54 protein-coding genes and 1 pseudogene (2 of these 55 cut by a window edge) are annotated in these 56,206 nt (G+C 61.5%); 37 read left to right on the top strand and 18 right to left on the bottom strand.

The features are described 5' to 3' along the window. A protein-coding gene (locus ACZRN6_RS08575; protein ID WP_464007703.1) for an FAD-dependent oxidoreductase crosses the window boundary here: on the top strand, positions 1 to 1,209 show its 3' portion. The gene continues 309 nt to the left of window position 1, outside the view; the window shows 1,209 of its 1,518 coding nt (coding positions 310-1,518); the start codon falls outside the window, past its left edge; its stop codon occupies positions 1,207 to 1,209. On the opposite strand, the gene ggt is transcribed toward ACZRN6_RS08575, so the two are convergent. After that, entirely contained in the window at positions 1,206 to 2,930 is a 1,725-nt protein-coding gene (gene ggt / locus ACZRN6_RS08580) for a gamma-glutamyltransferase (protein ID WP_464007704.1), read from the bottom strand. The genes ACZRN6_RS08575 and ggt overlap by 4 nt on opposite strands. Positions 2,931 to 3,083: 153 nt before the next feature. Between ggt and ACZRN6_RS08585 the strand changes: the two genes are divergently transcribed. Beyond that, positions 3,084 to 3,719, top strand: coding sequence for a TetR/AcrR family transcriptional regulator (locus tag ACZRN6_RS08585; protein ID WP_322145389.1), 636 nt, complete (start codon positions 3,084 to 3,086; stop codon positions 3,717 to 3,719). A gap of 129 nt (positions 3,720 to 3,848) precedes the next feature. On the opposite strand, the gene ACZRN6_RS08590 is transcribed toward ACZRN6_RS08585, so the two are convergent. The 4 genes from ACZRN6_RS08590 to ACZRN6_RS08605 form a co-directional block, all read right to left on the bottom strand. Beyond that, entirely contained in the window at positions 3,849 to 7,385 is a 3,537-nt protein-coding gene (locus ACZRN6_RS08590; protein ID WP_464007705.1) for a molybdopterin cofactor-binding domain-containing protein, read from the bottom strand. Between the two features lie 16 nt (positions 7,386 to 7,401). Next, positions 7,402 to 7,878: a (2Fe-2S)-binding protein gene (locus ACZRN6_RS08595; protein WP_322145391.1), complete on the bottom strand. Its 477-nt coding sequence runs from the start codon at positions 7,876 to 7,878 to the stop codon at positions 7,402 to 7,404. Positions 7,879 to 8,157: 279 nt separating this feature from the next. Further along, the gene (locus tag ACZRN6_RS08600) at positions 8,158 to 8,595 is read right to left on the bottom strand and encodes a MarR family winged helix-turn-helix transcriptional regulator (RefSeq protein WP_464007706.1); all 438 of its coding nucleotides are present in this window, start codon (positions 8,593 to 8,595) and stop codon (positions 8,158 to 8,160) included. A gap of 190 nt (positions 8,596 to 8,785) precedes the next feature. After that, complete coding sequence (locus ACZRN6_RS08605) at positions 8,786 to 9,838, bottom strand: 2,5-dihydroxypyridine 5,6-dioxygenase (protein WP_464007707.1); 1,053 nt, start codon at positions 9,836 to 9,838, stop codon at positions 8,786 to 8,788. Positions 9,839 to 10,146: 308 nt separating this feature from the next. On the opposite strand from ACZRN6_RS08605, the gene ACZRN6_RS08610 reads away from it, so the two are divergent. The 16 genes from ACZRN6_RS08610 (at position 10,147) to ACZRN6_RS08685 (ending at position 30,215) form a co-directional block, all read left to right on the top strand. Continuing rightward, positions 10,147 to 11,280 carry an FAD-dependent monooxygenase gene (locus ACZRN6_RS08610; RefSeq protein WP_464007708.1) on the top strand — a complete coding sequence of 378 codons (1,134 nt, stop codon included), beginning with the start codon at positions 10,147 to 10,149 and terminating at the stop codon, positions 11,278 to 11,280. Further along, positions 11,277 to 12,086 carry an alpha/beta fold hydrolase gene (locus ACZRN6_RS08615; protein ID WP_464007709.1) on the top strand — a complete coding sequence of 270 codons (810 nt, stop codon included), beginning with the start codon at positions 11,277 to 11,279 and terminating at the stop codon, positions 12,084 to 12,086. Before ACZRN6_RS08610 ends, ACZRN6_RS08615 begins: the two co-directional genes overlap by 4 nt. 11 nt (positions 12,087 to 12,097) lie before the next feature. Beyond that, complete coding sequence (locus ACZRN6_RS08620) at positions 12,098 to 12,850, top strand: maleate cis-trans isomerase family protein (RefSeq protein ID WP_167664216.1); 753 nt, start codon at positions 12,098 to 12,100, stop codon at positions 12,848 to 12,850. Between the two features lie 139 nt (positions 12,851 to 12,989). Continuing rightward, on the top strand, positions 12,990 to 13,622 hold the full coding sequence (locus ACZRN6_RS08625) for an N-carbamoylsarcosine amidohydrolase (RefSeq protein ID WP_322145395.1): 633 nt from the start codon (positions 12,990 to 12,992) through the stop codon (positions 13,620 to 13,622). A 139-nt stretch (positions 13,623 to 13,761) separates the two neighbouring features. Then, positions 13,762 to 15,072, top strand: a complete 1,311-nt coding sequence (locus ACZRN6_RS08630; RefSeq protein ID WP_322145396.1) for an MFS transporter — start codon at positions 13,762 to 13,764, stop codon at positions 15,070 to 15,072. A gap of 27 nt (positions 15,073 to 15,099) precedes the next feature. After that, on the top strand, positions 15,100 to 16,182 hold the full coding sequence (locus tag ACZRN6_RS08635; protein WP_322145397.1) for a nucleoside hydrolase: 1,083 nt from the start codon (positions 15,100 to 15,102) through the stop codon (positions 16,180 to 16,182). A 70-nt stretch (positions 16,183 to 16,252) separates the two neighbouring features. Then, the gene (locus tag ACZRN6_RS08640; RefSeq protein WP_464007710.1) at positions 16,253 to 17,536 is read left to right on the top strand and encodes a glycosyltransferase; all 1,284 of its coding nucleotides are present in this window, start codon (positions 16,253 to 16,255) and stop codon (positions 17,534 to 17,536) included. A gap of 71 nt (positions 17,537 to 17,607) precedes the next feature. Next, the gene (locus ACZRN6_RS08645; protein WP_322145399.1) at positions 17,608 to 18,513 is read left to right on the top strand and encodes an AraC family transcriptional regulator; all 906 of its coding nucleotides are present in this window, start codon (positions 17,608 to 17,610) and stop codon (positions 18,511 to 18,513) included. Between the two features lie 278 nt (positions 18,514 to 18,791). Further along, the gene (locus tag ACZRN6_RS08650; protein ID WP_322145400.1) at positions 18,792 to 20,102 is read left to right on the top strand and encodes an ABC transporter substrate-binding protein; all 1,311 of its coding nucleotides are present in this window, start codon (positions 18,792 to 18,794) and stop codon (positions 20,100 to 20,102) included. Between the two features lie 196 nt (positions 20,103 to 20,298). After that, positions 20,299 to 21,225: a carbohydrate ABC transporter permease gene (locus tag ACZRN6_RS08655; protein ID WP_003215314.1), complete on the top strand. Its 927-nt coding sequence runs from the start codon at positions 20,299 to 20,301 to the stop codon at positions 21,223 to 21,225. Between the two features lie 10 nt (positions 21,226 to 21,235). Next, positions 21,236 to 22,066 (top strand): carbohydrate ABC transporter permease, encoded by an 831-nt coding sequence (locus tag ACZRN6_RS08660; RefSeq protein ID WP_088424302.1) that lies wholly within the window; start codon positions 21,236 to 21,238, stop codon positions 22,064 to 22,066. 144 nt (positions 22,067 to 22,210) lie between these two features. Continuing rightward, a complete protein-coding gene (locus ACZRN6_RS08665; protein ID WP_322145402.1) occupies positions 22,211 to 23,314 on the top strand; it encodes an ABC transporter ATP-binding protein in 1,104 nt (367 codons plus the stop codon). 18 nt (positions 23,315 to 23,332) lie between these two features. Continuing rightward, a complete protein-coding gene (locus ACZRN6_RS08670; RefSeq protein ID WP_464007711.1) occupies positions 23,333 to 24,814 on the top strand; it encodes a mannitol dehydrogenase family protein in 1,482 nt (493 codons plus the stop codon). Positions 24,815 to 24,960: 146 nt separating this feature from the next. Continuing rightward, the gene (xylB, locus tag ACZRN6_RS08675; protein ID WP_464007712.1) at positions 24,961 to 26,442 is read left to right on the top strand and encodes a xylulokinase; all 1,482 of its coding nucleotides are present in this window, start codon (positions 24,961 to 24,963) and stop codon (positions 26,440 to 26,442) included. Between the two features lie 12 nt (positions 26,443 to 26,454). After that, positions 26,455 to 27,393: a carbohydrate kinase family protein gene (locus ACZRN6_RS08680; RefSeq protein WP_464007713.1), complete on the top strand. Its 939-nt coding sequence runs from the start codon at positions 26,455 to 26,457 to the stop codon at positions 27,391 to 27,393. A 155-nt stretch (positions 27,394 to 27,548) separates the two neighbouring features. Continuing rightward, positions 27,549 to 30,215 carry an autotransporter family protein gene (locus ACZRN6_RS08685; RefSeq protein ID WP_464007714.1) on the top strand — a complete coding sequence of 889 codons (2,667 nt, stop codon included), beginning with the start codon at positions 27,549 to 27,551 and terminating at the stop codon, positions 30,213 to 30,215. Positions 30,216 to 30,217: 2 nt separating this feature from the next. On the opposite strand, the gene aqpZ is transcribed toward ACZRN6_RS08685, so the two are convergent. Further along, positions 30,218 to 30,910, bottom strand: coding sequence for an aquaporin Z (gene aqpZ / locus ACZRN6_RS08690; protein WP_322145407.1), 693 nt, complete (start codon positions 30,908 to 30,910; stop codon positions 30,218 to 30,220). Between the two features lie 278 nt (positions 30,911 to 31,188). On the opposite strand from aqpZ, the gene ACZRN6_RS08695 reads away from it, so the two are divergent. Together ACZRN6_RS08695 and ACZRN6_RS08700 are read left to right on the top strand one after the other, a co-directional pair. Next, positions 31,189 to 31,449, top strand: coding sequence for a DUF2790 domain-containing protein (locus ACZRN6_RS08695; RefSeq protein WP_464007715.1), 261 nt, complete (start codon positions 31,189 to 31,191; stop codon positions 31,447 to 31,449). Between the two features lie 157 nt (positions 31,450 to 31,606). Continuing rightward, entirely contained in the window at positions 31,607 to 32,005 is a 399-nt protein-coding gene (locus ACZRN6_RS08700; protein ID WP_464007716.1) for a hypothetical protein, read from the top strand. Here ACZRN6_RS08700 and ACZRN6_RS08705 read toward each other — a convergent pair. Together ACZRN6_RS08705 and ilvA are read right to left on the bottom strand one after the other, a co-directional pair. Beyond that, on the bottom strand, positions 32,002 to 32,277 hold the full coding sequence (locus ACZRN6_RS08705) for a DUF1652 domain-containing protein (protein WP_464007717.1): 276 nt from the start codon (positions 32,275 to 32,277) through the stop codon (positions 32,002 to 32,004). The two genes, ACZRN6_RS08700 and ACZRN6_RS08705, sit on opposite strands and share 4 nt — an antisense overlap. Positions 32,278 to 32,780: 503 nt before the next feature. Continuing rightward, positions 32,781 to 33,800 (bottom strand): threonine ammonia-lyase, biosynthetic, encoded by a 1,020-nt coding sequence (ilvA, locus tag ACZRN6_RS08710; protein ID WP_464007718.1) that lies wholly within the window; start codon positions 33,798 to 33,800, stop codon positions 32,781 to 32,783. Positions 33,801 to 34,059: 259 nt separating this feature from the next. On the opposite strand from ilvA, the gene ACZRN6_RS08715 reads away from it, so the two are divergent. Both ACZRN6_RS08715 and map read left to right on the top strand, forming a co-directional pair. Next, entirely contained in the window at positions 34,060 to 34,263 is a 204-nt protein-coding gene (locus ACZRN6_RS08715) for a ParD-like family protein (protein WP_017475587.1), read from the top strand. Continuing rightward, positions 34,260 to 35,021 (top strand): type I methionyl aminopeptidase, encoded by a 762-nt coding sequence (map, locus tag ACZRN6_RS08720; RefSeq protein ID WP_464007719.1) that lies wholly within the window; start codon positions 34,260 to 34,262, stop codon positions 35,019 to 35,021. The genes ACZRN6_RS08715 and map overlap by 4 nt, the downstream gene beginning before the upstream one ends. A gap of 134 nt (positions 35,022 to 35,155) precedes the next feature. On the opposite strand, the gene ACZRN6_RS08725 is transcribed toward map, so the two are convergent. Continuing rightward, complete coding sequence (locus ACZRN6_RS08725) at positions 35,156 to 36,097, bottom strand: magnesium transporter CorA family protein (RefSeq protein WP_464007720.1); 942 nt, start codon at positions 36,095 to 36,097, stop codon at positions 35,156 to 35,158. 6 nt (positions 36,098 to 36,103) lie between these two features. After that, a complete protein-coding gene (locus ACZRN6_RS08730) occupies positions 36,104 to 37,690 on the bottom strand; it encodes a RimK family protein (RefSeq protein ID WP_464007721.1) in 1,587 nt (528 codons plus the stop codon). 94 nt (positions 37,691 to 37,784) lie between these two features. Between ACZRN6_RS08730 and ACZRN6_RS08735 the strand changes: the two genes are divergently transcribed. Continuing rightward, positions 37,785 to 38,885 (top strand): peptidase C39 family protein, encoded by a 1,101-nt coding sequence (locus ACZRN6_RS08735; protein ID WP_464007722.1) that lies wholly within the window; start codon positions 37,785 to 37,787, stop codon positions 38,883 to 38,885. Here the strand turns inward: ACZRN6_RS08735 and sfnG are convergent. Then, positions 38,869 to 39,960 carry a dimethylsulfone monooxygenase SfnG gene (gene sfnG, locus ACZRN6_RS08740; RefSeq protein ID WP_322145416.1) on the bottom strand — a complete coding sequence of 364 codons (1,092 nt, stop codon included), beginning with the start codon at positions 39,958 to 39,960 and terminating at the stop codon, positions 38,869 to 38,871. The genes ACZRN6_RS08735 and sfnG overlap by 17 nt on opposite strands. A gap of 262 nt (positions 39,961 to 40,222) precedes the next feature. On the opposite strand from sfnG, the gene ACZRN6_RS08745 reads away from it, so the two are divergent. Next, a complete protein-coding gene (locus ACZRN6_RS08745; RefSeq protein WP_464007723.1) occupies positions 40,223 to 41,458 on the top strand; it encodes an acyl-CoA dehydrogenase family protein in 1,236 nt (411 codons plus the stop codon). On the opposite strand, the gene ACZRN6_RS08750 is transcribed toward ACZRN6_RS08745, so the two are convergent. After that, on the bottom strand, positions 41,455 to 42,240 hold the full coding sequence (locus ACZRN6_RS08750) for a sulfite exporter TauE/SafE family protein (protein WP_322145418.1): 786 nt from the start codon (positions 42,238 to 42,240) through the stop codon (positions 41,455 to 41,457). The genes ACZRN6_RS08745 and ACZRN6_RS08750 overlap by 4 nt on opposite strands. A gap of 82 nt (positions 42,241 to 42,322) precedes the next feature. After that, positions 42,323 to 43,102, bottom strand: a complete 780-nt coding sequence (locus ACZRN6_RS08755) for a class I SAM-dependent methyltransferase (RefSeq protein ID WP_464007724.1) — start codon at positions 43,100 to 43,102, stop codon at positions 42,323 to 42,325. A gap of 137 nt (positions 43,103 to 43,239) precedes the next feature. Here ACZRN6_RS08755 and ACZRN6_RS08760 point away from each other — a divergent pair, with 137 nt between their 5' ends. The 7 genes from ACZRN6_RS08760 (at position 43,240) to ACZRN6_RS08790 (ending at position 48,988) form a co-directional block, all read left to right on the top strand. After that, on the top strand, positions 43,240 to 43,761 hold the full coding sequence (locus tag ACZRN6_RS08760) for a DUF3455 domain-containing protein (RefSeq protein ID WP_464007725.1): 522 nt from the start codon (positions 43,240 to 43,242) through the stop codon (positions 43,759 to 43,761). A 71-nt stretch (positions 43,762 to 43,832) separates the two neighbouring features. Beyond that, a complete protein-coding gene (locus ACZRN6_RS08765) occupies positions 43,833 to 44,360 on the top strand; it encodes a sigma-70 family RNA polymerase sigma factor (protein ID WP_464007726.1) in 528 nt (175 codons plus the stop codon). Next, positions 44,357 to 45,040 carry an anti-sigma factor gene (locus tag ACZRN6_RS08770; RefSeq protein ID WP_322145421.1) on the top strand — a complete coding sequence of 228 codons (684 nt, stop codon included), beginning with the start codon at positions 44,357 to 44,359 and terminating at the stop codon, positions 45,038 to 45,040. The genes ACZRN6_RS08765 and ACZRN6_RS08770 overlap by 4 nt, the downstream gene beginning before the upstream one ends. 114 nt (positions 45,041 to 45,154) lie before the next feature. Further along, on the top strand, positions 45,155 to 46,408 hold the full coding sequence (locus ACZRN6_RS08775; RefSeq protein ID WP_464007727.1) for a chloride channel protein: 1,254 nt from the start codon (positions 45,155 to 45,157) through the stop codon (positions 46,406 to 46,408). 87 nt (positions 46,409 to 46,495) lie between these two features. Continuing rightward, positions 46,496 to 47,050, top strand: a complete 555-nt coding sequence (locus ACZRN6_RS08780; protein ID WP_464007728.1) for a UPF0149 family protein — start codon at positions 46,496 to 46,498, stop codon at positions 47,048 to 47,050. Positions 47,051 to 47,309: 259 nt separating this feature from the next. Next, positions 47,310 to 48,566: a 3-phosphoshikimate 1-carboxyvinyltransferase gene (gene aroA / locus ACZRN6_RS08785; protein WP_464007729.1), complete on the top strand. Its 1,257-nt coding sequence runs from the start codon at positions 47,310 to 47,312 to the stop codon at positions 48,564 to 48,566. A gap of 32 nt (positions 48,567 to 48,598) precedes the next feature. Then, positions 48,599 to 48,988: a hypothetical protein gene (locus ACZRN6_RS08790; protein WP_464007730.1), complete on the top strand. Its 390-nt coding sequence runs from the start codon at positions 48,599 to 48,601 to the stop codon at positions 48,986 to 48,988. Between the two features lies 1 nt (position 48,989). Here the strand turns inward: ACZRN6_RS08790 and ACZRN6_RS08795 are convergent, their stop codons facing one another. Together ACZRN6_RS08795 and ACZRN6_RS08800 are read right to left on the bottom strand one after the other, a co-directional pair. Further along, positions 48,990 to 49,364: a tautomerase family protein gene (locus ACZRN6_RS08795; RefSeq protein ID WP_322145426.1), complete on the bottom strand. Its 375-nt coding sequence runs from the start codon at positions 49,362 to 49,364 to the stop codon at positions 48,990 to 48,992. Between the two features lie 4 nt (positions 49,365 to 49,368). After that, positions 49,369 to 49,647 carry a carboxymuconolactone decarboxylase family protein gene (locus ACZRN6_RS08800; protein ID WP_464007731.1) on the bottom strand — a complete coding sequence of 93 codons (279 nt, stop codon included), beginning with the start codon at positions 49,645 to 49,647 and terminating at the stop codon, positions 49,369 to 49,371. 107 nt (positions 49,648 to 49,754) lie between these two features. On the opposite strand from ACZRN6_RS08800, the gene ACZRN6_RS08805 reads away from it, so the two are divergent. After that, complete coding sequence (locus ACZRN6_RS08805; protein ID WP_464007732.1) at positions 49,755 to 50,624, top strand: LysR substrate-binding domain-containing protein; 870 nt, start codon at positions 49,755 to 49,757, stop codon at positions 50,622 to 50,624. Here ACZRN6_RS08805 and ACZRN6_RS08810 read toward each other — a convergent pair. Further along, complete coding sequence (locus ACZRN6_RS08810) at positions 50,621 to 51,226, bottom strand: NAD(P)H-dependent oxidoreductase (RefSeq protein WP_464007733.1); 606 nt, start codon at positions 51,224 to 51,226, stop codon at positions 50,621 to 50,623. The genes ACZRN6_RS08805 and ACZRN6_RS08810 overlap by 4 nt on opposite strands. Before the next feature lie 90 nt (positions 51,227 to 51,316). Between ACZRN6_RS08810 and ACZRN6_RS08815 the strand changes: the two genes are divergently transcribed. After that, positions 51,317 to 51,919, top strand: a complete 603-nt coding sequence (locus ACZRN6_RS08815) for a TetR/AcrR family transcriptional regulator (protein ID WP_464007734.1) — start codon at positions 51,317 to 51,319, stop codon at positions 51,917 to 51,919. Positions 51,920 to 52,034: 115 nt separating this feature from the next. Then, the gene (locus tag ACZRN6_RS08820; RefSeq protein WP_322145431.1) at positions 52,035 to 52,412 is read left to right on the top strand and encodes a COG4315 family predicted lipoprotein; all 378 of its coding nucleotides are present in this window, start codon (positions 52,035 to 52,037) and stop codon (positions 52,410 to 52,412) included. Between the two features lie 52 nt (positions 52,413 to 52,464). On the opposite strand, the gene ACZRN6_RS08825 is transcribed toward ACZRN6_RS08820, so the two are convergent. Further along, positions 52,465 to 53,139 carry a GNAT family N-acetyltransferase gene (locus tag ACZRN6_RS08825; RefSeq protein WP_464007735.1) on the bottom strand — a complete coding sequence of 225 codons (675 nt, stop codon included), beginning with the start codon at positions 53,137 to 53,139 and terminating at the stop codon, positions 52,465 to 52,467. Between the two features lie 157 nt (positions 53,140 to 53,296). Beyond that, a pseudogene (locus ACZRN6_RS08830) lies at positions 53,297 to 53,554 on the bottom strand (hypothetical protein); the annotation flags it as partial. Positions 53,555 to 53,622: 68 nt separating this feature from the next. Here ACZRN6_RS08830 and ACZRN6_RS08835 point away from each other — a divergent pair. The 3 genes from ACZRN6_RS08835 to ACZRN6_RS08845 all read left to right on the top strand — a co-directional run. Next, positions 53,623 to 54,333, top strand: coding sequence for a FadR/GntR family transcriptional regulator (locus tag ACZRN6_RS08835; RefSeq protein WP_464007736.1), 711 nt, complete (start codon positions 53,623 to 53,625; stop codon positions 54,331 to 54,333). Between the two features lie 106 nt (positions 54,334 to 54,439). Next, positions 54,440 to 55,633 carry an L-2-hydroxyglutarate oxidase gene (lhgO, locus tag ACZRN6_RS08840; RefSeq protein ID WP_322145434.1) on the top strand — a complete coding sequence of 398 codons (1,194 nt, stop codon included), beginning with the start codon at positions 54,440 to 54,442 and terminating at the stop codon, positions 55,631 to 55,633. 58 nt (positions 55,634 to 55,691) lie between these two features. Then, positions 55,692 to 56,206 carry the beginning of an MFS transporter gene (locus tag ACZRN6_RS08845; protein ID WP_322145435.1) on the top strand. It continues 811 nt past the right edge of the window, so the window shows 515 of its 1,326 coding nt (coding positions 1-515); the start codon lies at positions 55,692 to 55,694; its stop codon lies off the right edge, out of view.

Below are 56,206 nucleotides of genomic sequence, written 5' to 3' on the forward strand. Positions count from 1 at the left end.
CTGCCCTTTTCACCCGCCCGACCTGCCGCTGATTCCCGCCGTTTTATCGTGGTGGGCGCTGGCGCAGCGGGCTCGGCGGCCGTCGCCACCTTGCGGCGCGAAGGTTTCACCGGGCGCCTGTTATGGATCGACCAGGAACCAGGCCCCGCCTACGACCGCACGGCCTTGAGCAAATTTGTCATTGCAGGCGAGATGGCACCGCAAGAAACCCCGCCCTTGCTGGACGAGAACATCTACCGCAACCTCCGGATTCACGGCGAAGTGCAACACCTCGACCCTCAAACAAAATGCCTCCAGCTCGTAGACGGCCGCCGCTTCGACTATGACGCGGCGCTACTGGCCACCGGCGGCGTAGCCAAGCCGCTGGATATTCCGGGCACCGTGCTCAATAACGTCTTTGTGCTGCGCTCCCGGGACGACGCGGCGCGTATCGTCGAGGCCGCTCAACCGGGCACCTGCGCGGTAATCATCGGCGACAGCTTTATTGGCCTGGAAGCTGCCTCAGCCTTGCGCAAGCGTGGTTTGACCGTGCAGGTGGTGGGTCGCCACGAGATCCCGATGGCCGCACAGTTGGGCAAGCGCATCGGTGCGTCACTGCGCCAATTGCATGAAGCCAACGGCGTCATATTCCACAGCGCCAGCGAGCCCGACCGCCTGGAAGGGCACGCGAATGTGACCACGGTGGTGCTGAAAAACGGCCACCGACTGGCGGCAGATCTGGTGTTGATGGGCGTCGGCGTCACACCGGCCACCGGGTTTGTTCATGGGCTGCAAAAAGCCGAAGACCAGTCACTCAAAGCCGACGCGAGTTTGCGTGTCGCTCCCGGCCTATGGGCGGCGGGCGATATGGTGAGCTTCCCATGGAACGACCACCCCGTACGTATCGAGCACTGGCGTGTGGCGCAGCAACTCGGGGTGCTGGCAGCGCGCAATATGCTGGGTGCCGAACAGACGTTTGCCGATGTGCCGTTCTTCTGGACCTATCACTTCGGCAAGACCTTTGAACTGCTGGGCCATCCACGCCAATGGAACCGGCTCCACGTGGAAGGCGACCTGCAGCACCACGACTTCATCGCCCTGCTCTGCCATGGCGATGACGTGGAAGCGGTGATTGCCTGTGAACATCAGCGGGCGATGGCGCTGCTTTCGCAACGCCTGAAACACCCGCTGAAGAAGGCAGAAGTGCTTGAGTTGATCCGCGGGCTTTAGTAGCCCAGGGACAGCCCGGTATTGCGCCGTGGGTCGTTGGCCCCATAGAAACGGTTGTTGCCGACTGGCTTGCCATCCAGCGACGGCGCACCAACCAGGATCGCGGCCAGGTGGTTGGCATCCTGGGGGCCTGCAAACTTGTGGCCCCAGCCTTCAAGGATTTTCTGGGTGTCGGGGCTCAGGGCAAAGCGCTCGATATTGGTCGACTCAGGCAGCCATTGCTGGTGGAAACGCGGCGCGTCCACGGCTTCCTGGATGTTCATCTTGTAGTCGATCACGTTGAGGATAGTCAGCAACGTGGCCGTGATGATACGACTGCCACCCGGCGTGCCCACCACCATCACCGCCTTGCCATCCTTGGTGACGATAGTCGGGCTCATAGACGACAGCGGCGTCTTGCCCGGTGCGATGGCGTTGGCTTCGCCCTGCACCAGCCCGTACATGTTCGGCACACCGATCTTGGAGGTGAAGTCGTCCATTTCGTCGTTGAGGATCACCCCGGTCTTGCTCGCCATTACGCCGGCGCCAAACCAGTCGTTGAGGGTGTAGGTCACCGAGACCGCGTTGCCCCACTTGTCGACGATGGAGTAGTGGGTGGTGTTATTGCCCTCGTGCGGCGAAACGCCGGGCTTGATGTCTTGGGAGATGCCGGCTTTCTGCGGGTCGATGGCGGCGCGCAGTTTGGCGGCGTAGTCCTTGTCCAGCAAATGGTCGATCGGGTTTTGCACGAAGTCCGGATCGCCCAGGTAGCTGTTGCGGTCGACGTACGCGTGGCGCATGGCCTCGATCTGGTAGTGCAGGCCCTGGGCGGAGTGATAGCCAAGATCGGCCATCGGGTAGCCTTCGAGGATGTTCATGATCTCGCAGATAACCACGCCGCCGGAGCTCGGTGGTGGCGCGGAGACCACGTGGTAGCCACGGTAGTCACACTCGATGGGCGCCAGTTCGCGGGTCTTGTATTTGTCCAGGTCGGCCTGGGTGATGAGGCCTTTGCCTGACTGGCTGGAATCGACAATCGCCTTGGCCACCCAGCCCTTGTAAAAGCCGTCGGTGCCCTTGGCGGAGATTTCCCGCAGGGTTTTCGCGAGGTCTTTCTGCACCAGTTTCTGGCCGAGCAGCATCGGCTCGCCGCCGTGCAGGAAAATCCCGCGCAGGTCTTTGTCTTTCTTGAATTCGTCGGTGGCAGTGTGCAGCAGGTCGATATCGCCCTGCTCCAGGGCAAAGCCGTCTTCGGCCAGCTTGATGGCCGGGGCGATCACCTGGGCGCGCTTGAGGGTGCCGTACTTGCTCAGTGCCAGTTCCATGCCGGACACGGTACCGGGCACGCCGACTGCCAGGTGGCCCTTGGAACTGAGGTCCGGCACCACGTTGCCGTCCTTGTCCAGGTACATGTCGGCCGTCGCTGCCAACGGGGCTTTTTCGCGGAAGTCGAGGAAGGTCTTGCGCCCGTCGGCCAGTTGCACGGTCATGAAGCCGCCGCCGCCCAGGTTACCGGCCGCCGGGTACACCACGGCCAGGGCGTAACCCACCGCCACCGCCGCATCCACGGCGTTACCACCGGCCTTGAGCACATCCACGCCCACATGGGTGGCAAGGTGCTGCGCCGTGACCACCATGCCATTTTCGCCAGCCACCGGGGCCTGGGAGGCCGCCTGTACACCGCTGACGGTCAACACCAGCGCAGTGGCAATCAATGTTCGGGTAAACGGTTGGTATTTCATCCCTGGCTACTCTGTTTATTGGAAGAACTAGAAAGTAATACGTTTCGGATCCAAGCCCCAGCGTGATGCCGCGTTTGTGACAGAGCCTGTCGGTAACGGAATAATGCCCATGCTATATTCCGGGCCTTTACGCGGTGCAGCAGAGGCTTTTCGATGGTGATCAAGAAGACCGGTATCCGCGCCCAGCAGGCCGACCAGACGCGCGCACGGATTCTCCAGGCGGCGGTCAAGGTCTTCACCCGCGACGGCTATTCCGGCGGGCGCGTCGAAAGCATCTCGCGCGAGGCCGAGTCCAACGACCGCATGCTGTATTACTACTTCGGCAGCAAGGAACACCTGTTCGTGTGTGTGCTGGAGCACACCTATGAACAGTTCAATAAAGCCGAAGGCAAACTCAAGCTCGACCTGGCAGCGCCGGTGCAAGCCTTGCAGGCGTTGGTAGCGTTTATCTGGAATTACTACGTCAAGCATCCCGAGTTTGTGGCGATCCTGAGCATCGAGAACCTGCACAAGGGCAAGCATGCGAAACAGTCCGGCGAACTGCGCCGGTTGTCCGGGGAAGCGGTTGGGGTGTTGCGGCCAATCATTGAAGCGGGCCAGGCGCAGGGGTTGTTTCGTGAGGATGTGGACATCAAGCATGTGTATTTGATGATTGCTTCGTTGTGCTACTTCTACAATTCCAACCAGCACACCCTCAGTTCGTTTCTGGGAGAGGATCTGGCGGACAAGACACAGCAGCGGGATTGGCTGGGGTTTATCAGTGATCTGGTGTTGCGTGGGGTACGGTAGAAACCGAATCAACATGTGGGAGCTGGCTTGCCTGCGATTGCGGTGGGTCAGGTAATAATTCAGTGGCTGGGGCACCGCTATCGCAGGCAAGCCAGCTCCCACAGTTGATCTCCATATGGCTTGAATCTGTCAGTGGGTACCGGGGTTGGCTCTTAGGTGAGCGACCCTTCGCTCCAAGCTGTCCCATTGCGGTGCATTGGGTGCGAAGCGCCCGCGTAGGTAGGCGGCCAATTCCGCCACTTGGGTGTTCGACAGGCTGTCCTTGAACGCGGGCATATAACCCAAATCCTTGGTGGCCGGAGTGCTGATGCCTTGCAGGATCACCTTGATCAGGTTGTCCGGTTGATCGCTGTGCACATTGGAATTGGTCGCCAGTGACGGGCTGACGCCGAACAGTGTCGGCCCCTGGCCGTCGGCATGGCAGGCCTTGCACGAGCCTTCGAATACCCGGCGTCCATTGGCATTGGGCAGCGTTGCGGCGGCCACGACTTGCGCTTCGGCGGCGCCGCTGTCATTCAGCGAGGCCAGGTACACCGCCATCGCGCGGATATCGGTCTTGGGCAATTTCGCCAATTCGGTTACGACCGGCCCCATCGGACCGGTCGCTACGCCGTGGGCATCGGAGTAACCGGTGCTCAGATAGGTGAACAACTGATCTTCAGTCCACGGTGTCGGCGCCTTGGACAAACCATTCAAGGCAGGCGCTTCCCAGCCATCCACCATGCCGCCCGCCAGGAACGCCTTGCCGCCCTTCTCCGCCCCCATCAGGTTGCGTGGGGAATGGCACGCTGCGCAGTGCCCCAGGCCATTAACCAGATAAGCGCCGCGATTCCATTGCTCGCTACGCTGGGGCTGTACGGTGATTTCTCCCCGACGCAAAAACAGCGCATTCCACCCGGCCATCAACGGCCGGATATTGAACGGAAAGCTCATCGCATTCGGCACGGGTGCCTGGCTCACTGGCGCCTGTGACATCAGGTAGGCATACAGCGCCTGCATGTCGGCATCGTTGATATTGCGAAACGCGGTATAGGGAAACGCCGGGTACAGGTTGCGACCGTCGCGGCCAATGCCGTCGCGCATCGCCCGCTCGAACGCCGGGTAGGACCAGTTGCCAATCCCGGTCTTCTGATCCGGGGTTATGTTGCTGCTGTACAGCGTGCCGAACGGCGTGTGCATCGCCAGCCCGCCAGCATTGGTGGCGCCGCCCGGCGCGGTGTGGCACACCGCGCAGTCCCCCACGGCGGCCAGCAAACGCCCGCGCTCCAGGGTGGCCTTGGACCAGGTGCCGGCGCTGGGTGGCGCAATCGGGGCGATTTCACTGTGAAACGGCCATGCGGTGGCGGCCATGCCCAGCACCGCGCCAAAGGCTGCGAACAATGAGCCGAACAACCATTTGCGGCGTTTCTGCGGGGACTTTTCCGGCTCGCCCAAGGTGCCCGCATTCAGCGCGGCCAATACGCGCTCGGGGGTGATCGGCAACTCGCGAAAACGAATGCCGGTGGCATCATAGATCGCATTCGCGATTGCCGCTGCGCTGGGTACCGAGGCGGATTCACCGGCGCCCATCGGCGGCTGGTCCTGGCGCGGCATCATCAGCACGTCGATCTGCGGCACCTCCGGGAAGGTCAGGATCGGATAACCGCCCCACTCCTTGCTGGCTACGGTGGACTCTTCAAAGGTCACGCGCTCCTTGAGCACGCGGCTGGTGGACTGGATCACATTGCCATGGATCTGGTGCTGCACACCCGCCGGGTTGATCATCATCCCCGAGTCGTGCCCGATTACTACGCGGGTCACCGAGACGTCACCGGTCTGTTTGTCGATGGCCACGTCCGCCACCCACGCCGCCCACGCCGCGCCGAAGCCGGGGAACTTGCTGTGGATATAGCGCGCGTAGGCAAAGCCCCGGCCCCGCAGCAGGTGGTCTTCGTTAGCGGTTTGCATCGGCGCGGTACGCGGTACCCAGTTGGCGCGTTCGGCGGTGGATTTCACCAGCTCGATGGCACGCTCATCCTTCAGGTAACGCAGGCGGTATTCCACCGGATCGACGCCGGCGGCGAAGGCCAGTTCGTCAATATAGGATTCATGGGCGAAGGTGTTGGGCAACGCCGACACACCGCGCATCCACGAGGCGCGCACGATCGGCGCCATGTCGTTGATGGTGACGCGCATGTTCTCAATGTCGTAGGGCGGGATCGACGTGCGGTCGCCCATCTCGAACATCGCCGCCACCGGCTCGACCCGGCCGGTCAGCAGCAGCGCCAGGGTGGGTGCACCGTTGGACGGGTAGCTGGTTTCAAAGTCATAGGCGGCGATGCTGCCATCAGCGTTCAGGCCGCCGTCGACATCCATCAGCTGCGCGGTGCCCTTGGGCTCCCACAAGTGCTCCTGTTCGCGGCTCAGTTGCACCCGCACCGGCTTGCCCACGGCGCGCGACAGCAGCAAGGCGTCAGCGCACACATCGTCGGCGCAGTTGCGGCCGTAGCAGCCGGCAGCTTCCATGCGGATCACGTCGATGGATTCTTCTGCACATTCCAGTAGCCAGGCCAGGTCTGCCCGCAGCAGGTGCGGGTTCTGGCTGCCGGACCAGACCCGGCTCACCCCAGGCTGATAATCCGCCACGCCGCAGGACGGGCCAATGGAGCCGTGCATCTGGTACGGCCACAGGTACGTGCGGGGCATGCGCTGGCTGGCGGCGGCCAGCGCTTCATCGACGTTACCTTGGTCGAGCACGGTTCGGCGTACCCGTGGGTTGTCGCGAATCGCTTGCTCGACATCGCTCATGTCCGGCAGGTTGTTGTTCCAGGGCTTCCAGTGGACGATCAACTCCTGGGCGGCCTTGATCGCCTGTTCCTCGCGCAATGCGACCACGCCAACAAAATCACGGATCACCACCACGGCGACAATTCCCGGGATATGGGCAATGGAGGCCTCGTCGACCTTCAGCAGGCTGTTGCCAACGAAGTCGCCGCAGTCCAGGCCCGCATACGGCGGACGGATCACCCGGCCATGGAGCATGTCCGGCACGCGCATGTCGTGCACGTACGTCAGCTCGCCGGTAGCCTTGCCCGGGATATCCACTCGGGCGGCACCTTTGCCCACCAGGCGGTAATCGGCGGTGGCTTTGAGCGGTGCGTCGCCGCTGATGTGCAGCTCGTCATGTTCGCCAACCACCAGTTCGCCATAAGTGGTGGTGCGTCCGTCTTCGGCGCTAATGATGCCTGCGTCGACCTTGAGCTCCTGTACCGCGACAGACCAGCGTTGCGCGGCCCGCGCCAGCAGGAAACGCCGCGCTTCGGCAGCGGCATTGCGCAGCGGGATTGCGGAAATCTGCAAGGTCGCACTGGCAATGGTCGCGCCCTGGTTGGGCACGCGCTCGGTGTCGCCGAGCACCATGCGTACCTGCTCCATCGTCAGGTCCAGTTCCTCGGCGACGATCTGCGCCAGTGAGGTGCGAATACCGGTGCCCAGGTCCACGTGCCCGTTGAAGGCGTACACCAACCCGTCATCGTTCACCGCAATAAACAGCCCCAGTTCCTTGGGCTTGACCGTCGGTGTGCCGCCCTTGGCCACCGGCCCCGAAGGTGGCAGCACGTCGTCGACAATCAACAGGACGCCGGCCTTGGCCAGCCATTGGTCGCGGGAAGGGATTGTGTCGTTCATGGTCATCGATCCACGTTCAAGGCGTTTGGCGGGCGGCACGCAGCACCGCGCGGAGGATTTCGATATGGGTGCCGCAGCGGCACAGGTTGCCCGACAGTTCGCTGCGCACCTGGGCTTCGCTGGGGTTTGGATTGCGGTCTAGCAAGGCCTTGGCGGTCATGATCATGCCGTTCAGGCAGTAGCCGCACTGGGCGGCCTGCTCGTCGATAAAGGCCTGTTGCACCGGGTGCGGGGTTTGGCGGGTGCCGAGGCCTTCGAGGGTGACGATGTCGCGGCCCACGGCGCCCGACAGGGGGAAGACGCAGGAGCGTGCGGCCACGCCATCGATGATCACCGTGCAGGCGCCGCACTCCCCCAGGCCGCAACCGTATTTGGGGCCGTTGAGTTGCAGGTCATTGCGCAGGATGAGCAATAGCGGGGTGTCGGCCATTGCGCTGACTTGCGTGGTGTGGCCGTTGACCTCAAGCGTTACCGTGATGTGCTGGCTGATCATTCGCTTCGCCCATGGCTTTGGTGAAGTGCCCACTACATTAAATAGTCAAAAAAAAGCGTCGCGCACCTGGGGTCTCGCGACACACTTGACTGGTGAAGTGGTTACTACATCAATGCACAGCAAAAACGGTGCCAGCCCGTCAGGCAAATGCCATTTACGTAGCAGCTGTCGAGCCTTGGCGAGGCTGCGTGGGCGCGATGCGGGGTGTGCATGGCTCGCTATAGAGGTGCGGCCGACGCAGCCTCGCTGGGGCTCGACAGCTGCTACGGGGGGGGGGCTTCAGGTGGTTTGGGGGTCGTCGATCATTTTGCGTAGCAGGAATAGCACGGCGACGCGTTCGGCAGGGTTGAGGTTGCTCAGGGTCAGTTCGGTGATGGTCGCGGCGCAGGGTACGGTTTGCTGCACTAGGGCGGCGCCGGAGTCGGACAGGTTGACCACGACTTTGCGCTTGTCCTGGGGGTCGGGCTCCAGGGTGATCAGTTCGCGGGCCTTGAGGCGTTCGACGATGCCGCGGATGGTCGCCTGGTCGACGGCGGTGGCCTTGACCAGTTCGGTCAGCGAACTTGCACCGTGATCGCGCAGGGCGCACAGGGTGACGAACTGGACGGCGGTGAGCTGGGAGTCGCCGACGTTCTGCTGGAAGATTGCCAGGTGGCGCTGGTAGGCCTTGCGCAGAAGGTGGCCGACTTGTTCGGAGAAAACATAGGAATCAGGCACGGCGGGCTCGCGGAGACGGTGGGCGATGGGGTGGCATGATGGCGGGGTTGTGGGTTGGACTCAAGCATCAGCCACTGAAGGAATCAAATCGAATGTGGGAGCTGGCTTGCCTGCGATTGCGGTGGATCAGCCAGCTCTCTGTTGGCTGACACTCCGCTATCGCAGGCAAGCCAGCTCCTACAGGGGATTTTTAGCGGGCCAGGGAGGCTTGGGGGGCTACGACGTCGCCGGCGATGACGACGGCTTGGTCGTCGAGGTAGACATCGCAATTGCGTAGCGGGATGTCCATATGGCACGGCGTTTTGCGGGTGCCGCCGACCTCGGTGTTCGGGCCGGTGGAGAACAGGAAGTTGCCGTAGAACGCCCGGGCGTCCATGCACATGCCGTCGTTTTTGTCGTGCAGGCCCATGGCTGTCCATTGCGCCCGTGGCTGCAGGCCCCAGCCGATGTGGGAGATGCCGTATACCTCGGGGTCGTTGAAGTACTTCATGTACTCGCGCAGGTATTCGGCTTCGAAACCGCCGTGGATGTTGGTGATGAAGCCCTTCTCGATCTCCAGGGTGATTTTTTCCCGGGTGTAGGTCTTGAAGGGCAGCAGGATGTCGCCGATATCCAGCACCAGCACGCCTTCGGCGGTTTCTTCGTTTGGCCAGGAGAACAGGAAGCCGCTCGGCCAGTGATCCCAGCGCCCCGGTTCGTCGGCAAAGCCGTATTCGGTGACTGACGGGTATTGCCCCAATGCTGCACGAAAATCACTGCCGGCGCGGGATTTGACGTGGATCGAACGGGCCTTTTTCAACAGCTCTTCGGCCGCCAGTACGCGCACCTTGTCTTCTTCGGTCGGCAGCATGCGCGCCAGTACTTCCGGGGGCTCCACCGCCAGCAGGATGCGCGTGCCGGTCTTGAGGATCTGCTCCTGCTCCGGCGAGTGCAGCAGCATCATGGTGTCGACAATCAGGTCGGCCGCCTCCAGTGCCCGCTGGGCCGCGATATTGCCGGTCAACGCGGTGTCACCGCAGTAGGCCGTCATGTCATTGCCCATCGCCCGGGGATGGTTGAACGACGGCAATTCCACCGCGTACACCTTGGCCCCCAGGCGCTGGGCAGCGTCCATCGCGGCACGCACGGTGCGTGGGTCGGAGTAGTGGCTCTTGAGCACGGCGACGCTCTGGGTCGGATCGACCTTCGAGAGCTTCAACACGTGTTCAAACATCTGGGTCAGTTCGCAATCACTTACCGGCATTTCCTGTCTCCTCAGCTGCTGCACCAAGATCTGGCAGTGCGCTTCACTCTAGTGCGTTTTTATAGCGTATACGCCAATTAATCACGATAAGAACTGATTTCATGACGGACTGCAAGCGCCACGCCAAAACGTTACTAATCCACACACGCCCAGTGAAATATAGCGAAATACAGTGACAGGGGATCGATACGGCCAAAATGATAATTTTTCAGGTGCAGGCTTTTCATTTGAAAAAATGAGCGTATACACTTTAAAAACCTTGCGGACAGACGCCGCCGGCCATCATTCGAAAAAGAGGACCACGCCCCATGGGAAGCACACAAAAAATAGCAATCGTCGGCGCCGGCCTTGGCGGTGCCGCCGCTGCCACCCTGTTGCAACAGGCGGGGTTCGACGTGGACATCTTTGAACAGGCACCGGAATTTTCCCGCCTGGGCGCCGGGATCCACATGGGGCCCAACATCATGAAAATCTTCCGGCGCATGGGCATTGAAAAGCAACTGGACCTGATGGGCTCGCACCCCGAGCACTGGTTCAGCCGCGACGGTGAAACCGGCGACTACCTGTCACGCATCCCCCTGACCGGCTACGGCGCGTCCTACATCACCGTGCACCGTGGCGACCTGCATGCGTTGCAGATGTCGACCCTCAAGCCCGGCACCCTGCACTTCAACAAGCGCCTGGAAACCCTCGAAGAAACCGACACCCAGGTGCGCCTGACCTTCGCCGACGGTGAAGTGACCTACGCCGACATCGTGATCGGTGCCGACGGCATCAACTCGCGTATCCGTGAAGAACTGCTGGGCGCCGAAAAACCCCTGTACAGCGGCTGGGTCGCCCACCGTGCATTGATCCGTGGCGATCAACTGGCCATGTACGACCTGAAGTTCGAGGACTGCATCAAGTGGTGGACCGAGGACCGGCACATGATGGTCTACTACACCACCGGCAAGCGCGACGAGTACTACTACGTCACCGGCGTGCCGCACCCGGAATGGGACTTCCAGGGCGCCTTCGTCGACAGCAGCCGCGAAGAGATGTTCGACGCCTTCAAGGGCTACCACCCCACCGTCCAGGCACTGATCGAATCCACCGAAAGCGTGACCAAATGGCCGCTGCGCAACCGCAACCCGCTGCCGTTGTGGAGCCGTGGCCGCCTGGTATTGCTGGGCGATGCCTGCCACCCGATGAAACCGCACATGGCCCAGGGCGCCGGCATGGCCATCGAAGACGCCGCGATGCTCACCCGCTGCCTGCAGGAAACCGGCATCAGCGACTACCGCACCGCGTTCGAGCTGTATGAAGCCAACCGCAAGGAGCGCGCTTCCCGGGTCCAGGCCGTGTCCAACGCCAACACCTGGCTGCGCACCCAGGAAGATCCGGACTGGGTCTACGGCTATGACCTCTACGCCCAACAGTTGAAATCGGGGGTGGCGGCGTGAGCAGCTTTCTCTACGGCGGCAACGTGCAGGCCAACGGCATTCGCCAGCATTACCTGCGTTATGGCGGCAAGGGCCCGGCGCTGATCCTGATTCCCGGCATCACCAGCCCGGCGATTACCTGGGGGTTCGTCGCCGAGCGCCTGGGCCTGCATTTCGATACTTATGTGCTGGACGTGCGCGGTCGCGGCCTGTCGTCCACCGGCCCGGAACTGGATTACAGCGCCGACACCTGCGCCGATGATATCGGTGCCTTTGCCGACGCTCTCAAGCTCGACAGTTATCACCTGGTCGGCCATTCCATGGGCGCGCGGTTTGCCGTGCGCAGTGCCGTGCGGCATCCGCAGGGCGTCGACCGCGTGGTGTTAATCGACCCACCAGTGTCTGGCCCAGGGCGCCGCGAATACCCGAGCAAACTGCCGTGGTACGTCGATTCGATTCGCCAGTCGCTGGTGGGTATGGACGCCGAGGCAATGCGCGCCTTCTGCCCTACCTGGACCGACGAACAACTGCAACTACGCGCCGAATGGCTGCATACCTGCTACGAGCCGGCGATCGTGCGCGCGTTCAACGACTTCCATACCGTCGACTTCCATCAGGACCTGCCGCACCTGAGGGCACCTGCCCTGTTAATTGTTGCCGGACGCGGCGGCGTTATTCAGCCCGAAGATGTCGCGCAAGTCCGGCAGTTACAGCCAAGCCTGCAGGTCGCCCACGTGCCGAATGCCGGACACATGATCCCCTGGGACGACCTTGAAGGCTTTTTCGCAGCCTTCGGCGACTTCCTCGGCCAGCCCCTGACTGCATAACGGAGACCACCATGCTCAAGCCTTACCGCATCGGCCAGATCGTGCCGAGCTCCAACACCACCATGGAAACCGAGATCCCGGCGATGCTCAACGCACGCCAGGCGATCCGCCCCGAACGCTTCACCTTTCACTCCAGCCGCATGCGCATGAAGCAAGTGCGCAAGGAAGAACTGGCCGCGATGGACGGCGAGTCCGACCGCTGCGCCATCGAACTGTCCGACGCCAAGGTCGACGTGCTGGGTTACGCCTGCCTGGTGGCGATCATGGCCATGGGGTTGGGTTATCACCGCAACTCCGAACAACGCCTGCGCAAGGCCACCGCCGACAACGACGCCAACGCCCCGGTGATCACCAGTGCCGGCGCGTTGATCGAAGGCCTGAAAGTCATGGGTGCCAAACGCATCGCCATTGTCGCTCCGTACATGAAACCGCTGACCGAGCTGGTGGTGAACTACATCCGCGAAGAAGGCTTTGAAGTCGTGGACTGGCGCGCCCTGGAGATCCCCGACAACCTCGAAGTGGCCCGCCACGACCCGGCCAACCTGCCGGCCATCGTCGCCGGGATGAACCTGGAAGGTGTCGACGTGATCGTGCTGTCGGCCTGCGTGCAAATGCAGTCGCTGCCGGTGGTCGCCAAGGTTGAAGCGCAAACCGGCCTGCCGGTGCTCACCGCCGCCATCGCCACCACCTACGCCATGCTCAAGGCCCTGGACCTGGAACCCATCGTCCCCGGCGCCGGCGCCCTACTCTCCGGCGCCTACTAAAAACGCTTTTGTGGCGAGGGAGCTTGCTCCCGCTGGGGTGCGAAGCGCCCCCAAAAAAAACAGGCCTGCTACGCAGTCCAGCGGGAGCAAGCTCCCTCGCCACAGGGTACGTGCACTGTCCATTACCGAGGACTGAAAGATGACCGAACAATCTGCCGACGCCAACTACCAGGGCGTCTGGGGCAACCGAATCGGCTTCGGCAAGAAATCTGCCCTGCTGATGATCGACTTCATGCAGGGCTATACCACCGAAGGCGCGCCGCTGTTTGCCCCCGAAGTGCAAATCGCCGTCGCCGAAAGCGTCGGGTTGCTGGCCTGCGCCAGACGCCACGGGATCACCGTGGTACACACCAATATCCGCTACCATCCCGGCCATTTCGCCGATGGCGGAATGTGGGTAAAAAAGGCCCCGGTGATGAAAGACATGGTCGAAGGCAACCCCATGGCAGCCTTCTGCAGTGAAGTCCTGCCCTTGGCGAACGAAGTAGTGATCACCAAGCAATACGCCAGCGCGTTTTTTGGCAGCAGTCTGGCCCCGATGCTGCACGCCCAAGGCATCGACACCGTGGTGCTCGCCGGCTGTTCCACCAGCGGCTGCATCCGGGCTACCGCAGTCGATGCAGTGCAACATGGCTTTCGTACCATCGTCGTGCGCGAATGCGTCGGCGACCGCCACCCGGCGCCCCATGAAGCCAACTTGTTTGATATCGACAGCAAGTACGGCGACGTGGTCAGCAAGCAGGAAGCGATGAGCAAGTTCAAGGAGCAATAAGGCTTCATTAAGAACCGCGCCACAGAGCGCGGTCTTGCACCCTTCTGTCACTGCCTTTGGAAGTCGCTTGCACAGCACTCCGAAGTGCTGGAAAAAGCGGCCGTATAAAAACCATAAGTCACCGCCAGGAGACACCCCAATGCCCATTGCGAATGCAGCGCCCGCGACCACCGTCGCCGACCCCGTCCACACGCTTTACCACAAGATCACCTGGAAGCTGATTCCGTTCCTGTGTTTCTGCTACTTGGCCGCTTACCTGGACCGTATCAATATCGGCTTCGCCAAACTGCAGATGCTCGACCAGTTGCACTTCAGCGAAACCGCGTTCGGCCTCGGCGCCGGGCTGTTTTTTGTCGGCTATATCATCTTTGAAGTGCCGAGCAACCTGATCCTGGAAAGGGTCGGCGCGAAGATCTGGATCGCCCGCATCATGATCACCTGGGGCCTGCTTTCGGCGTGCACCATGCTGGTCACCTCCACCACCCAGTTCTACATTTTGCGGTTCCTGCTGGGCGCCGCCGAGGCCGGGTTCCTGCCGGGCGTGCTGTATTACCTGACCACCTGGTTTCCCACCCATCGCCGGGGGCGCATCATCGCGTTGTTCATGATCGGCCTGCCGCTGTCCAGCGTGATCGGCGGCCCGTTGTCCGGCTGGATCATGGGCCACTTCGACAACATGGGCGGCCTGCGCGGCTGGCAATGGTTGTTCCTGATCGAGGCGGTGCCCAGCGTACTGCTCGGTATCTGGACCTTCTGGGCGCTGCCCAACTCCTACCAGCAAGCCAAATGGCTGTCGCCGGAAGAAAAGACCCTGCTGCAAAGCGAACTGCGCAAGGACGACGCCGACGGCGCCGACAGCAAGCACAGCTTCCGTGACGGTTTCTTCAACCTCAAGGTGTGGATGCTCGGCGGGATCGACTTCTCGATCCTCCTCAGCGCCTACGCCATGGGCTTCTGGATGCCGACGTTCATCCGCAACGCGGGCATCACCGACACCTTCCACATCGGCATCCTCACCGCGTTGCCCAGCGTGGCCGCCCTGCTGGGCATGCTGCTGATCGGCGCCAGTTCCGACAAACACCGCGAACGCCGGTGGCACATCATCGTGCCGTTTTTCATCGGCGCAGCGGCGATGGCCACCAGCACCTTCTTCACCCATAACGTGGTCGCCACCGTGGCCCTGTTTGCGATTGCCTCGGCGGCGATCATCGGTGCGGTGCCGGTGTTTTTCAGCCTGCCGGCGACCTTTCTCAAAGGTACTGCCGCGGCCACCGGTTTTGCCCTGGCCTGCTCACTGGCGAACATCGCAGGCCTGGTGAGCAACTCGTTGATGGGGGTTGCGATTGACGTCACAGGCAGCAGTGCCGGGGCCTTGTGGTTTTTCGCCGGCTGCCTGATTCTCAGCAGCTTCCTGGTCATCGCCTTGCCGGCAAAACTGGTGAACCGTTAATAACAACAATTGCTGGGGTAAATCTGCATGCAAGGTCTCATCAAGCGCTGTGCCCTGCTTGTCGCCATCGGCCTGTGTGCCGGTACGGCGCAGGCCGCAGAAAAGGTCATCTTCGACACCGACTTCAACGTACTCAACGATGACGGCCAGGCCTTTATCATGCTCGCCCAGTTGCATGCGCAAAAACGCATCGACCTGCTGGGCATGACCCTGGTCAGCGGTAACGCCTGGGTCGACCAGGAACAGGTAGACGCCCTCAAGGCGGTGGAACGCATGGGCGTGGAAAAGCAAGTCGGCGTGTATTCCGGCGCCGCCTACCCGCTGCTGCATGACTACGCCACCTATGAGGCGGAAAAAACCCTGTTCGGTTCCGGCTGGCCAGGCGCATTCAAGAACCCGCGCCCAACGAACGTATCACAGCTGGTTGCACCGCCGGACGGCCTGGCGACCCACACCACGCTGCGCAAGGAAACCGCCGCCCAGTTCATTGTCGACAGCGTACGGGCCAACCCCCATGAGGTAACGATTCTTGCAGTAGGCCCGCTGACCAACATTGCCCTGGCGATTCGGTCGGCGCCAGACATCGTGCCGCTGATCAAGCGCATCGTGTACATGGGTGGTGCGTTGGAGATTCCGGGCAATACCACGCCGGCGGCGGAGTTCAACTGGTGGTTCGACCCGGAGGCCGCAAAAATCGTATTGCGCTCGCCGATCGAACACGTGATTTTCCCCAACGACGTGTGTGAGAAAGTCACCTTCGACAAGTCGGTGTACCAGCGGGTGATCGCCCATAAAGGCGCGATTGCCGACCTGTACAAGCACGAGTTCGGGCCACTGTTCGACAAGGACCCGGGCTATCACAGCTTCACCTGGGACAGCCTGCCGGCGCTGTTTCTGGTAAGCCCCGAGATCGTCACCGAATCACGCGAATTGTGGGTAGACGTAGACGCTACCTTCGGCGCCGATTACGGCCGGGCCTTGGGCTACAAGAAAGGCGCGCCGGTGGGCACGCAGAAGGCTAAGGTCGTGTTTGCCGTGGACCAGAAGAAGTTCTGGGACGGCTACGTGAACCTGGTCACCCTGCCAACGCCGGTCAACATCTTGCGCTGACTACGCAGGAACCTTGGGGGCTGTGGTTTAATTGCGCGCTTTGCCCAGCCCCTCAAGGAATCCGTTGTCGATGAATCAGCCCGCCACCAAAGTCCTGGTCATTGGTTACGTCTGGCCAGAGCCCCGCTCTTCGGCCGCCGGCGGGCACATGATGCAGATTCTGGAGAGCTTCCTGGCCCAGGGCTGGGACATTACCTTCAGCAGCCCGGCCGTCACCGGCGAACACAAGGCCGACTTGCCTGCCCTGGGCATTCGCGAATGTGCGATTGAGCTGAATAACAGCAGCTTCGATGATTTCATCACCGAACTGGCCCCGGATATCGTGCTGTTCGACCGCTTCATGATGCAAGAGCAGTTCGGCTGGCGTGTGGAAAAATGCTGCCCGAATGCCCTTCGCGTGCTGGAAAGCTCGGACTTGCAAAGCCTGCGGGATGCCCGCCACCAGCGCCTCAAGGAGTTCTTGAAGGCTCAACCCGACGCTGATGACTTCAGCCCTTTGTTCAGCCCGGGCCTGAGCGCCGAATTCGACTACATGGCCGACACCGATGTGGCTAAACGCGAGATTGCGGCGATCTACCGCTGCGACATCAGCCTGATGATCTCCGATGTGGAAATCCAGCTACTGACCGAGCACTTCAAGGTACCCGCCGCCCTGCTCCACTGGTGCCCGCTGATGGTCGCGCCGCCCGCCCAGGCCTTCACGCCGTTCGAAGACCGCGCACACTTCCTGAGCATCGGCAATTTCCGCCATGCACCCAACTGGGATGCGGTGCTCTGGATGAAGAACAGCGTCTGGCCGCTGATCCGCCAGCAACTGCCCGGCGCTCAATTGCACGTGTATGGCGCCTATACACCGCCCAAGGCCACCGCGCTGCACAACCCGGCCCAAGGCTTTCATGTGATGAACTGGGCTGAAGACGCCTTGCAGGTAATGGCCGCCGCGCGGATCTGCCTGGCGCCGCTGCGCTTTGGCGCCGGGATCAAGGGCAAGCTGGCCGACGCGATGCTCTGTGGCACGCCCAGCATCACCACACCGATTGGTGCCGAAGGCATGGGCGAGCCGTGGCCCGGCGCGGTGGAGCACAGCGCCAGTGCGCTGGCGGCTGAAGCCGTTGCGTTGTACCAGGACGAAGGGCGCTGGACCCAGGCCCAGGAACACGGCCGGCAATTACTCGCCCGCCGTTATGCCCAGGACCTGCACGGCCCGGCGCTGGTGGCGCGCTTGGAGCAATGCCGCCACGAGTTGGCCGAGCACCGCCGCAACAATTTCACCGGCAGCATGCTGCGCCACCACTTGCACAAAAGTACCCAGTACATGGCGCAGTGGATCGAGGCGAAAAACCGCACCCTGTAGACACAGAGGCTGGCGAGGTGGCGCGCAAGGGGGCATTATCCTTTTCGCGACCACAATAAAGCGACGGCAGCATGACCCGAGCAGCGAGAATCACCGACCCTTCCTACGAGTTGATGGACGATCACAACGGTCTGTCCATCATCTATCGCCAACACGGCTTCCCATGCCCGCTGGTGCGCTGGCATTTCCACAAGGAATACGAGCTGCACCTGATCGTTGCCAGTTCCGGCAAGGTGTTCATCGGTGACTACATCGGCAACTTCTACCCGGAAAGCCTGTTCCTCACCGGCCCCAACCTGCCCCACAACTGGATCAGCCAGGTGGCTGAGGATGAAGTGGTGCCCAAGCGCGACATGCTGGTGAACTTCACGGATGACCTGCTCGAAGGCGGCTGCCATATTTTTGCCGAGCTCAAGACGCTCGCGCCATTGCTGGAGCGGGCGCAGTACGGCATCGAGTTTCGCTGCAAGAAGACCATTGCCCAGGCCATGACCCTGATGCAACGCATCGAGGACGCGCAAGGCATGGCGCGCCTGGGGCATTTCTTCATCCTGATGGAGGTACTCAGTGCCTGTGAGGACTATCAACTGCTCTCCGGCGTGACCACCCCGCAACTGGCGGACGAACACAGCATCGACCGCACCAACCGGGCGGTAGACTACATTTTTGCCCACTACGCGCGCGAATTGTCCCTGGAAGAGGTGGCCGAATACCTCGGCATGAAACCCACCTACTTCTCCCGCGTGTTTAAACAAGCCACCGGGCGCACCTTCATCGAATTCGTCAATCGCCTGCGCATCAGTAAATCCTGCGAACTGCTGGCCGATGGCGACAAAGCCGTGACCGATGTGTGCTTCGAGTCAGGCTTCAACAACATTTCCAACTTCAACCGCCGCTTCCAGCAGCTCAAGGGCATGACCCCCTCGCACTACCGACGCCTGGCAGTGCAGCGCTTGACCGAGCAAAACCTCGCCTGAAGAACAAACGCGGGCCCGCTTTCCTGTGGGAGCTGGCTTGCCTGCGATAGCGCCGTGGCTGACACACCGCCATCGCAGCCAAGCCAGCTCCCACATTTGCACCGTGTTTCCAGCGAAAATCCGCCGAGTGCAAAAAAGTATCAGTAAAAGTGCTCCCAAGGATTTGTCAGCGCGCCAATTGAAGGCTGTAATCAACGCACACTCTTCCAGCTGTCGTGGGAGACACAACAACAATAACTGTCCTTCTGTAGCCTCTGGGCGCAGAAATGGAGTGCGCGATGAAGTTCACAGCTAAAGCTCTGCTTGCCTGTACCTGCATGACCCTCAGCGCCGTCAGTCTTGGCGCGCAAACCCTGACCATTGCCACCGTCAACAACAGCGACATGATTCGCATGCAAAAGCTCTCGAAAACCTTCGAGACCGAGCATCCGGAGATCAAGCTGAACTGGGTGGTACTTGAAGAAAACGTGCTGCGCCAACGCCTCACCACCGACATCGCCACCCAGGGCGGACAGTTCGACGTGCTCACCATTGGCATGTACGAAGCAGCACTCTGGGGCGCCAAGGGCTGGCTGGAACCGATGAAGGATCTGCCTGCTGCCTACGACCTGGACGACGTTTTCCCATCCGTGCGTGACGGCCTTTCCGTCAAGGGCTCGCTGTACGCCCTGCCGTTCTACGCCGAAAGCTCCATCACCTACTACCGCACCGACTTGTTCAAGGACGCCGGGCTGACCATGCCTGAGCACCCGACCTGGACGCAGATCGGCGAGTTCGCCGCCAAACTCACCAACAAAGACAAGGAACAGTACGGCCTGTGCCTGCGCGGCAAAGCCGGTTGGGGCGAGAACATGGCGCTGATCACCACCCTGGCCAACGGCTACGGTGCGCGCTGGTTCGATGAGAAGTGGCAGCCGGAATTCAACGGGCCCGAGTGGAAAGACGCACTGAACTTCTACGTCGACAACATGAAAAAATCCGGCCCTCCGGGGGCTTCCAGCAACGGTTTCAACGAAAACCTGGCGCTGTTCAACAGCGGCAAGTGCGCGATCTGGGTCGACGCCAGCGTCGCCGGCTCGTTTGTGACTGACAAAACCCAAAGCAAAGTGGCTGACCACGTCGGCTTCACCTTTGCCCCTCACGAAAAAACCGAGAAAGGTACGTCGTGGCTGTACTCCTGGTCCCTGGGGATTCCAACCAGCTCCAAAGCCAAGGACGCCGCCAAGGTGTTTACCACCTGGGCCACGTCCAAGGAATACAGCCAGTTGGTCGCCAAGACCGACGGGATTGCCAACGTACCGCCAGGTACCCGCAAGTCGACCTACAGCGACGAATACATGAAGGCTGCACCGTTTGCCAAGGTGACGCTGGAATCGCTGAAAGTTGCCGACCCGAAAGACCCGTCCGCCAAGCCGGTGCCGTATGTGGGCATCCAGCTGGTGACCATCCCTGAATTCCAGGCGATTGGTACCCAGGTCGGCAAGTTCTTCTCCAGCGCACTGACCGGTGGCTCGACGGTGGACAAAGCCCTGGCAGATTCGCAGACGTTCACCGAACGCGAAATGAAGCGGGCCGGTTACCCCAAGTAAAGCGGTCTCACCACCGTAAATGCTTTATGTGGGAGGCTCTTGGTGGGAGCTGGCTTGCCTGCGATGCAGACACCTCGGTCTGTCAGTTAAACCGGGGGGATGCCATCGCAGGCAAGCCAGCTCCCACACAAGCCAGCTCCCACATTGACCGCGCTTCGACTCTCGCTCTGCATGTACCTGAATGGTCCTGATCACCATGAATACCACCACTGCCCAAGTGCAAACCGCTACGCCGGACAAGCCGCGTAAAAGCCGCTTGATCAACCCCGGCTGGTTCCTCGTCAGCCCCTCGGTGGCCTTGTTGCTGCTGTGGATGATCGTGCCGCTGGGCATGACGCTGTACTTCTCGCTGATTCGCTACAACTTGCTCTACCCCGGCGAAAACCAATTCGTGGGCCTGGAGAACTTCACCTACTTCATCACCGACTCGGGCTTCCTGCCCGGCGCCACCAACACCCTGTTGCTGGTGGGCAGCGTGTTGCTGATCAGCGTGGTGTTTGGCGTACTGATCAGCGCGCTGCTGGAGGCCAGCGAGTTCTTCGGTCGCGGCCTGGTGCGGGTATTGCTGATTTCACCGTTCTTCATCATGCCCACCGTCGGTGCGCTGATCTGGAAGAACCTGATTTTTCATCCGGTGTCGGGGATTCTCGCCTACGTGTGGAAGCTGTTCGGCGCCCAGCCCGTGGACTGGCTGGCCCACTACCCGTTGCTGTCGATCATCATCATTGTGTCCTGGCAGTGGCTGCCCTTCGCGATCCTGCTGCTGATGACCGCCATGCAGTCCCTCGACCAGGAGCAAAAGGAAGCCGCACGCCTGGACGGTGCCGGCGCCATCGCGATCTTCTGGCACCTGACCCTGCCGCACCTGGCGCGCCCGATTGCCGTGGTGGTGATGATCGAAACGATCTTCCTGCTCTCGGTGTTCGCCGAAATCTTCACCACCACCAACGGTGGCCCCGGCTACGCGTCGACCAACCTCGCCTACCTGATCTACAACCAGGCGCTGGTGCAGTTCGATGTGGGCATGGCCTCAGCCGGCGGCTTGATTGCCGTGGTCATCGCCAATATCGCGGCGATCATCCTGGTGCGGATGATCGGCAAAAACCTGACTGACAAGCCTTGAGGGCCGCGCCATGACGCTTCAACAATCCCGCCGCCTGCAAAGCGTGTTGCTCGGTACCCTGGCCTGGGCCATCGCGATCCTGATCTTCTTCCCGATCTTCTGGATGGTGCTGACCAGCTTCAAGACCGAAATCGACGCGTTCGCCACCCCGCCGCAGTTCATCTTCACGCCGACGCTGGAGAACTACCTGCACATCAACGAGCGCAGCAACTACTTCAGCTACGCCTGGAACTCAGTGCTGATCTCGTTCAGCGCCACTGCCTTGTGCCTGCTGATCTCGGTACCGGCCGCCTACTCCATGGCTTTCTACGAGACCAAGCGCACCAAGGGCACGCTGCTGTGGATGCTCTCCACCAAGATGCTGCCGCCGGTGGGCGTGCTGATGCCGATCTACCTGCTGGCCAAGACCTTTGGCCTGCTGGATACGCGCATTGCGCTGATCATCATCTACACCCTGATCAACCTGCCGATCGTGGTCTGGATGGTTTACACCTACTTCAAGGACATCCCCAAAGACATCCTCGAAGCCGCCCGCCTGGACGGCGCCACCTTGTGGCAGGAAATGGTCCGGGTGCTGCTGCCGATCGCCAAGGGTGGCCTGGCTTCCACGGTGTTGCTGTCGCTGATCCTGTGCTGGAACGAAGCGTTCTGGTCGCTGAACCTGACCTCGTCCAACGCCGCGCCGCTGACCGCGTTGATCGCCTCTTACTCCAGCCCCGAAGGTTTGTTCTGGGCCAAATTGTCTGCCGTGTCGACCCTGGCCTGTGCACCGATCCTGATCTTTGGCTGGATCAGCCAGAAACAGCTGGTCCGCGGCTTGTCCTTCGGCGCCGTGAAATAACCGCCAAACCACACCTCTGCAGGAGCCGGCTTGCCGGCGATGGCGGCCTCAAGGTCGCCGCAAGGCTCAAGGCCTCATCGCCGGCAAGCCGGCTCCTACATAACCTGTTTGGCTCTAGCGAATAACAACAAGCGGAGGCCCATCATGGCCAACCTGAAAATCAAGAATCTGCAAAAAGGCTTCGAAGGTTTCTCCATCATCAAGGGCATCGACCTTGAAGTGAACGACAAGGAATTCGTGGTGTTCGTCGGCCCGTCAGGCTGCGGCAAGTCCACCCTGCTGCGCTTGATTGCGGGCCTGGAAGAAGTCAGCGAAGGCACCATCGAACTGGATGGCCGCGACATCACCGAAGTGACCCCGGCCAAGCGTGACCTGGCGATGGTGTTCCAGACCTACGCCCTGTACCCGCACATGAGCGTGCGCAAGAACATGTCGTTTGCCCTGGACCTGGCCGGCGTCGACAAGAAGATTGTCGAGAGCAAGGTCAACGAAGCGGCACGTATCCTGGAGTTGGGCCCGTTGCTTGAGCGCAAACCCAAGCAGCTGTCTGGCGGCCAGCGCCAGCGTGTGGCGATCGGCCGTGCGATTGTGCGTAACCCAAAGATCTTCCTGTTCGACGAACCACTGTCCAACCTCGACGCCGCCCTGCGCGTGCAGATGCGCCTGGAACTGTCGCGCCTGCATAAAGAACTGCAAGCCACCATGATCTACGTAACCCACGACCAGGTCGAAGCCATGACCCTGGCCGACAAAGTGGTGGTGCTCAACAGTGGCCGCGTGGAACAGGTGGGCTCGCCGCTGGAGCTGTACCACCAGCCGGCCAACCTGTTTGTCGCGGGCTTCTTGGGTACGCCGAAAATGGGCTTCCTCAAAGGCAAGGTCACCCGCGTGGATGCGCAGGGCTGCGAACTTGAACTGGACGCCGGCGGCCGTATCAGCCTGCCCTTGAGCAGCGCGACCTTGAGCGTTGGCAGCGCGGTGACCCTGGGCATTCGCCCGGAGCACCTGGAAATCGCTTCCCCCGGCCAGGCCACCCTGACCGTTACCGCCGACGTCGGCGAGCGCCTGGGCAGCGACACGTTCTGCCACGTCATCACCGCCAGCAAAGAGCCGTTGACCCTGCGTATCCGTGGCGACATGGCCAGCCAGTATGGCGAGACCCTGCAGCTGCACCTGGACCCGACCCAATGCCATCTGTTCGACGCTGACGGCGTGGCCGTGGCCCGCCCACTGCGCGCCGCCGCCTGATTTCGCGAGAATTTCCCGATGAAACTGAACAAGCAAAACCTCACGCAACTGGCGCCAGAAGTGCAACTGCCAGCCTATGCGATTGCCAACACCAGCCAGGGCATCGCGCACATCGGCGTCGGCGGGTTCCACCGCGCCCACCAGGCGTACTACACCGATGCCTTGATGAACACCGGCGCGGGCCTGGACTGGAGCATCTGCGGTGTCGGCCTGCGCGCTGAAGACCGCAAGGCCCGGGACGACCTGGCCGGCCAGGACTACCTGTTTACCCTGTATGAGCTGGGCGACACCGACGACACCGAAGTGCGCGTCATCGGCTCCATCAGCGACATGCTGCTGGCCGAAGACGGCGCCCAGGCACTGATCGACAAGCTGGCCAGCCCAGAGATTCGCATCGTCTCGCTGACTATCACCGAAGGCGGCTACTGCATCGACGACAGCAACGGCGAGTTCATGGCCAACCTGGCGCAGATCCAGCATGACCTGGCCAACCCGGGCTCACCGAAAACCGTGTTCGGGTTTATCTGCGCAGCGTTAACCCAGCGCCGGGCAGCCGGGGTGGCGGCATTTACCGTGATGTCCTGCGATAACCTGCCCCACAACGGCGCCGTGACCCGCAAGGCGTTGCTGGCCTTTGCCGCGCTGCATGACCCTGACCTGCATGCGTGGATCAAGGCCAATGTGAGCTTCCCGAACGCCATGGTCGACCGGATCACACCGATGACCAGCACCGCGCACCGCCTGCAGTTGCACGACGATCACGGCATCGATGACGCCTGGCCGGTGGTCTGCGAACCGTTTGTGCAGTGGGTTTTGGAAGACAAGTTCGTCAACGGCCGCCCGGCATGGGAGACGGTGGGCGTGCAGTTCACCGATGACGTGACGCCCTATGAAGAGATGAAAATCGGCCTGCTCAACGGCAGCCACCTGGCGCTGACGTACCTGGGCTTCCTGAAGGGCTATCGCTTCGTCCACGAGACCATGAACGACCCCTTGTTCGTCGCGTACATGCGCGCCTACATGGACCTGGACGTCACGCCTAACCTGGCGCCAGTGCCGGGTATCGACCTGACCGAGTACAAGCAGACCCTGGTCGACCGCTTCTCCAACCAGGCGATTGCCGACCAGTTGGAGCGTGTGTGTTCCGATGGCTCATCGAAATTTCCCAAGTTCACGGTACCGACCATTAACCGCCTGATTGCCGACGGGCGCGAGACCGAGCGCGCTGCACTGGTCGTCGCGGCATGGGCGCTGTACTTGAAAGGCGTGGACGAGAATGGTGTGATCTACCGCATTCCGGATCCCCGCGCCGAGTTTTGCCAGGAGTTGGTGACCGAGGACACATTGATCAGCAAACGACTGCTGGGCGTAGAGGAGATTTTTGGTACGGCTATTCCCAATTCACCCGCGTTTGTGGCAGCGTTTGAGCGGTGTTTCGAGAGCCTGCAGGATGTGGGTGTGAGTAAAACGCTGGAGCGGCTGCTCGCCAATATCAACTGACGGAACCGAATCAAACTGTGGGAGCTGGCTTGCCTGCGATAGCGGTGTATCAGTCACAGCATTACGGACTGAACAGGCGCCATCGCAGGCAAGCCAGCGCCCACATTGATCGCATTCCACATCCCTAATGTGTTGAGCGACCTACCATGACCCAGCAAAACCTTTACCTCGGCATCGACTGCGGCACCCAGGGCACCAAGGCCATCGTGCTCGACGCCAGCAGTGGCAAAGTCCTGGGCCTGGGCGCTGCCAGCCACACGCTGATCAGCGGCGCCAACGGCCGCCGCGAACAGCACACCCAGGAATGGCTGGACGCCTTTACCGAAGCCACCCACCGCGCCTTGCAACAGGCCGGCGTGGACGGCCAGGACATCCTCGCCATCGGCGTCTCCGGCCAGCAACACGGCCTGGTGCTGCTCGATGACCAAGGCCAGGTGCTGCGCCCCGCCAAGCTGTGGTGCGACACCGAAACCGCCCCGCAAAACGCTCGACTGCTGCAACACCTGGGCGGCGAAAGCGGTTCCCTGGAACGCCTCGGCGTGGCCATCGCCCCGGGTTACACCGTGTCCAAGCTGCTGTGGACCCGCGAACAACACCCACAGGTTTTCGCGCGCATTGCACATATCCTGCTGCCCCACGACTACCTCAACTACTGGCTTACCGGCCGCGCCTGCGCGGAATACGGCGACGCCTCGGGCACCGGTTATTTCAACGTTCGCACCCGCGAATGGGACCTGGCACTGCTGCGCCATATCGACCCCGAAGGACGCCTGGAAGCCGCACTGCCGGAGTTGATCGAGGCCAACCAGCCCGTGGGTACGATCCTGCCCGCCATCGCCGAACGCTTGGGTATCAACCCGAATGCGCGGGTGTCCAGCGGCGGCGGCGACAACATGATGGGCGCCATCGGCACCGGCAATATCGCCCCCGGCGTGATCACCATGAGCCTCGGCTCATCGGGTACCGTGTATGCCTTCGCCGAGCAGGCCAACGTGAGCCCGCAGGCGTCGGTCGCAACCTTCTGTTCGTCCAGCGGCGGCTGGCTGCCATTGATCTGCACCATGAACCTGACCAACGCCACCGGGGTCATCCGCGAGCTGTTCGGCCTGGACCTGGAGGCCTTCAACGCGCTGGTGGCCGAGGCCCCGATTGGCGCCGACGGCGTCTGCATGCTGCCGTTCCTCAACGGCGAACGGGTGCCCGCCCTGCCCCACGCCACTGGCAGCTTGCACGGCTTGACCATGACCAACCTGACCCGCGCCAACCTGTGCCGCGCCGTGGTCGAAGGCACCACCTTCGGCTTGCGCTACGGCCTGGACCTGTTGCGCCAGACCGGCCTGCAAAGCCAGAGTATCCGGCTGATTGGCGGCGGCTCGAAAAGCCCGGTGTGGCGGCAGATGGTCGCCGATATCATGAACACCGAAGTGGTCTGTACCGAACAAAGCGAAGCCGCCGCCCTGGGCGCGGCGATCCAGGCGGCGTGGTGCCAGTCCGGTGAAAGCCTGGCGCAGCTGTGCCAGCGCTGCGTCAGCGTCGACCCGGCCAGCCGCACGGTGCCCGACGCCGGCAGCGTCAGCGCTTACCAACACGCTTATGAGCGTTATCAACAGCACGTGGCATCCCTATAAGAGCGAACGAATATGTATTTGGTATGTGGTGAAGCGCTGTTTGATTTTTTCAGCGAGGACGATGCCAGCGGCAAGGCGTCCAGGGTCAATTACAAGGCGATTGCCGGCGGCTCGCCGTTCAACGTCGCGGTAGGCTTGCGTCGCCTGGGAATCGATGCGGGCTTTTTTGCCGGCATCTCCGACGACTATCTGGGCCGGCGCCTGTTGCAGGTGCTCAAGGATGAAGGCGTGCGCGAAGATTTCCTGCTGGAGTTCGCCGCACCGACCACCCTGGCAATGGTTGCCGTGGGCGCCAACGGCTCACCGCAATACAGCTTTCGCGGTGAGGGCTGCGCCGACCGCCAGTTACAGCTTGAACACTTGCCGGTGTTGGGCGACGACGTGCGTGGCATACACATCGGATCATTCTCGCTGGTGGTACAGCCGATTGCCGACACCTTGCTGGCCTTGGTCCGCCGGGAAAGCGGCAAGCGCCTGGTCAGCCTCGACCCCAACGTGCGCCTCAACCCGCAGCCGGATATCGACCTGTGGCGTACGCGGGTGGCCGAATTGGTCAGGCATGCCGACCTGATCAAGGTCAGCGACGAAGACCTGCACCTGCTGTACCCCGGCCAAGCACCCGAAAGTATCCTGCAAGAGTGGTTGCAGCACCGTTGCCAACTGGTGTTCCTGACCCGTGGGGGCGACGGCGCGACGGTGTTCAGTCGCCAGCATGGCAGTTGGTCGGCGCCCGCGGTCAAAGTCGTCATGGCCGATACCGTGGGGGCAGGCGATACCTTCCAGGCCGCGTTGATTGCCTGGCTTACCGAGCAACAACTGGACTCGGTACAGGGCCTGCAACAGCTGACCCGCGAGCAGATCCAAGACATGCTTGCCTTCGCCATTCGTGCAGCAGCGCTCACCTGCGGCAAGACCGGTCCGGACCTGCCCTATCGTCATCAGCTGGACTGACGAGGACCATATACAAACCAATATGCCACTATGTAAGCCACGCATCACGTGGCTTACAGCCCGGGTGTCACCCGTCCGAAAAACCTGCGGTGTATAAAAAACTGTACTAGACACAAGTTACGTGCAGTTTTTTATAATAAAAGCAGGACAGAACCATGGGCAATAAACGGACTTTTCGAACCCCCGCCGTTTTAGCTGTCGGCATTATCTCTCTACACTCCCTCGCCCCTCAGTATGCCCAGGCGGCTTGCGTGCTCACCCCGGGCCCGGGCAACGATGCCTATACCTGTGACAGTGGCAACAGTCCTACCGGCCTTACTGACCTTGCCGGCAATAACACCCTGACCCTGCCCACAGGCGGCACCGGCACCATCAGCGGCAACATTATCTTCGGCGCCGGCACCGACTTCGTCGACATGAACTCCGGGCGCATCGTGGGGAGTATTACCCAGGGCGACGGTGCCGACCGCTTCCAGATCAGCGCGGGCACCGTGACCGGTGCCGTTTCCCAGGGCAACGGCATCGATGATTTCGTAATGAGCGGTGGGCAGATCCAATCCTTGGCTCAGGGCGACGGCCGCGATACGTTCCTGATGACCGGCGGCACCATCGTCGGCGCTTTCGAAGATGGCGACGTAGCCAGGCAAACCGCTGGCACTATCGGCCGGGTCGACATGAAGCTGGACAACAATATCTATGACATGTCCGGCGGCGCGATCCTGGGCAACCTCGTGACGGGTTTCGGGACCGATACCATCATCGTCTCCGGCGGCAGCATCGGCGGCAATATCAGCACCAGCGGTGGCAACGACAGCATTACCATCAGTGGCGGCGTGATCAATGGCGAGATCCGCGCCAGTGTCGGCAATGACACACTCAACTGGCTCAACGGCGGCCAGATCAAATCCGCGGTACTGATGGGCGATGGCGACGACACTGCCCTGCTCACCGGCCTTAACGAAACCCTGCTCGCCACCACGCCCTCGATCGACGGTGGCCTGGGCAACGACCAACTGACGTTTGACAACACCACATCCAGCACCGCCGCGCGCTATATCGGGTGGGAGACGGTCAACCTCAACAACAACTCACGCTTGGACCTGGCCGGCGACTTTTTCCTCGGCGACAGTGCCAGCAACACCGGCACCTTCAACATCGATGGCAGCAGCACCCTGAGCGTGACTCAAGGCAGTATCCGCCCCTATACCGCAGGTTCCCTGGCCACCCTCAACAACGCCGGCACCATCGACATGACCACCCGCAGCAACAGCGCCACCGATACGTTGACCGTGTATGGCAACTACGTCGGCAACAATGGCCAGTTGTGGCTGCAATCGGTACTCGGTGATGACAGCTCTGCCAGCGACAAGCTGGTGGTGTCGGACGGGACCATCAGCGGGCATACCCAATTGGCCGTGACCAACCTCGGCGGCGCGGGCGGCTTTACCCAAAACAACGGGATCGAGGTGGTGCAGGCGCTTAACGGGGCCGTCAGCAGCACGGACGCCTTTGCCCTGAAAGGCCCGGTGTCTGCAGGGGCTTACGAATACCTGCTGTTCAAGGGCGGTGTGACGGCGGGCACCGAAAACAACTGGTACCTGCGCTCGTCAGTGGTCGCCGTGCAACCGCCGGCGGTGCCACCAACGCCACCAACACCGCCGGTGATCGTGCCGGTGCCTCCGATCCCGCCGGTGCCGCCCGTGGTGGCACCGGATGAGCCACCTGTGGAACCACCCACCTCGCAACCCGTCGCGCCGGTCGAGCCCCCTGCTCCACCGCCCAGCCAGGTCGCGGCGGCCAATTCGCCGGAATCGGCGGCGAGCAACCCGGTACTGCCCACAGCCGTCGCCGGGGCCGAGCCGATTGCGTTGTATCGCCTGGAGGTGCCGGTGTACTCGGTCGTCGTGCCGGCGGCGCAGTTGATGACGCTGCAGGCGCTGGGCACCTTCCATGACCGCCAGGGCGAACAAAGCCTGCTCAGTGAAACCGGGGCGGTACCGGCGGGCTGGGGCCGCGCCTATGGCAGTGACTTCAACAAAAGCTGGTCGGGCACGGTGTCACCGAGCTTCGACGGCTCCATCAAGGGCTATCAAGTCGGCCATGACCTCTACGCCTCAGAAACCAACGGCGGGCAGATCCAGCGGTTCGGCCTGTTCGTCGGCCAGAGCCGTCTGCAAGGGGACATCAAGGGGTTTGCCGAAGGCTTCCAAAACCGGCGCTCCGGGCGCGTCAAGCTGGACGGTGACAACTTCGGCGCCTACTGGACCCTCACCGACCCCAAAGGCTGGTACGTGGACCTGGTGGCCATGGGTACACGCTTGGACGGTGACAGCAAATCCGAGCGTGGCGTGAAGATCGACAACAAGGGCCATGCCCTGGCCCTGTCAGCAGAGGCCGGCTACCCGATTACCGTTTCCGAACACTGGGTGGTGGAGCCGCAGGTGCAGGTGATCAACCAGCAGATAGACATGGACAACCAGCACGACGGCATCTCGAAGGTCTCATTCGACTCCCAGGACTACTGGACCGGCCGCCTGGGCGCACGCCTGAAGGGGCGTTACCTGATGCAGAACACTCCCATCGAACCGTATGTACGGGCCAATGCGTGGCGCACCTTCGGTGGCAGCGACACGGTGACCTACGATGACGTGGACCGGATCAAGACCGACCACAAGTCATCCACCGCCGACCTCGGCGTGGGCGTTGTCGCCAGGCTGTCGTCCACCATCAGCGTTTCCCTGGCGGCGGACTACAGCACCCAGCTGGACAGCAACGCCCAGGAGGGTTTCGGCGCTAACGTAGGGGTACGCGTGAGCTGGTAGGCTCACCCCTCCTTGGGGCAGGTGACTGAACGGGCGACGATGGCACCCACCACCGCGCCCACTATCGGCGCTACCCAGAACATCCACAGTTGCATCACGTATTCACCCCCGGCGAACAACGCCGGCCCGGTGCTGCGAGCCGGGTTGACGGAAGTATTGGTGACGGGAATGGATACCAGGTGAATAAGGGTCAGCGCCAGGCCAATCGCAATGGGCGCAAAGCCCGCCGCCGAGCCGGGGCCTGTGACACGCATGATGATGAACACAAAAAAGAACGTCGCGACGGCTTCAACCACCAATGCCGCCAGCAGGCTGTACTGCCCCGGGCTCAGTTGGCCATAGCCATTGGCGGCAAAAGCACCCATTTCAAAGCCTGGTCGGCCGCTGGCAATCAGCGCCAGCACGGCGGCGGCCACAATCGCACCGGCGACCTGGGCAATGATGTAAGGCACCACGTCAACGCCTGCCACCCGACGGCCAACCCACAGGCCAATGGTCACCGCCGGGTTGAAGTGCGCGCCGGAAATACCGCCCACCGCGTAGGCCATGGTCAGCACCGTCAGGCCAAAGGCCAGGGCCACACCGGCAAAGCCAATGCCCAATTCCGGAAACGCTGCCGCCAGTATCGCGCTGCCACAGCCGCCGAAGGTCAACCAGAACGTTCCAAGAAACTCTGCTGCGATTTTCTTTTGCAAACTCGACTCCGCCTTTTACACACGCCATCCGATTGATGGACCCGTGGGCGACGGTAGCAAGCAGGCCCACCCGCCCCGTATCGGACTTTTCCGGATTGTGTGCGACCTTGGCGGATACGCTGAAGATGAAGCTTTTGTCAGTAAAGCCTCACTTAATCGATGGTTAATCCCCCGGGACGAGAGTTGAATCGACCGCACTCGCACGGCTTTGGCCGTTGCCCAGGGCGGCCGCGGCTTATCACTCTGATGAGCCTGCGAACGACTTGCGGAGAAACACCATGAAACTGCGTACGCTAATGCTCGGCGGTGCCCTCGCACTGACGGCTGTAACGGGAATGGCGCAGGCTGATACCGCGCCCGTCGTCACGCCCTACCACTACGGCGAGAAGATGGATGTGCAGAAGGTACTTGCCATGCACGAGACCGATACCAATGTCTGCAAGGTGATCAATGCCGATATCAAGTTCGTGGACAGTGCCGGTAAAGTCCAGGACGTGGGCTATCGCAAGCTGTCGGAAGCCTGCGATTGGCAGAATTGAGCCACGGCACTTTATTTGTAGAAGCGAGCTGGCTCGCGAAGGTCGTTAACGATGACATTGGCCGTCTGATTCAGCGCGACGTTCTCGGGTTATTCGCAAGCAAGCTCGCTCCTGCAACGGTATCCTTGGGCGCTCATTACGGCTGAAAGGATTCGCCATGCAGTTGCACTTCCGTCCCCTTGCTACCCTCACTGCCCTGCTGTGCTTCGCCCTCGCGCTGATCTGGGGTTTGCGTCCCGACCTGCTGCTCTGGGTGTGGAGCGTCGAATACTCCAGCGCCACCGGCCTGGTCGCCCGCCGTAACGCCGCGCTGTTCCTGGCCATCGGTATCATGTTTTATCGCGCCCGCCATTCTCCCCCTGACGCAACACGACACGCCATGACAACCGGCTTCGTCATCGGCTGTTTTGTACTGGCTATGTTGGGGATCTGCGAATGGATCAGCGGCCACGCGGGCCCGGGGATTTTGTTGGCGATTATCACGGAAACGGCGTTGGGCCTGGCGTTTATCCAGGCCCGTAGGTCTTCACAGGCTGAAGTTCAGCCGTGCCCTTAGTAGAACGGACGCGCCCCGGCTCGCTTGAGCGCCGGGGCGGGGGCGTGAGTGTGCTTGAGGTCTTCGCGCAACTCGGTAATCAAGTTGCAGATCGCCCGACTGCTGTCGAGCTTGTTGGCGCAAATGCCGGTAACCACCAGGTCCACCCGGTCATGATCGATCTCGTGATAGACCTTGACCGTCAGCGAGGCGTCAGGCGCCTTGGTGACTTCACAACGTTTAGGCAGGAAACTTCCTTCAATAATGCCGCGTAGTTCCAGATCCGAAAGCATGGCCGACCTCTCCTTTTAATGAGATTGCCAATTGATTGTTATAAACGTTCGTACAGCGTGCGAGCGCGATGACACGTTCGCTGTTGGCGCCTTGCCTACCCTGGGAGACGCCTACAATGACCAAGCCTACCCGGCCCGATCCGGATGCGTTGGAACCTTTCCTCATAAGCGGCTGCGTTACTTATATAAGTTACGTGGCGGACTGCCACTAACCCACGCATTTGCAGCGCTGGTGGGGCTGTCTCCGGTCCCAGCGTGGTTGTAACAAGATCTTTATAAGCACTAAACATGCCGTGCGCGATACTGCCGCTTCGCATATAAAAATCAACGACTTGTAATAAGTAACGCGCTGCAGGGTCGTGCATTCTGCAAGGCGCCCTCAATGGCCTCATGCAATTTGAAAGGTACTGGCGCCAGCGTTGTTTGAAACGAGTTACCGCACGCCAAAAGCCTCTATCCAAATGAGTGGGTCGCACTCGGTTAAACTTTTTTAGATTAAACGTTTAACCTGCCTGGGCGGCCACTCGCTCGGCAACATGGCGCAAACTATCGAAGTTGATATTCGCTCCCGAGTTGATCGCTACCCATGTTTCCCCCTGGATACCCGTCGTGGCGACATGCTTGTGCATGCCGGCCACTGCCAGGGCACCTGAAGGCTCGGTGATCGATCGCGTGTCGTCGTAGATCAGCTTTATTGCGCTACACAACGCGTCATTGCTGACAGTAATCACCTCGTCCACATGGTGCCGGCAGATCTCAAAGCCATGGGCGCCGATCTGCGCGACGGCCGTGCCATCGGCAAAACCGTCGACACTCGGCAGCACCACCCGACTGCCCGCGCGCAACGCTGCCAACAGGCAACTGGAGCCTTCGGGCTCGACGCCGATGATGCGTACTTCAGGGCGCAGGTATTTGACATAGGCCGCGATACCGGCGATCAAACCGCCGCCGCCCACCGGCACAAAAATCGCGTCCAACGGGCCCTGCTGCTGGCGCAGTACTTCCATTCCCACGGTGCCTTGACCTGCAATCACGTCCGGGTCGTCGAAGGGCGAAACAAAGGTACTGCCCGTGGCCTCGGCCAACTGCAGCGCGTGGGCCAGCGCAAAGGGGAAGCTGGCCCCGTGCAACACTGCCTCGCCGCCGCGGGAGCGCACGCCCAGCACTTTCAGCTCGGGAGTGCTGCACGGCATGACGATGGTTGCCTTGATCCCCAGTTCCCGTGCGGCCAGCGCGACGCCTTGGGCATGATTGCCCGCCGACGCGGTGATCACGCCGCGGGCCTTTTGCGCGTCAGTGAGCTGCACCAGCTTGTTATACGCACCGCGAATCTTGAAGGAAAAGGTCGGTTGCAGGTCTTCACGCTTGAGCAGGATTTGATTGCCCAGCAAGGCCGAAAGGGCCGGTGCCGCCTGCAACGGCGTACGCACCGCCAGGTCATACACGGGTGCTGCCAGGATCTTCTTTAAGTAGTGCTCAAGCAATCCCGAGTCTGGGGTCTGACTCGCCGGGCGGGTACTCATGGGTGTCTCCTGGGTGTTTACAGGGCCCTGGAGACGGAAAAACAAAACCCGCCTCTAGGGCGGGTTTGGGTGCAGCCGAGCGCTATCCCGCCAAATGAGGAATGGCGGTAATAATGCTTGGCTGGCAACGAAACGTTTGAAATGTCATGAATCAAAATTAACCGGCGCTGGCAGGCAAAGTCAATGGCGAAACGCCAGGCTTTACGCGGAGCATACGAAACGTATACGCTTTGTATATCAACCCGGCACAGTGAACATCATGGGCATCGTCAAGATCACCGACCAACTGCACGAACAACTCCGTCTGGCCAGCGCCACCATGGACCGTTCCATCAACGCCCAGGCCGAGTTCTGGATCAAGATCGGCCTGCTGGCCGAACTTAATCCGCACCTGGCCTACAACGACTTGATCAACAAATTGCTACTGGACAAACCCGACCTGATCCGGGGGCGCGCTCAATGATCAAGACTGCCGAGCAACTTGCTGTAATGCGCGAATCGGGCCGCCTGCTGGCTCAGGTGTTTACCATGCTCGACGGCTTCGTGACCGCCGGCCAGTCGACCCTGGAGATCGACAGCGCCGTAGAAGCCTACATTCGCAATGACCTGCAATCGCGGCCCGCAAGCCTGGGCCAGTACGACTACCCCTTTTGCATCAACACCTCGATCAACGAGGTGGTGTGCCACGGCATGCCCAACGCCAACGCGGTGCTCAAGGACGGCGACATCGTCAACATCGACATCACCCTGGAGAAAGGCGGCTTTATTGCCGACTCCAGCAAGATGTACATGATCGGCAACGTCGCGCCCAAGGCCCGGCGCCTGGTGGAAATGACCTTTGAAGCGATGTGGGCCGGGATCCACCAGGTCAAGCCCGGTGCACGCCTGGGAGACATTGGCTACGCCATCCAGAGCCACGCCCAGAACAACGGCTACAGCGTAGTGCGCGAATATTGCGGGCACGGTATAGGCCGCGAGATGCACGAAGACCCGCAGATCCTGCACTTCGGCCGCCCCGGCGCCGGCCTGGAACTGCGCGAAGGCATGGTGTTCACCATTGAGCCGATGCTCAACCAGGGCAGCGCCAAGGTACGCAGCTTGAAGGACGGCTGGACGGTGGTGACCCGCGATAACAGCTTGTCGGCGCAGTGGGAACATACCGTGGCGGTGACGCGGGACGGGTTTGAGGTGTTGACGTTGCAAAACAGCACCGGCGAATAACCTGTGGCGAGGGAGCTTGCTGTGGCGAGGGAGCTTGCTCCCGCTGGAGTGCGCAGCGCTCCTGTTCTTTTGGGGGCGGCTGCGCAGCCCAGCGGGAGCAAGCTCCCTCGCCACAACAAGCCTCCCGAACATCGTCACACTGCCTTGTCGCCACTGCCCGCAACCCGCTTCAACCCCAACACCATCAACCCCGCCCCCAACCCCATCGCAGCCATAAACAATGGATACGAAATCCACCACGGCGTGCCTGCCGTCATCATGCTGAACTCCGACATCCCGCCCACACTCGCAATCAGGTTCAACGGCAAGAACACCACGTTGATCAACGTCAGCTTGCGCAGCAGGTTGTTCATGCTGTTGTTCATCAGGTTGCCCCGCGCATCGATCAGCCCGGAGAACACGTTGGAGTAAATCTCCGCCTGCTTGTAGCACTGGTTGTTCTCGATGATCAGGTCATCGATCAGCCCCAGTATTTGCGCGCTGAAATGCTCCTTTTCCGCATGGTTTCGCAGGCGCGCCAGCACTGCGCCGTTGCTGTGCAGGGCGTTGATGTAATAGATCAGGCTTTCGCTGAGGTTGAACATCTGCATCAGGTGGCGGTTGCTCATCGATGCGTTGAACTGCTGCTGCAACTCCCGGGCGACCATCTTGATCACCTTGAGGTGGCCCAGGTAGTGGTGGATGTTGTTGAGCAGCAGGTCCAGCAACACATCCAATGGCGTGTGTAACGGCCGCCGTGCCCCCAGCCCGGAAAGCTGACTGTCGTCGGTGGCGATCACCAGCAGTTGGTCGCCGGAAAACAGCAAGCCGCAGGACGCCACTTCAAACACCAGGTTGCCGCCGCCGGAATAGTTCTCCGGGCGCTTCCAGATCAGGAACAGGTTATCGGGGTGAAACTCGATGCGCGATACTTCGTCCGGGTCCAATGCCGAGGCCAGGGCATGTTCATCGAGCTTGTAGCAGTCGCGCAGGTACTTGCGCTCATGGGGGTCGGGGTTGCTGAACAGCAGCACATTCGCGTCGTCCCCCAGGCTGTTGTACAACTTGCCATCGGCTAATTCAAAGCGCTGGATCATCGCGCGTCACCACGCCTGGCCTTGACGCTTCAGCTCCAGGCGTCGCACGAACTCCTCCAGTACCAGGGAATACAAATCGTCTTGCAGGTAGGCGTCTTCGATGCCGGCGTCCATGTTGGGGTTGTCGTTGACCTCGATCACCACCACCTTGTCGCCGGACTGCTTGAGGTCGACGCCGTACAGGCCGTCGCCGATCAGGTTGGCGGTTTTTACCGCCAGTTCCACCACGGCCCTGGGGGCTTCGTGGACCGCCAACGTGCGGCATTCGCCGTTGATGTCCTGGCCGATGGCCTTGTGATTGTAGATCTGCCAATGGCCCTTGGACATGAAGTACTGGCAGGCAAAGATCGGTTTGCGGTTGAGCACGCCAATGCGCCAGTCGTACTCGGTGTAGAAAAATTCCTGGGCCAGCAACAACACAGAATGCTCGAACAACTCGGCGGTGGCGGTCAGCAGCGCTTGCTGGCTTTCCACCTTGATCACACCCCGGGAGAAACACCCGTCGGGGATCTTCAGTACTAGCGGGAAGCCGAGGCGCTCGCCCACCCGTTCAAAATCCTCGGGTCGCTCCTTGTAAAGGATTTCGGTGGCGGGCATGCCCAGTTGGTGGCTTTTGAGCAGGTCAGTGAGGTAGACCTTGTTGGTACAGCGCAGGATCGAGGCCGGGTCGTCCATCACCACCAGCCCTTCGCTTTCGGCCTTTTTCGCGAAGCGGTAGGTGTGGTTGTCGACGCTGGTGGTCTCGCGGATCAGCAGGGCGTCGTATTCGGCCAGGCGGGCGTAGTCCTTGCGTTCGATCAGTTCCACGTCGATGCCGAGCCCCTTGCCGACCCGGACGAAATTTTCCAGGGCGCGGGCGTTGGACGGCGGCAGTTGTTCCTGCGGGTCGTGCAGGATCGCCAGGTCATAGCGGGCCAGACGGCGGGAGCGCGGTTGGCGCCAGATCTTGCGGCTGAAGTTATCCAGCGCATTGGCAAACTGATCTTCCTGGTCATCGCGCAACTTGTGCAGTACGCCGGACTTTATGCCTTCGATGTGCCAGCCGTTGTTCTTGCGAAACTCAACTAGCAATATCGGACAGGGAAATGCTTCAAACAACTGGCGGGCCAAATCCTGCAACGGTTCAATATTGGTTCGGCCAAAATAAAGTGTCAGGGTAAAGCCTTCAGTGTTGCTGTAGAGGTGATGACTCAAGGCTTTATCGAGGGTTTTATCCAGGTCGACCAGGGCCAGCCCATACAGGGATTTTTTTGTCAGCTCGCTGATGGTGCGCACCGACGGAATCACCTTGTGGCCCCTTGCCTCGGCCAGCAGCGAGCAGTAGTAGCCGTGGCCCAGGTACTTGTAGCTGCGGCACAGGTTGATCACCTGCACGCGCTTGCCGGTCTCGTTTTCCCTGGTTTGCTCAAGGTATTCCTGGGCGGTGACGATGTCTTCGCTGGGGAAGTAAGACGCCCAGTCTTCCTTGCGTTCGACAATGATCACGACTTGGCTTGCACTCTTGGGAGGGCTGGAAAAATAACCGCTGGAAGTTATTGTCGCCGCCACTGTTTGCTCGGATACTTCACGCCAATGACCTTGTACCGCTGACATAGTGATTGATCCGCTTTAGAGAACTAGACCTTTTCTATTAAGCACGATCTTTTAGAGAAGTCCCGTTTCGTTACGTAACTTTTACGGCGGTCACATGGCTCTTTCCTTTCGCGTTGCAACACCCGAAGACGTGCCCCAATTGGTGGCACTGGAACAGCACTGTTTCACCACGGACCGGCTCTCCACCCGCAGCTTCCAGTGGATGGTCAGCCGCGCCCACGGGCAACTGCTGGTAGCAGAAAAGGACGACGATTTGCTCGGCTACGCCCTGGTGCTGTTCCACCGTGGCACCTCCTTGGCGCGCCTGTATTCCATCGCCATCGCCGAGTCGTCCCGGGGCCTGGGACTGGGCAAGCAACTGCTGACGCGCATCGAAGCCTGCGCCGTCGATCATGACTGCGCGTACCTGCGCCTGGAAGTACGCACCGACAACCCCGGCGCCATTGCCCTGTACGAGCGCAACGGCTACCGGCGCTTTGCCCTGGTCAACGACTACTACGAAGACCACGCCCCCGCCCTGCGCCTGGAGAAACGTATCCTTCAGCACCAGGACGCACGCGCCCTGAGCGTGCCCTATTACCAGCAGACCACCGACTTCACCTGCGGCGCCGCCAGCCTGCTGATGGCCATGGGCGCGCTGGAACCTGCGCGGGTGGCCCAACGCCGGGAAGAACTGCAGATATGGCGCGAGGCAACCACCGTGTTCATGACCGCCGGCCATGGCGGTTGCAGCCCCCAAGGCCTGGCCCTGGCCGCCTGGCGTCGGGGCTTTCGGGTGCGCATGCAGGTCAATGTGCGCGGGCCGTTATTTCTCGACGGGGTACGGGACGCGCATAAAAAAGACGTCATGCGTTTGGTGCATGACGCCTTCGAGGAAGAACTGGCATTGAGTGACGTTGAGCAAGTGCTCGGCGGCCCGCTGGATTTACCCCAGGTGCTGCGCGACGGCGGGCAGCCGCTGGTGTTGATCAGCAGCTACCGGCTCACCCGCTCCAAGTCACCCCATTGGGTGATCGTCACCGACTGCGACGAAGACTTCGTGTACCTGCACGACCCGGACGTGGACCACAGCCAGCATCGCCAACCCATGGACTGCCAGCATCTGCCGGTCAGCCACGGGGAGTTCGAGCGCATGTGCCGGTTCGGCAACAACAAATTACGCGCAGCGGTAGTGGTGTTCAGGCGACTTGCTTGATCCCGGCCTTGGCCTCCAGTTCGCGCACCAGCGGCAGTACGCGTTTGCCGAAGTACTCGACCTCTTCCTGGAAGTGCAGGAAGCCGGCCAGCACCAGGTCCACGCCTACGGCCTTCAACGCGACAATGCGTTCGGCGATCTGTTGCGGGGTGCCGATCAGGTTGGTCTTGAAGCCGTCGTTGTACTGCACCAGATCCTCAAAGGTCGACTTGGCCCAATTGCCCTCACCTTCCGGTGAAGCCTTGCCCGCCTGCTTCGCCGCATCGCCAAACGCGTTGACGGCTTCGGGGTCGGCTTGCTCGATGATTTGCGCGAGCACGGCGCGGGCCTCTTCCTCGGTGTCGCGGGCAATCACAAACGCGTTCACTCCAACTTTCACCGAGTGGTTGTTGGCCGCCGCCTTGGCGCGAATGTCGTCGACCTGGGCCTTGATGCCTTCCGGCGTATTGCCGTTGGTGAAGTACCAGTCCGACACCCGCGCGGCCATGTCCCGCGCCGCCCGCGAACTGCCGCCCTGGAAGATTTCCGGGTGTGGCTCGCCCAGTGGCTTGGGTTTGAGGCTGTAGTTGTTGAAGCGGTAGAAATCGCCCTTGAAGGTGAAATTGTCCTGCGTCCAGATACCTTTCAGAGCGCGGATGAATTCCTCGGACCGCCGGTAACGTTCATCGTGCTCCAGCCAGTGTTCGCCAATGGCCTGGAACTCGCCCTTGAACCAGCCGCTGACAATGTTCACCGCCACACGGCCATTGGTGAGTTGGTCGATAGTTGCCAGTTGCTTGGCCGCCAGGGCTGGCTGCCACGGGCCAGGCAGGATTGCCGCGATCACCTTGAGCGTGGTGGTGGCCGCCAGCAGCGCGTGGCTGAAGGCAACGGACTCATGCTGGTATTCGGCGCCATAACCGGCGGTGAACCGAATCTGCGTGAGGGCGTATTCAAAGCCGGCTTCCTCGGCCAACTGCGCCAGTTTGCGGTTGTAGTCGATGCCCCAATCGGTGCGTTGTTCGATCTTGCTGACCACCAGCCCACCGCTGACATTGGGCACCCAGTAGGCAAATTTTACGGCTTGCTGACTCATCGGACTGTACCTCGCACATTGGCTTGTACACGGTGTGGAGCAGCAAGCGTGCCAGCGCTCGTGACAGGCCCGGGCGGCAAGCCCTCCAGCACTGACGCGGGCGAAAATCACCCGACGCCGAGGTGTCACCGATTGCAGCGGTTTGTCGTTTTGCTGTTGCACCAGCAACAGTTGAATTCGCCCCGCGCCCGTAAATACGCGCCTTGGCGCCCGGCATGGACTGTGCAACGGCTTCACTATTCAACTGCCCAGGAGCCGTCCCATGACCGAACACCACGTGATCAATCCACTGTCCATCGGCGTGGACTATCCCGCCCTGGCCGAACGCTTCCGCCCGATCTTCCAACGCATCGCCGAGGGTGCCGTGGAGCGTGAGCAAACCCGCGCCCTGCCCTACGAGCCCATCCAGTGGCTCAAGCAAGCCGGCTTCGGCGCCGTGCGTGTGCCGGTGGAGTACGGCGGCGGTGGCGCCTCCCTGCCGCAGTTGTTTGAATTGCTGATTGAGCTGGCCGAAGCCGATTCCAATGTACCGCAGGCCCTGCGCGGGCATTTTGCATTTGCCGAAGACCGCCTGAATGCCGCGCCCGGCGCGGCGCGGGACATCTGGTTCAAGCGCTTTGTCGACGGCGACATCGTCGGCTGCGCCTGGACCGAAATCGGCGGCGTAGCCATCGGCGACGTCGGCACCCAAGTCAGCCCCGATGGCGACAAATGGAAGCTCAACGGTGAAAAGTTCTACAGCACCGGCAGCCTGTTTTCCGACTGGATTGACGTGTACGCCCAACGCAGCGACACCGGCGCCGATGTGATTGCCGCCACCCGCACCCGCCAGCCTGGCGTGGTGCAAAGCGATGACTGGGACGGCTTTGGCCAGCGCACCACCGGCAGCGGCACCTCGCGCTTTACCGATGCCGTGGTAGAGGCAGAAAACGTCATCGACTTCGCTACCCGTTTCAAGTACCAGACCGCGTTTTACCAGTTGGTGCTACTCGCCACCCTGGCCGGTATTGGCCGCGCAGCCCTCAACGATGTGGCGCATCAGGTGCGCAGCCGCAAGCGGATCTACAGCCACGGCAACGCCGCCCATGTGAGCCAGGACTCACAGATTCAGCAGGTGGTGGGCGAAGTGGCGGCGCTGGTGTATGCCGCCCAAGCCAGTGCCTTGAAGGCCACCCACCCGGCGCAACGAGCTTACATAGCGCGATTCGGCGGGGATGATGCCGTGGAGCGAGAGGCCAATGTCGCCGCTGAGATCGAATCCGCCACGGCGCAGGTGGTGGTCTCGGAACTGATCCAGCGCGCCACCACCGAACTGTTCAACGCACTTGGCGCGTCAGATGTGCGCCAGGGCAAATCCCTCGACCGGCACTGGCGCAACGCCCGCACCGTGTCGTCCCACAACCCGGTGATCTACAAGGCGCGGATTGTCGGCGACTGGGTAATCAACGCCAGCGAGCCGCCGTTCGTGTGGCAGATCGGCAATGGGCCGGCGCGTTAAAACGCCAGCTTGAAGCCGATCATCACCAGCATGAACGCCAGGCACGGGCGCAAGATCCCGTCCGGGACCTTGCCGGCCATATGGCTGCCGACATAAATCCCCGGCAGCGAGCCCAGCAACAGGAAGCCCAGCAGGTGCCAGTCCATGTTGCCCATGCTCGCGTGGCCGAGGCCCGCGACCAGGGTCAGGGGCACGGCGTGGGCGATCTCGGTGCCCACCAGGCGCTTGGTGGCCAGGAACGGGTACAGGATAAACAGCGCCACGGTGCCCAGCGCGCCCGCGCCAATGGAGGTCAGGGCAACCATGGTGCCGAGGACCGCGCCGGTGATGATGGTCAACGCATTGAGGTTGCGCGGCGCCATCTTGTAGTCATCGCCGGCATGCCGCTGGGCGAACGCCAACAGTTTGTTCTTGAACAGGATCGCGGTGGCCGTCAGCAGCAACACCACGCCGAGGGACTGCTTGATGACCGCGTTCAAGGCGGCGGGATCGGTGTTCAGGCTCTTGAGGAACCACAAGGTCAGCAACACTGCAGGCACGCTGCCCAGGGTCAACCAGCCGGTGATGGTCCAGTCGATGTTGCGGTTCTTGCTGTGAACCAATACCCCACCAGACTTGGTGATGGCGGCATACAACAGGTCGGTGCCCACGGCAGTGGCCGGGTTGATGCCGAACCAGAGCAGGATCGGCGTCATCAACGAGCCCCCGCCTACACCGGTCATTCCCACGATGAATCCAACAATCAGGCCAGCAATCGAGAAACCAAAATTACCCACATCCATTACAACTACCTGCGGCCTTATAAAATTCTGGCCGCAGCATAGCGATTTTTCTTATAACGACTTATATCAAAAAGATCTGACTTTATGCCTTTCTTGTCAGTCGCTGACTGCAATAGGCTTGGGTCTGGTACGGGAACGCGACCGTTTCACGACCGCGCAAGTCCGGATGGGTATTGATCAGCGCATGTAGCTGCTCGGTGACCCGCGCCTTTTGCGCCTCTGGTAACGCCGCGATAAAGCTCACGGAGAGGAAGCGATCCATGATCACCTCCTGGGGGCTGCCCACATGGCTGTAGGGAAAGCAGGTCATTTCGGGGGCGGAAAAATACTCGCCGGTAAATGCCTCGCGCCAACGCCCGGTGTGAAAACGCGGCGTGTCGCCCTCGTAGGGCGTGATGATTTCGGTGATCGCCGCGACCCAGTCCACTGATTCGTCCCGCACATTCCAGATCAACCCCAGGCGGCCGTCCGGCTTGAGCACCCGGTGAATTTCCGCCAGGGCCGCTTCCGTGGAGAACCAGTGAAACGCCTGGGCACACACCAACGCATCGGCGGCCGCCGCATCAAGCGGGATGGCTTCTGCGGTGCCCGACAGCAGGCGCACATCCGGCAGCAGTTTTTTCAACTGAGCGCCCATCGCCTCCACCGGCTCAACCGCGATCAACCTCGGCGCCACGGTGTTGAGCAAACGGGTGAACTTGCCAGTGCCGGCGCCCAGGTCGATGACTGTGGAGTGGGGAGTGATCTGCAGGGCGTCGGTCAGCCAGCCCGTGAGTTGTCGTGGGTAATCCGGCCGACCTTGAGCGTACGTGACGGCTTGAGTAGAGAAACCCTGTTGAGCAGACGTGTGAACACCGGTCATTGCCAATCTCTCCTCTGGGAGTGCGGGGGCCCACAGTGTGCGCCCTTGCCGATTTATTTTCTAATCGCTGCATCCGTTTGCACGTGTCGTGGGTAGTACCGGTAGCAGCACCTCGCTGCCCTAATGGAGAGACATCGATGAACGTCAAAGCCTTGTTCTGCGTGACCTGCCTGTTCGTTGCTGCACCCACCGCCTTTGCCCAGACCGGCTTGCCCGACAGCATCAAGGTGCCGGACGGTCACAAGGTGGCGATGGAAACCACCGGGGTCGGCGAAATCACCTACGAATGCCGGGACAAGGCCAACGCCGTCGGCCAGACCGAATGGTTTTTCGTCGGGCCCAAGGCCGTGCTCAATGACCGCGCCGGCCAGCAGGTCGGCACTTGCTTCGGCCCGCCTGCCACCTGGCAGGCCAAGGACGGTTCGAAAGTCACAGGCACCCAGTTGGCGGTTGCGCCGTCCAGTGCCGGCAACTTGCCCTATCAACTGGTCAAGGCCAACCCTGCCGAAGGCAAGGGCGCGATGACTAACGTCGCGTACATTCAGCGGGTGGCCCTCAAGGGAGGCGTGGCGCCGAGTGCCGAATGCACGGCGGCCAACAAGGGCAAGCAGGAAGTGGTGAAGTACCAGGCCGACTACATCTTCTGGGCGGCCAATTAACCAAACTCGTCTACGCTGCTGCCAAAGCGCCCCGGGCTCACCGCCGCGGCCTCCACCAGGGAACCCTGTCTTTGCCTGAAGCCGATTTTGACTATGAAGCCTGCCTGCTGGCTTGCGCCCGTGGCGAACAACCGGCCCTGCATCGCCTGTATCAACAGGAAAGCAGCCGGCTGCTGGGGGTTGCCTTGCGCATCGTGCGTGACAAGGCGGTAGCCGAAGACATCGTGCATGACGCCTTTATCAAGATCTGGAATGGCGCCGCCAGCTTTGACCCCCACAAAGGCTCGGCCCGCGGCTGGGTGTACAGCGTTACCCGGCACCTGGCGCTCAATGCCATGCGCAGCAAAGGCCGCGAAATGCCCCTCGGCGAAGAGCATGAAACCACCGAACACACCGACACTTTCGACTACCAGGCGCGCTCGGGACGCCTCTACAACTGCCTCGAACAACTCGACCCGGCCCGGCGCAACTGCATCCTGCATGCGTATGTAGACGGTTACTCCCACACTGAAATCGCGCGCAAACTCGGCGCCCCGCTGGGCACCGTGAAAGCGTGGATCAAACGCAGCCTCGCGGCATTGCGTGAGTGCATGGCATGAACAGCATCGACGAACTGGCCAGCGAATACGTGCTCGGCACCTTGCCCGCCGAGCAACGCGCAGAAGTGCAACAACGCCTGGCAACCGACCCCGAATTACGTGCGGCGGTGGACGCCTGGGAACAGCGCCTGCTGCCATTGACAGAACAGGCTGCGCCCGCGACGCCTTCGGTTTATTTATGGCGACGCATCGAGGGCAGCCTGGGGCATTCAGCTAGCCAGGACCCACCCGTCTCGTGGTGGAACAGACTGGCATTGTGGCGCGGGCTGGCTGGCGCCGGCATCGCGGCAAGCCTGGTCCTGGCATCGCTGTTGCTGACCCGTACGGCTAGCGTGACCCCGACCGCTTATGTGGTGGTGTTGGTCGCCCCGCAAAACCAGGCGCCGGGCTGGGTGATTCAGGCGAGTAATGATCAGAAAATCCAGCTGATTCCACTGGGCGTCATGGAAGTACCGGCCGACAAGACCTTGCAGTTCTGGACCAAGGGCGAAGACTGGCAAGGCCCGGTGTCGCTGGGTTTGGTCAAGCCCGGGCAGACGTTATCAGTGCCCCTGGACAAACTCCCGCCGCTGGCGCCGAACCAGCTGTTTGAGCTGACCCTGGAAAACCCGGGCGGCTCGAAAACCGGCAAGCCGACAGGTCCGATTCAGGCAATTGGCCGGGCCGTTAAAGTAATCTGAACGTAATGCAATGTTGTGCAAGGCCGGTTCGCGCACTTGCATTACATCTCGGGGCTATGGCGTCAGCATTGCGCTATAGAATCGGCCTCGAAAACCCGGCTCCCTGGACCCTCCATGCCCTCAAAAACCCGTTCGCTGCTGATTCTCGCCCTCGTCGTCATCTTTACCGGCATCGGCGCCGGCCTGGGTGGCATGCTCCTGGCGTTGCTGCTGCACGGCATCCAGCACCTGGCGTACGGCTACAGCCTCGACAGCCTGATCAGCCATGAAACCTTTTTGCTCGGTGTCACCGCTGCCTCACCCGAACGCCGGGTGCTGGTGCTGATGAGCTGCGGCCTCATCGCAGGCATCGGTTGGTGGCTGATCTATCGCTATGGCCGCCCGTTGGTAAGCATCAAGCAAGCCGTCTCGGCCGACGCGCCGATCATGCCGCCCAAGACCACCCTCGCCCACGCCGTGCTGCAAATCATCACCGTGGCCCTCGGGTCGCCACTGGGCCGTGAAGTGGCGCCACGGGAAGTCGGCGCGCTGGCCGCCACCTGGTTGTCACAACGGGCCCGCCTGGCACCCGACATGCACCGGCTGATCGTCGCCTGCGGTGCGGGCGCCGGGTTGGCGGCGGTGTACAACGTGCCGCTGGGCGGCGCGGTGTTTGTGCTTGAGGTGTTGGTGGGCGTGTTCAGCTGGCCGGCGGCGGTGATTGCGCTGGCCACCTCGGCCATCGGCGCATCGGTGGCCTGGATTGGCCTGGGGGCCGAGTCGCAATACGTAGTGCCACACTTTGTACTCAGCCCCGGCCTGATCGCCTGGGCGCTGATCTGCGGCCCGGTGTTTGGCCTGGCCGCCTATGGGTTCACGCGCCTGACCGGCGCAGCCCGCAGCCATGCCGCCCGTGGTTGGCGGCTGCCGGTATTGTCGTTGATCAACTTCACGATCATCGGTGGCCTGGCGATTTTCCTGCCGCAGATCCTCGGCAACGGCAAAGGCCCAGCGCAGTTGGGCTTCGACAATGAGCTGACCATCGCCCTCGCCGCTGTGCTGTTGGTGGTCAAGGTACTGATCACCGCCAGCAGCCTGCGCGCCGGTGCCGAAGGCGGCCTGTTGACCCCGGCGCTGGCCAACGGCGCATTGCTGGCGATCATCCTCGGCGGCGCATGGAGCCTGCTGTGGCCCGGCGTGCCGCTGGGCGCGTTTGCGATCATTGGCGCGGCGGCGTTCCTGGCGTCGAGCATGAGCATGCCGCTGACGGCGATTGTGCTGGTGGCGGAATTTACCCGCATCGATCACGACTTCCTGGTGCCGATCATTCTCGCGGTAGCGGGCTCGATGTGCATGAGCAAGCTGTGCGTGTTGTGGGAAAAGTGCTGAAGAGGCTGGATTAAAAACCTGACACGCGCCATCCTCCGCGCTTTCAGCCGCCCCATCAGCGGCGTTCCACGCACAAAGGACAGGCCCATGCTCGACCAACCCCTCACCTCCGCCGATTTCGAATTCATCGACGAAACCCTGCTCAAGTACGGCGATGATCACTCGGTGCTGAACCTGGCCGAGCTTGACGGCTACTTCACCGCACTGGTCTCAAGCCCTGCGCAGGTGGATGTGGCCGAATGGTTCCCCGGCATCTTTGGTGGGCAGAACCCGGATTGGGAAAGCCCGGAAGAAGCCGGGCAGTTCCTTGAACTGTGCGTGCGCCATATGAACGCCATCGCCAAGCAACTGGCGACCGATGCGCAAGGCTTTAAAGCGCGCTTTGAAGAAACCGAGCATCAGGGCCAGCCACTGACCCTGGCGGAAGAATGGTGTTTTGGCTATATCCGTGGCGCGGCCATCGGCAACTGGCCGGAGCTGCCTGCCGAACAGGCCGGGCAGTTTGAGAAGATTTCCTGGTGCGCCGAGCAGGACAACTTTGAACTGCCGGCAGACCTGGATGTTGATGCCCATCAACAACGGGTAGCTACAATCGAACCGGCCGCCCGTGCGCTGCACGATTACTGGTTGGTTCAACGCTGACTTACCTTGCACCTGAACACAATGCCTGTGGCGAGGGAGCTTGCTCGCCACATTAAATCAGCACCAACACATGCCGGCCTTGTTTGCCCTTGGGCAACGTCACTTGACGCTCAAACCACGCACCTGCCGTTCGACCAGTGGTGCCCCACGTCGTCGTAACCCCTGAATATCAACGATCCCCGCTCGACAACGGTGGCGTGTTTGGCCGATTATTCGTGTCCGCCAAACGCCAGCCGCCTTGAAGCAGGAGCCTTGTACCTTGAGTTCGCAGAAAACCGTGACCGTTACACCGCCCAACTTTCCATTGAACGGCAAGGTAGCGCCCCCCGGCTCCAAATCCATTACCAACCGTGCCCTGCTGCTGGCCGCCCTGGCCAAGGGCACCAGCCGCTTGAGCGGCGCGTTGAAAAGCGACGACACCCGGCACATGTCGGTGGCCCTGCGGCAGATGGGCGTGGTGATCGATGAACCGGACGACACCACGTTCGTCGTCACCAGCCTGGGCAAGCTGCAATTGCCGGCGCAACCGCTGTTCCTCGGCAACGCCGGCACCGCGATGCGCTTTCTCACCGCTGCCGTGGCCACCGTACACGGCACCGTAGTGCTGGACGGCGACGCCTACATGCAAAAACGCCCGATCGGCCCGCTGCTCGCGACCCTCGGCCAAAATGGCATCAAGGTTGACAGCCCTACCGGCTGCCCGCCGGTCACCGTGCACGGCACCGGCCGGGTGCAGGCCAAGCGTTTCGAGATCGACGGCGGCCTGTCGAGCCAGTACGTGTCGGCGCTGCTGATGCTGGCAGCATGCGGCGACGCCCCGATCGAAGTGGCGCTGACCGGCAAGGACATCGGCGCCCGTGGCTACGTCGACCTGACCCTGGACTGCATGCGCGCCTTCGGTGCCCAAGTGGACATCGTCGATGAAAGCACCTGGCGCGTGGCCCCCACCGGCTACACCGCCCATGATTACCTGATCGAGCCTGACGCTTCCGCCGCCACCTATTTGTGGGCCGCCGAAGTGTTGACCGGTGGCCACATCGACCTCGGTGTCGCCCCGCAGGATTTCACCCAGCCCGACGCCAAGGCCCAGGCAGTGATCGCGCAATTCCCGCACATGCAGCCGGTGGTCGTCGGCTCGCAAATGCAGGATGCAATCCCCACCCTCGCCGTATTGGCCGCCTTCAATAACACACCGGTGCGCTTCACCGAACTGGCCAACCTGCGGGTCAAGGAATGTGACCGGGTGCAAGCCCTGCATGACGGTCTGAATGAAATCCGCCCGGGCTTGGCAACCATTGAAGGTGATGATTTGCTGGTGGCCAGCGATCCGGCCTTGGCAGGCACCACCTGCAACGCGCTGATCGACACCCATGCCGACCACCGCATCGCCATGTGCTTTGCCCTGGCGGGCCTGAAAGTGTCGGGCATCAGGATTCAGGACCCGGACTGCGTCGGCAAGACCTATCCTGAGTACTGGAAAGAGCTGGAAAGCCTTGGGGTCCATTTGACCTGGTAAGCCATCGGCGCCGGTAACGGGAGGGAGACTTCATGACGATTCGCCAACCCTGCCCACCCGGCGCCTGCGACTGCAATCGCGAGCAACTGCTCGACACAGCCGGCACCGATGCACGCATCCTGCATTTGACGCGCCAGGAAGAAAAACGCCTGCTCGAACGCCTTGAAAACCTGCAAAGCCTGTCGGACCTGGAACGCATGCAACAGCTGATGCACCAGCAACTGGGCATCCGCGTGCACATCGCGCCAGGTCATACGGAAGTGAAGACGATGCGCGGGATTCAGATCGTCATCGACGAGTTACCGGGGCTGTGTCGCAAGACCCGGCAGTCGATTCCGGCGGCGATTCGCAAGGGCATGGAGAAGCGGCCGGAGATTGCGTATCGGTTGCTGGATGCTAATGACTTGTTTCGGGAGCTTTGAGTCAGTTCCCCCTGCCACCCGCAAACGACCACTCATCCGCCGCGGTCGTGGTAATCACCACCATCACATCCTCAGGGTTCAGCCCTATGGCCGCCTCCAATCGCTCCACCAGCACCCGGTAGAAGCAGCGTTTGGTCTCGGTATCACGAGGTTTGCCGCCGGTGATCGCGATCAATACATAGTCGTGGCTGCGTGGGCCACCCAGGTAGTTGGGGTCGATGATCATCTCGCCCACTTCATGCTGGTGGATCACATGAAAACGATCCGCGTCAGGAATCTTGAAGCTTTCAACCAGGGCGTCATGCAGCCCCTGGGACAGCGCTTGCAGGTACTCGGGGGATTTCCCACGATGCAGGGAGATTCGGGCGTAAGGCATGGGGTTACTCCGCAGGATTGATGGCTGCCAGCAGGTTCAGCGCCGACGCCGCCGTCGGCCAACCGGAATAAAACGCCAAGTGAGTGATGACTTCGCCCAGCTCATCGACGCTCACTCCGTTGCCCATCGCGCGCTGCAAGTGAAACGGCAATTGCTCCAGGCGATACATCGCCACCAATGCCGCCACAGTGATCAGGCTGCGCTCCCTGGGCGACAGGCCATCACGCTCCCAGATGTCGGCGAACAGCACATCGCGGGTCAGCTCGGTAAATTTGTTGCTCATGGACTCTCGCTCCGACAATTCAGTTGACGGGCAAAAACTAGCAAGCCAGGATCGTTCCGAATATCAGATTTAATGGCACCCACCATCCCGCTTTAATGGACTATCCAATGCGCCGCCCCACCTTCGACCTTGATGTACTGCGTACCTTCGTGACGGGCGTGGAACTGAACAGCTTTGCCAGGGCGGCGGACCGCCTGGGTCGTTCGACCTCGGCCGTCAGCGCGCAATTAAAGAAACTCGAAGAACAGGTCGGCACGCCGGTGCTGAGTAAATCCGGGCGCGGCCTGGCGTTGACACCGGTGGGCGAGGTGCTGCTGAGTCATGCCAGGCGATTGCTCGAACTCAATGACAGCATCTTCAGCAGCCTCCACGAAACCCAAACCGCCGGCACCTTGCGCCTGGGCTTACAGGAGGATTTTGGCGAGCATGTGCTCAGTGACATCCTGCGGCGCTTCGCCAGGCTGTACCCGATGATCAGCCTCGAAGTGCGGATTGGCCGCAACGCCGAACTGCTGGCGCTGATCGACAGCGCCAGCCTGGACCTGGCGCTGACCTGGGAAACTGGCCACGCCAAGTCCAACTCCACGCGCCTGGGGCAAACACCGATGCACTGGATCGGGCCGCGCGACAAGCCACCACTGCCGCGCGCCGAGGATGCGCCGCTGCCACTGGTGATGTTCGAGGCGCCCTGTGTATTGCGCAGCGCGGCCACCGAGGCGCTGGACCGTGCCGGGATTGCCTGGCGCATTGCGTTGACCAGCCCGAGCGTGGGCGGGATCTGGGCGGCGGTCGATGCCGGGTTGGGCGTGACCTTGCGCACCCGCATCGGGTTGCCGGCGCACCTGCGTGTGCTCGACGGGCTGCCGCCGGTGCCGTCCCTTGGCTACGCCCTGCATCGCAGCCATCAGGCGCCGAGCGCGGCAGTCGCTCAGTTGGCGACGCTGATACAGGGCAGCCTGGAACAACCGGCTTTTTAGGCAGGCTCGCAGGCGGCCAGCGTGACGAACAGTTGTCGCCCCAACTTCGCCACCGTCTCCAGATGCTGCTCGGCCGCGCCGCTCTCCGAGTCCAGCAGCAACTCGGACGTCAGCACCTGCGCCCCACAGTAATCAAAGATCCCATGGTCGATTTGCGTGCGCATGGCATTGGCATAGCCGTGGCGTTCAAACACCCCCTCGTCCGCCCCGCCGACGCCCAGCAAGTGAACCTGCAGGTGGCCGAGTTTTTTCACCACTTTGGTTTCCAGGCTGTAGTCAATCGCCCAGCCGTTGACGAACACCCGGTCGACCCAGCCCTTGAGCAAGGCCGGCATTGACCACCAGAAAATCGGGAACACCAGCACCAGTGCATCGGCGCGGTCGAGCCGGGCCTGTTCGGCCAGCACATCGGCCGGCGGCGTGGCCCGGGTGCGGTGCACTTTATGGTCGGCGGCGTTGTAGCGTGGGTCGAAGCCTTCGGCGGCGAGGTCGGCGATTTCGAAGGTATGGCCGGCGGCCGTGATGCCAGCAGCGGCTTGTTTGGCGAGGCTGTGGGTCAGGGACTGTGGGTCGTGGTGAGCAATAACGATCAGGGCGTGCATGGCAGTCACTCCTTCGGGGTAGCGGCGAAAAGGCAAATTGAGTAGGCTTGAGCTAAGTTACCGTTGGTAAGTTACTTTTGGTATATAAGCATGTCAAGCGATCAATCCCCTGCCCCTCGCCGTCGCCTGTCCCGGGATGACCGGCTACGCCAGTTGCTCGACGTGGCCTGGCAACTGGTGCGCGAAGAAGGCACTGACGCCCTGACGCTGGGGCATCTTGCCGAATTGGCCGGTGTTACCAAGCCGGTGGTGTATGACCATTTCGGCACTCGTGCGGGGCTGTTGGCGGCGTTGTATGAAGATTTCGACGCGCGTCAGAACCAGGTATTTTCCACCGCAATCGAGACCAGCGACGCCACCCTGGACGACCGCGCTTGGGTGATCGCTTCGTGTTATGTCGATTGTGTGTTGCTGCAGGGGCGTGAAATACCGGGCGTGATTGCGGCGCTCGCCGGCAGCCCGGAGCTGGAAACCATCAAGCGTGAGTACGACGTGATATTCCTCGGCAAGTGCCGCGATGCCCTCGCCCCCTTTGCCGTGGACGGTGTGATCGGGCAGGCAGGTTTACGTGCAATGTTGGGCGCGGCAGATGCCCTGTCCCATGCCGCCGCCAGCGGGGAAATCAGCCCGTTGGAGGCGCAGGAGGAGCTGTTTGCAAGCATCAAGGCTATGGTCAATCGGGGCCGTCCTTAAAAGAATTAAACACATGAGGGGAATAAACCGGCGCGACGGGTGTTTACCTGAGTACGCCTTGTGAATACAGCACAAGGCCAGTACTCAAACCAAGAAAAACCCCCAGGAGTTCGTCATGTTGAAAAAATTCTCCCTTGCTGCCGCTGTCATGATTGCGTGTGCTTCGACCATGGCCTTCGCCGCCCCTGCCAAAATCGCCGACAGCGCCAAGGGCAAAGTCCTGGTGGATGGCAAGGGCATGACCCTGTACACCTTCGCCAAGGACAGCGCCGGCAAATCCGCCTGCAACGGCCAATGCCTGGCCAACTGGCCGGCCCTGACCGCCTCGGCCGGTGCCAAGGATGCCGACGGCTACACCGTGGTCAGCCGTGACGATGGCAGCAAGCAGTGGGCTTACAAAGGCCAGCCGTTGTACACCTGGGTCAAGGACAGCAAGCCGGGCGACATCACCGGTGACGGCGTTGGCGGCAACTGGAACCTGGCCAAGCCATAACAGGCATACCAATCACAATGTGGGAGCGGGTCCGCTCCCACATTGTGCTGCGTCACCCCAGCCTTGCGTGCACAAACATCCGGGCTTTGTGGGTCATCTGGTCGAAGTGCCGGTCGCGCTGTTTCTCGGCATCGATCATCGCCCGCTTGCCGTGCTTTTGCAGCAGATAGGTGTGGATCTGCCGCACCTCCAGCGAGCTGTAGATCGACGCCACATCCAGCAACCCCATCAAGCCGTCCGTGCTGTAGTCGCGGGTGTTCATCAACACCTGAGTGCCACGCACACCGCGCAGTTGAAAGCCCATGGACTCAAACGCCGGCACCTTCTCCACCGCGCAGGTCAGTTCGGCGTGAGGGTAGCGAGCCAGCATGTCCTGCATCATCGCCCGCGCCACGCCTTTGCGCCGATGGCTGGCGTGCACCGCCATGAAGGCCACGCCGCACGCCTCGGGATCGTCCTTCACCGGCAGGTAAAGCAGGAAGCCAATCACCTGCTCCTGCGCGTCCAGCGCGACGATCAATTCAACCGCAATGCCCTTCGACCCGCCCAGCGCCTCCAGGTACAGGTGCACCTCATAGCCGATCGCATACTGGTACACGTTGTACAGCAGGTTGCTCGGCGCGATGGCGACCATGCTGATGTCGGTCAGGTAGTCGACCACCATCTGCAGGATCTGCGCGTTGATCGGTTCGGGGCATGGTGTTTCGTAACGGGTAAGGCTGAACATTCGAATTCCTGGTGTTTCGTGTCAAGGCTGGGCGGATTGTACCTGTTGAAGGGCCGCAGTAGGCCCGGAGCGAATTACTTCAGTCCTATTGTGGCGAGGGAGCTTGCTCCCGTTGGGCTGCGTAGCAGCCCCAATCAAACACACCGCGTTCTTTCAGCTAGAAACAGGATGCAGGTTTTGGGGCTGCTCCGCAGCCCAGCGGGAGCAAGCTCCCTCGCCACAGGGAGTCGGTGCTTTCCAAATTGGTGAGCCAGGCTCGGCTGTCGGCGTCCAGGCGCGGGTGCCAGAGCATCGACACGGTGAAGTCCGGGAACGCGAACGGCAGCGCAAAGCGGTGGAGGTCGCTGTGCAGGTTGGCGGTATGGCGCTCGGGTACGCTGGCGATCAGGTCGGTGCTGCGGGCCAGCGCCAGGGCGACACATATCTTGACAAGATAAAATCGTTACGACTATTGTCTGACAACCTGATCACCAAGGTTTTCCCATGCTTGAGCTCCAGCGCCCTGATTCGCTCGTTGTGCGCGTTGTCAGCGCCATCCGCGCCGAAATCGATTCTGGCCAACTGGCGCCCGAGGCACGCCTGCCCACCGAACAGCAACTGGCTGAACAGCTCAATGTCAGCCGTTCGGTGGTGCGCGAAGCGATTGCCCAGCTCAAGGCCGACGGCGTACTCACCGCCCGCCGTGGCCTGGGCTCATTTATCTCGCAAACCCCGGCCGGCACTGTATTCCGCTTCCCGGAAAAAAACGGCCGCCGCCCGGACCTGGCGCAGATGTTCGAAGTGCGCCTGTGGATCGAAACCCAGGCCGCCTCGATTGCCGCCCTGCGCCGCGACGCTGCAGACCTGCAGCGCATGAAAAGCGCCCTGCAGGAAATGCACGACAAGCGCGCCGACTTCGAAGCCGCCGCCCTGGCCGATGTGGAATTCCATCGCGCCATCGCCGAGGCCAGCAAGAACGATTATTTCGTGGCCTTTCATGACTTCCTCAGAAGCCAACTGGCCAGCGCCCGCAAGACCGCCTGGGAAAACTCTGCCACACGCTTCGTCAGCGGCTCGGCCGACGCCACCCAGGAACACACCGCGCTGTACCAGGCCATCTTCGACAGTGATGCCCAAGGCGCCGCCGCCTGTGCCGAGGCGCACTTGCGCGCCGCAGCCAGGCGCCTGAACCTGGAATTGCCCGCCATCAACTGACCGATCCAGACCCTTTTGAAGCGTGCCTTGGGTACGCCGTTTTTTTAATAAAACCATTAGTCTGACAACCTGATAAGCAGACTGAAATGCGTAGGTACTTAAAACAATGATTTATGACTTTTGCATCATCGGCGGCGGCATCGTCGGCCTGGCCACTGCGATGGAGTTGCTCAAGCGCCAGCCCAACGCCTCTTTGGTGATTTTGGAAAAGGAAAGCCTGCTGGCCAAGCACCAGACCGGCCACAACAGCGGGGTAATCCATGCCGGCATCTATTACGCGCCGGGCAGCCTCAAGGCCGATTTGTGCAAGCGCGGCGCCGAAGCCACCAAGCAGTTCTGCACCGAGCACGGCATCAAGTTCGAGGTGTGTGGCAAGCTGCTGGTGGCCTCCACGCCGCTGGAAGTGCAGCGGATGGAAGCGCTCTACGCCCGCTCGCAGCTCAACGGGATGAAGGTCGAACGCCTGGACGCCGACCAGTTGCGCCAGCGCGAACCGAACATCGTCGGGCTGGGCGGGCTGTTTCTCGACACCACCGGCATCGTCGATTACCGCGAAGTCTGCGAAACCATGGCCCGGGTGATCCGCCGCGCCGGCGGGGAAATCTGCCTGGAACGCACCGTCACCGCGATCGTCGAGGACACCGACAAAGTCACCGTCAGCACCCGTGGCGAAAGCTGGCAGGCCAAACACCTGGTGGTGTGCGCCGGCTTGCAATCGGACCGCCTGGCGGTGATGGCCGGGGTAAAGATCGACCACCAGATCATCCCGTTTCGCGGCGAATACTTCCGCCTGCCAGCATCGAAAAACAACCTCGTCAACCACCTGATCTACCCGATTCCCGACCCGGAGCTGCCGTTTCTCGGTGTGCACCTGACCCGCATGATCGACGGCAGCGTCACCGTCGGCCCCAACGCCGTACTGGGCCTTGGCCGCGAAAACTATCGCAAGTTTTCGGTGAACTGGCGCGACGTGGCGCAGTACGCAAGCTTCCCGGGCTTCTGGAAAACCATCTGGCAGAACCTCGGCTCCGGCAGCGTCGAGATGAAGAATTCACTGTTCAAGTCCGGCTACCTGGCGCAATGCCGCAAGTACTGCCCATCGCTGAACATCGAAGACCTGCTGCCCTATGAAGCCGGCATCCGCGCCCAGGCCGTGATGCGCGACGGCACCCTGGTGCACGACTTCCTCTTCGCCCAGACCCCGCGAATGCTCCACGTGTGCAATGCGCCTTCACCCGCTGCCACCTCCGCGATTCCTATCGGCGCGATGATCGCCGACCGCATGTTCACGCCCGCCTGACACACCGCAATACGCCTCACTTTGACAATAAATATAATGACCAGGAAGGAACTCCAGAATGACGGCAACAGCCCGCACCCCAGACACCGAAACGCCCGAACAAACCAGCAAACGCCTGCGCAAAGTCGCGGCCGCAACCATCTTCGGCTCGATGCTGGAGTGGTATGACTTTTATCTGTACGCCACCATGGCGGCGATTGTGTTCTCGAAGATCTTCTTCGATAACAGCGACCCGAAAGCCGCGACGCTGATGGCGTTTTCCACCTTTGCCATCGGCTTTATCGCACGCCCGTTTGGCGGCATCCTGTTTGGCTACCTGGGCGACAAATTCGGGCGTAAACAAGTGCTGGTGCTGACCTTCTGCATGATGGGCGTGTGCACCACCCTGATCGGGCTGATCCCCAGCTACGCCTCCATCGGCATCTGGGCGCCAATCGTGCTGGTGTTTATCCGCATCATCCAGGGCCTGGGCGCCGGGGCCGAATTGTCCGGCGCGGCGGTCACCTCCTACGAGCACGCCAGCGAAGGCAAACGTGGCAGCCAGGGTGCATGGCCGGCGCTGGGGCTGAACCT

Source organism: Pseudomonas sp. A125 (assembly GCF_055409485.1).

Bases quoted from the DNA above. Each gene is read 5' to 3' on its own strand.
- ACZRN6_RS08625 (WP_322145395.1), top strand. From the start codon at position 12,990: ATGACCGAACAATCTGCCGACGCCAACTACCAGGGCGTCTGGGGCAAC.
- xylB (WP_464007712.1), top strand. From the start codon at position 24,961: ATGACCCAGCAAAACCTTTACCTCGGCATCGACTGCGGCACCCAGGGC.
- ACZRN6_RS08825 (WP_464007735.1), bottom strand. From the start codon at position 53,139: ATGTTCAGCCTTACCCGTTACGAAACACCATGCCCCGAACCGATCAAC.
- ACZRN6_RS08645 (WP_322145399.1), top strand. From the start codon at position 17,608: ATGACCCGAGCAGCGAGAATCACCGACCCTTCCTACGAGTTGATGGAC.
- ACZRN6_RS08595 (WP_322145391.1), bottom strand. From the start codon at position 7,878: ATGATCAGCCAGCACATCACGGTAACGCTTGAGGTCAACGGCCACACC.
- ACZRN6_RS08725 (WP_464007720.1), bottom strand. From the start codon at position 36,097: ATGATCCAGCGCTTTGAATTAGCCGATGGCAAGTTGTACAACAGCCTG.
- ACZRN6_RS08730 (WP_464007721.1), bottom strand. From the start codon at position 37,690: ATGTCAGCGGTACAAGGTCATTGGCGTGAAGTATCCGAGCAAACAGTG.
- ACZRN6_RS08610 (WP_464007708.1), top strand. From the start codon at position 10,147: ATGGGAAGCACACAAAAAATAGCAATCGTCGGCGCCGGCCTTGGCGGT.
- ACZRN6_RS08800 (WP_464007731.1), bottom strand. From the start codon at position 49,647: ATGAGCAACAAATTTACCGAGCTGACCCGCGATGTGCTGTTCGCCGAC.
- ACZRN6_RS08750 (WP_322145418.1), bottom strand. From the start codon at position 42,240: ATGGATGTGGGTAATTTTGGTTTCTCGATTGCTGGCCTGATTGTTGGA.
- ACZRN6_RS08670 (WP_464007711.1), top strand. From the start codon at position 23,333: ATGAAACTGAACAAGCAAAACCTCACGCAACTGGCGCCAGAAGTGCAA.
- ACZRN6_RS08665 (WP_322145402.1), top strand. From the start codon at position 22,211: ATGGCCAACCTGAAAATCAAGAATCTGCAAAAAGGCTTCGAAGGTTTC.
- ACZRN6_RS08705 (WP_464007717.1), bottom strand. From the start codon at position 32,277: ATGCTTTCGGATCTGGAACTACGCGGCATTATTGAAGGAAGTTTCCTG.
- ACZRN6_RS08650 (WP_322145400.1), top strand. From the start codon at position 18,792: ATGAAGTTCACAGCTAAAGCTCTGCTTGCCTGTACCTGCATGACCCTC.
- ACZRN6_RS08605 (WP_464007707.1), bottom strand. From the start codon at position 9,838: ATGCCGGTAAGTGATTGCGAACTGACCCAGATGTTTGAACACGTGTTG.
- ACZRN6_RS08790 (WP_464007730.1), top strand. From the start codon at position 48,599: ATGACGATTCGCCAACCCTGCCCACCCGGCGCCTGCGACTGCAATCGC.
- ACZRN6_RS08770 (WP_322145421.1), top strand. From the start codon at position 44,357: ATGAACAGCATCGACGAACTGGCCAGCGAATACGTGCTCGGCACCTTG.
- ACZRN6_RS08805 (WP_464007732.1), top strand. From the start codon at position 49,755: ATGCGCCGCCCCACCTTCGACCTTGATGTACTGCGTACCTTCGTGACG.
- ACZRN6_RS08715 (WP_017475587.1), top strand. From the start codon at position 34,060: ATGGGCATCGTCAAGATCACCGACCAACTGCACGAACAACTCCGTCTG.
- ACZRN6_RS08745 (WP_464007723.1), top strand. From the start codon at position 40,223: ATGACCGAACACCACGTGATCAATCCACTGTCCATCGGCGTGGACTAT.
- lhgO (WP_322145434.1), top strand. From the start codon at position 54,440: ATGATTTATGACTTTTGCATCATCGGCGGCGGCATCGTCGGCCTGGCC.
- ACZRN6_RS08835 (WP_464007736.1), top strand. From the start codon at position 53,623: ATGCTTGAGCTCCAGCGCCCTGATTCGCTCGTTGTGCGCGTTGTCAGC.
- sfnG (WP_322145416.1), bottom strand. From the start codon at position 39,960: ATGAGTCAGCAAGCCGTAAAATTTGCCTACTGGGTGCCCAATGTCAGC.
- ACZRN6_RS08695 (WP_464007715.1), top strand. From the start codon at position 31,189: ATGAAACTGCGTACGCTAATGCTCGGCGGTGCCCTCGCACTGACGGCT.
- ACZRN6_RS08760 (WP_464007725.1), top strand. From the start codon at position 43,240: ATGAACGTCAAAGCCTTGTTCTGCGTGACCTGCCTGTTCGTTGCTGCA.
- ACZRN6_RS08810 (WP_464007733.1), bottom strand. From the start codon at position 51,226: ATGCACGCCCTGATCGTTATTGCTCACCACGACCCACAGTCCCTGACC.
- ACZRN6_RS08735 (WP_464007722.1), top strand. From the start codon at position 37,785: ATGGCTCTTTCCTTTCGCGTTGCAACACCCGAAGACGTGCCCCAATTG.
- ggt (WP_464007704.1), bottom strand. From the start codon at position 2,930: ATGAAATACCAACCGTTTACCCGAACATTGATTGCCACTGCGCTGGTG.
- ACZRN6_RS08585 (WP_322145389.1), top strand. From the start codon at position 3,084: ATGGTGATCAAGAAGACCGGTATCCGCGCCCAGCAGGCCGACCAGACG.
- ilvA (WP_464007718.1), bottom strand. From the start codon at position 33,800: ATGAGTACCCGCCCGGCGAGTCAGACCCCAGACTCGGGATTGCTTGAG.
- ACZRN6_RS08700 (WP_464007716.1), top strand. From the start codon at position 31,607: ATGCAGTTGCACTTCCGTCCCCTTGCTACCCTCACTGCCCTGCTGTGC.
- ACZRN6_RS08685 (WP_464007714.1), top strand. From the start codon at position 27,549: ATGGGCAATAAACGGACTTTTCGAACCCCCGCCGTTTTAGCTGTCGGC.
- ACZRN6_RS08590 (WP_464007705.1), bottom strand. From the start codon at position 7,385: ATGAACGACACAATCCCTTCCCGCGACCAATGGCTGGCCAAGGCCGGC.
- ACZRN6_RS08640 (WP_464007710.1), top strand. From the start codon at position 16,253: ATGAATCAGCCCGCCACCAAAGTCCTGGTCATTGGTTACGTCTGGCCA.
- ACZRN6_RS08630 (WP_322145396.1), top strand. From the start codon at position 13,762: ATGCCCATTGCGAATGCAGCGCCCGCGACCACCGTCGCCGACCCCGTC.
- ACZRN6_RS08660 (WP_088424302.1), top strand. From the start codon at position 21,236: ATGACGCTTCAACAATCCCGCCGCCTGCAAAGCGTGTTGCTCGGTACC.
- ACZRN6_RS08620 (WP_167664216.1), top strand. From the start codon at position 12,098: ATGCTCAAGCCTTACCGCATCGGCCAGATCGTGCCGAGCTCCAACACC.
- ACZRN6_RS08655 (WP_003215314.1), top strand. From the start codon at position 20,299: ATGAATACCACCACTGCCCAAGTGCAAACCGCTACGCCGGACAAGCCG.
- ACZRN6_RS08775 (WP_464007727.1), top strand. From the start codon at position 45,155: ATGCCCTCAAAAACCCGTTCGCTGCTGATTCTCGCCCTCGTCGTCATC.
- ACZRN6_RS08780 (WP_464007728.1), top strand. From the start codon at position 46,496: ATGCTCGACCAACCCCTCACCTCCGCCGATTTCGAATTCATCGACGAA.
- ACZRN6_RS08815 (WP_464007734.1), top strand. From the start codon at position 51,317: ATGTCAAGCGATCAATCCCCTGCCCCTCGCCGTCGCCTGTCCCGGGAT.
- ACZRN6_RS08795 (WP_322145426.1), bottom strand. From the start codon at position 49,364: ATGCCTTACGCCCGAATCTCCCTGCATCGTGGGAAATCCCCCGAGTAC.
- ACZRN6_RS08635 (WP_322145397.1), top strand. From the start codon at position 15,100: ATGCAAGGTCTCATCAAGCGCTGTGCCCTGCTTGTCGCCATCGGCCTG.
- ACZRN6_RS08820 (WP_322145431.1), top strand. From the start codon at position 52,035: ATGTTGAAAAAATTCTCCCTTGCTGCCGCTGTCATGATTGCGTGTGCT.
- map (WP_464007719.1), top strand. From the start codon at position 34,260: ATGATCAAGACTGCCGAGCAACTTGCTGTAATGCGCGAATCGGGCCGC.
- ACZRN6_RS08680 (WP_464007713.1), top strand. From the start codon at position 26,455: ATGTATTTGGTATGTGGTGAAGCGCTGTTTGATTTTTTCAGCGAGGAC.
- ACZRN6_RS08755 (WP_464007724.1), bottom strand. From the start codon at position 43,102: ATGACCGGTGTTCACACGTCTGCTCAACAGGGTTTCTCTACTCAAGCC.